This window comes from Halorussus ruber, from assembly GCF_004765785.1.
GTDB classification, from domain to species: Archaea; Halobacteriota; Halobacteria; order Halobacteriales; family Haladaptataceae; genus Halorussus; species Halorussus ruber.
Genome location: NZ_SBIT01000016.1, coordinates 113,666 through 158,582 on the forward strand (window position 1 = coordinate 113,666; position 44,917 = coordinate 158,582).

General features: G+C 65.1%; 47 protein-coding genes (1 of these 47 only partly in view). 25 read left to right on the forward strand and 22 right to left on the reverse strand.

Annotation, left to right across the window (positions count from 1 at the left end; genetic code table 11):
* A protein-coding gene (locus EPL01_RS19090; protein WP_135826876.1) for an NOG1 family protein crosses the window boundary here: on the forward strand, window positions 1-480 show its 3' portion. It extends 483 nt beyond the left edge of the window; 480 of the gene's 963 nt are visible here — the last part of the coding sequence; its start codon lies beyond the left edge, outside the window; its stop codon occupies window positions 478-480.
* A 7-nt stretch (window positions 481-487) separates the two neighbouring features.
* Here EPL01_RS19090 and EPL01_RS21865 read toward each other — a convergent pair whose 3' ends face one another.
* Together EPL01_RS21865 and EPL01_RS19095 are read right to left on the reverse strand one after the other, a co-directional pair.
* On the reverse strand, window positions 488-628 hold the full coding sequence (locus EPL01_RS21865) for a hypothetical protein (RefSeq protein ID WP_168215957.1): 141 nt from the start codon (window positions 626-628) through the stop codon (window positions 488-490).
* A 166-nt stretch (window positions 629-794) separates the two neighbouring features.
* Window positions 795-2,087: a TIGR00341 family protein gene (locus tag EPL01_RS19095; RefSeq protein WP_135826877.1), complete on the reverse strand. Its 1,293-nt coding sequence runs from the start codon at window positions 2,085-2,087 to the stop codon at window positions 795-797.
* A gap of 140 nt (window positions 2,088-2,227) precedes the next feature.
* On the opposite strand from EPL01_RS19095, the gene EPL01_RS19100 reads away from it, so the two are divergent.
* Window positions 2,228-3,508, forward strand: coding sequence for a TIGR00341 family protein (locus EPL01_RS19100; RefSeq protein WP_135826878.1), 1,281 nt, complete (start codon window positions 2,228-2,230; stop codon window positions 3,506-3,508).
* 32 nt (window positions 3,509-3,540) lie between these two features.
* Here the strand turns inward: EPL01_RS19100 and EPL01_RS19105 are convergent, their stop codons facing one another.
* Window positions 3,541-4,365 carry an SIMPL domain-containing protein gene (locus tag EPL01_RS19105; protein WP_135826879.1) on the reverse strand — a complete coding sequence of 275 codons (825 nt, stop codon included), beginning with the start codon at window positions 4,363-4,365 and terminating at the stop codon, window positions 3,541-3,543.
* A gap of 110 nt (window positions 4,366-4,475) precedes the next feature.
* Entirely contained in the window at window positions 4,476-5,780 is a 1,305-nt protein-coding gene (locus tag EPL01_RS19110) for a TIGR00341 family protein (protein ID WP_135826880.1), read from the reverse strand.
* A 133-nt stretch (window positions 5,781-5,913) separates the two neighbouring features.
* On the opposite strand from EPL01_RS19110, the gene engB reads away from it, so the two are divergent.
* Entirely contained in the window at window positions 5,914-6,534 is a 621-nt protein-coding gene (gene engB / locus EPL01_RS19115; protein ID WP_135826881.1) for a GTP-binding protein EngB, read from the forward strand.
* Here the strand turns inward: engB and EPL01_RS19120 are convergent.
* The 4 genes from EPL01_RS19120 to EPL01_RS19135 all read right to left on the reverse strand — a co-directional run bounded on the left by EPL01_RS19120 (window position 6,531) and on the right by EPL01_RS19135 (window position 11,444).
* Window positions 6,531-7,028 carry a hypothetical protein gene (locus EPL01_RS19120; protein ID WP_135826882.1) on the reverse strand — a complete coding sequence of 166 codons (498 nt, stop codon included), beginning with the start codon at window positions 7,026-7,028 and terminating at the stop codon, window positions 6,531-6,533. The two genes, engB and EPL01_RS19120, sit on opposite strands and share 4 nt — an antisense overlap.
* Window positions 7,029-7,169: 141 nt before the next feature.
* A complete protein-coding gene (gene ddh / locus EPL01_RS19125) occupies window positions 7,170-8,099 on the reverse strand; it encodes a D-2-hydroxyacid dehydrogenase (RefSeq protein ID WP_135826883.1) in 930 nt (309 codons plus the stop codon).
* A gap of 302 nt (window positions 8,100-8,401) precedes the next feature.
* Entirely contained in the window at window positions 8,402-9,679 is a 1,278-nt protein-coding gene (locus EPL01_RS19130; protein ID WP_135826884.1) for an eIF2B alpha/beta/delta subunit family protein, read from the reverse strand.
* Window positions 9,680-9,815: 136 nt separating this feature from the next.
* Window positions 9,816-11,444 (reverse strand): Hvo_1808 family surface protein, encoded by a 1,629-nt coding sequence (locus EPL01_RS19135; protein WP_210424195.1) that lies wholly within the window; start codon window positions 11,442-11,444, stop codon window positions 9,816-9,818.
* A 116-nt stretch (window positions 11,445-11,560) separates the two neighbouring features.
* Here EPL01_RS19135 and EPL01_RS19140 point away from each other — a divergent pair, with 116 nt between their 5' ends.
* From EPL01_RS19140 to EPL01_RS19150, 3 genes are all read left to right on the forward strand, one after another.
* Window positions 11,561-12,085, forward strand: a complete 525-nt coding sequence (locus EPL01_RS19140; RefSeq protein WP_135826885.1) for a metallophosphoesterase family protein — start codon at window positions 11,561-11,563, stop codon at window positions 12,083-12,085.
* Between the two features lie 336 nt (window positions 12,086-12,421).
* A complete protein-coding gene (locus EPL01_RS19145; protein WP_135826886.1) occupies window positions 12,422-13,189 on the forward strand; it encodes a coenzyme F420-0:L-glutamate ligase in 768 nt (255 codons plus the stop codon).
* Complete coding sequence (locus EPL01_RS19150; protein ID WP_135826887.1) at window positions 13,176-14,174, forward strand: 5,10-methylenetetrahydromethanopterin reductase; 999 nt, start codon at window positions 13,176-13,178, stop codon at window positions 14,172-14,174. The genes EPL01_RS19145 and EPL01_RS19150 overlap by 14 nt, the downstream gene beginning before the upstream one ends.
* Here the strand turns inward: EPL01_RS19150 and EPL01_RS19155 are convergent.
* Window positions 14,128-14,337 carry a DUF8024 family protein gene (locus EPL01_RS19155; protein WP_135826888.1) on the reverse strand — a complete coding sequence of 70 codons (210 nt, stop codon included), beginning with the start codon at window positions 14,335-14,337 and terminating at the stop codon, window positions 14,128-14,130. The genes EPL01_RS19150 and EPL01_RS19155 overlap by 47 nt on opposite strands.
* 232 nt (window positions 14,338-14,569) lie before the next feature.
* On the opposite strand from EPL01_RS19155, the gene EPL01_RS19160 reads away from it, so the two are divergent.
* Complete coding sequence (locus tag EPL01_RS19160; protein WP_135826889.1) at window positions 14,570-14,788, forward strand: DUF7573 domain-containing protein; 219 nt, start codon at window positions 14,570-14,572, stop codon at window positions 14,786-14,788.
* Window positions 14,789-14,851: 63 nt separating this feature from the next.
* On the opposite strand, the gene EPL01_RS19165 is transcribed toward EPL01_RS19160, so the two are convergent.
* The gene (locus EPL01_RS19165) at window positions 14,852-15,529 is read right to left on the reverse strand and encodes a TetR/AcrR family transcriptional regulator (RefSeq protein ID WP_135826890.1); all 678 of its coding nucleotides are present in this window, start codon (window positions 15,527-15,529) and stop codon (window positions 14,852-14,854) included.
* 320 nt (window positions 15,530-15,849) lie between these two features.
* Between EPL01_RS19165 and EPL01_RS19170 the strand changes: the two genes are divergently transcribed.
* The 4 genes from EPL01_RS19170 to yciH all read left to right on the forward strand — a co-directional run bounded on the left by EPL01_RS19170 (window position 15,850) and on the right by yciH (window position 20,764).
* Window positions 15,850-16,827, forward strand: a complete 978-nt coding sequence (locus EPL01_RS19170) for an AAA family ATPase (RefSeq protein WP_135826891.1) — start codon at window positions 15,850-15,852, stop codon at window positions 16,825-16,827.
* Window positions 16,827-17,903 (forward strand): DUF58 domain-containing protein, encoded by a 1,077-nt coding sequence (locus tag EPL01_RS19175; protein ID WP_135826892.1) that lies wholly within the window; start codon window positions 16,827-16,829, stop codon window positions 17,901-17,903. Before EPL01_RS19170 ends, EPL01_RS19175 begins: the two co-directional genes overlap by 1 nt.
* The gene (locus EPL01_RS19180) at window positions 17,900-20,197 is read left to right on the forward strand and encodes a transglutaminase TgpA family protein (RefSeq protein ID WP_135826893.1); all 2,298 of its coding nucleotides are present in this window, start codon (window positions 17,900-17,902) and stop codon (window positions 20,195-20,197) included. Before EPL01_RS19175 ends, EPL01_RS19180 begins: the two co-directional genes overlap by 4 nt.
* Before the next feature lie 273 nt (window positions 20,198-20,470).
* On the forward strand, window positions 20,471-20,764 hold the full coding sequence (gene yciH / locus EPL01_RS19185) for a stress response translation initiation inhibitor YciH (RefSeq protein WP_135826894.1): 294 nt from the start codon (window positions 20,471-20,473) through the stop codon (window positions 20,762-20,764).
* A 166-nt stretch (window positions 20,765-20,930) separates the two neighbouring features.
* Here yciH and EPL01_RS19190 read toward each other — a convergent pair whose 3' ends face one another.
* Entirely contained in the window at window positions 20,931-21,314 is a 384-nt protein-coding gene (locus tag EPL01_RS19190) for a rhodanese-like domain-containing protein (protein WP_135826895.1), read from the reverse strand.
* Between the two features lie 145 nt (window positions 21,315-21,459).
* Window positions 21,460-22,005: a hypothetical protein gene (locus tag EPL01_RS19195; RefSeq protein ID WP_135826896.1), complete on the reverse strand. Its 546-nt coding sequence runs from the start codon at window positions 22,003-22,005 to the stop codon at window positions 21,460-21,462.
* Window positions 22,006-22,246: 241 nt separating this feature from the next.
* Here EPL01_RS19195 and EPL01_RS19200 point away from each other — a divergent pair, with 241 nt between their 5' ends.
* The 3 genes from EPL01_RS19200 (at window position 22,247) to EPL01_RS19210 (ending at window position 26,030) form a co-directional block, all read left to right on the forward strand.
* A complete protein-coding gene (locus EPL01_RS19200) occupies window positions 22,247-22,543 on the forward strand; it encodes a DUF7562 family protein (RefSeq protein ID WP_135826897.1) in 297 nt (98 codons plus the stop codon).
* Between the two features lie 130 nt (window positions 22,544-22,673).
* Window positions 22,674-23,981 carry a ribonuclease catalytic domain-containing protein gene (locus EPL01_RS19205; RefSeq protein WP_135826898.1) on the forward strand — a complete coding sequence of 436 codons (1,308 nt, stop codon included), beginning with the start codon at window positions 22,674-22,676 and terminating at the stop codon, window positions 23,979-23,981.
* Window positions 23,982-24,137: 156 nt separating this feature from the next.
* Entirely contained in the window at window positions 24,138-26,030 is a 1,893-nt protein-coding gene (locus EPL01_RS19210; protein WP_135826899.1) for a hybrid sensor histidine kinase/response regulator, read from the forward strand.
* Window positions 26,031-26,054: 24 nt separating this feature from the next.
* Here EPL01_RS19210 and EPL01_RS19215 read toward each other — a convergent pair whose 3' ends face one another.
* Window positions 26,055-26,564: a GNAT family N-acetyltransferase gene (locus tag EPL01_RS19215; RefSeq protein WP_135826900.1), complete on the reverse strand. Its 510-nt coding sequence runs from the start codon at window positions 26,562-26,564 to the stop codon at window positions 26,055-26,057.
* A 78-nt stretch (window positions 26,565-26,642) separates the two neighbouring features.
* Here EPL01_RS19215 and EPL01_RS19220 point away from each other — a divergent pair, with 78 nt between their 5' ends.
* Window positions 26,643-27,326 (forward strand): uracil-DNA glycosylase, encoded by a 684-nt coding sequence (locus EPL01_RS19220; RefSeq protein WP_135826901.1) that lies wholly within the window; start codon window positions 26,643-26,645, stop codon window positions 27,324-27,326.
* A 58-nt stretch (window positions 27,327-27,384) separates the two neighbouring features.
* Complete coding sequence (locus EPL01_RS19225) at window positions 27,385-28,032, forward strand: helix-turn-helix domain-containing protein (RefSeq protein WP_135826902.1); 648 nt, start codon at window positions 27,385-27,387, stop codon at window positions 28,030-28,032.
* 42 nt (window positions 28,033-28,074) lie between these two features.
* On the opposite strand, the gene EPL01_RS19230 is transcribed toward EPL01_RS19225, so the two are convergent.
* On the reverse strand, window positions 28,075-28,605 hold the full coding sequence (locus EPL01_RS19230; protein WP_135826903.1) for an NUDIX hydrolase: 531 nt from the start codon (window positions 28,603-28,605) through the stop codon (window positions 28,075-28,077).
* Between the two features lie 442 nt (window positions 28,606-29,047).
* Here EPL01_RS19230 and EPL01_RS19235 point away from each other — a divergent pair, with 442 nt between their 5' ends.
* Window positions 29,048-29,545 carry a metal-dependent transcriptional regulator gene (locus EPL01_RS19235; RefSeq protein ID WP_135826904.1) on the forward strand — a complete coding sequence of 166 codons (498 nt, stop codon included), beginning with the start codon at window positions 29,048-29,050 and terminating at the stop codon, window positions 29,543-29,545.
* Window positions 29,546-29,683: 138 nt separating this feature from the next.
* Here EPL01_RS19235 and EPL01_RS19240 read toward each other — a convergent pair whose 3' ends face one another.
* The 4 genes from EPL01_RS19240 to EPL01_RS19255 all read right to left on the reverse strand — a co-directional run bounded on the left by EPL01_RS19240 (window position 29,684) and on the right by EPL01_RS19255 (window position 33,834).
* Window positions 29,684-30,094, reverse strand: a complete 411-nt coding sequence (locus EPL01_RS19240) for a DUF5809 family protein (protein WP_135826905.1) — start codon at window positions 30,092-30,094, stop codon at window positions 29,684-29,686.
* A gap of 231 nt (window positions 30,095-30,325) precedes the next feature.
* Window positions 30,326-30,793: a DUF5810 domain-containing protein gene (locus EPL01_RS19245; RefSeq protein WP_135826923.1), complete on the reverse strand. Its 468-nt coding sequence runs from the start codon at window positions 30,791-30,793 to the stop codon at window positions 30,326-30,328.
* 37 nt (window positions 30,794-30,830) lie between these two features.
* The gene (gene rimI, locus EPL01_RS19250; RefSeq protein WP_135826906.1) at window positions 30,831-31,340 is read right to left on the reverse strand and encodes a ribosomal protein S18-alanine N-acetyltransferase; all 510 of its coding nucleotides are present in this window, start codon (window positions 31,338-31,340) and stop codon (window positions 30,831-30,833) included.
* 517 nt (window positions 31,341-31,857) lie between these two features.
* Complete coding sequence (locus EPL01_RS19255; RefSeq protein ID WP_135826907.1) at window positions 31,858-33,834, reverse strand: aconitate hydratase; 1,977 nt, start codon at window positions 33,832-33,834, stop codon at window positions 31,858-31,860.
* 167 nt (window positions 33,835-34,001) lie between these two features.
* Here EPL01_RS19255 and EPL01_RS19260 point away from each other — a divergent pair, with 167 nt between their 5' ends.
* From EPL01_RS19260 to EPL01_RS19270, 4 genes are all read left to right on the forward strand, one after another.
* Window positions 34,002-34,496: a deoxyuridine 5'-triphosphate nucleotidohydrolase gene (locus tag EPL01_RS19260; protein ID WP_135826908.1), complete on the forward strand. Its 495-nt coding sequence runs from the start codon at window positions 34,002-34,004 to the stop codon at window positions 34,494-34,496.
* An 87-nt stretch (window positions 34,497-34,583) separates the two neighbouring features.
* Entirely contained in the window at window positions 34,584-35,639 is a 1,056-nt protein-coding gene (locus EPL01_RS19265; protein ID WP_135826909.1) for a hypothetical protein, read from the forward strand.
* A gap of 68 nt (window positions 35,640-35,707) precedes the next feature.
* On the forward strand, window positions 35,708-35,842 hold the full coding sequence (locus EPL01_RS22530) for a hypothetical protein (RefSeq protein ID WP_281275391.1): 135 nt from the start codon (window positions 35,708-35,710) through the stop codon (window positions 35,840-35,842).
* A gap of 22 nt (window positions 35,843-35,864) precedes the next feature.
* The gene (locus EPL01_RS19270) at window positions 35,865-37,139 is read left to right on the forward strand and encodes a hypothetical protein (protein WP_135826910.1); all 1,275 of its coding nucleotides are present in this window, start codon (window positions 35,865-35,867) and stop codon (window positions 37,137-37,139) included.
* A gap of 44 nt (window positions 37,140-37,183) precedes the next feature.
* Here the strand turns inward: EPL01_RS19270 and trpB are convergent, their stop codons facing one another.
* Both trpB and EPL01_RS19280 read right to left on the reverse strand, forming a co-directional pair.
* Window positions 37,184-38,344, reverse strand: coding sequence for a tryptophan synthase subunit beta (gene trpB, locus EPL01_RS19275; RefSeq protein ID WP_135826911.1), 1,161 nt, complete (start codon window positions 38,342-38,344; stop codon window positions 37,184-37,186).
* Between the two features lie 129 nt (window positions 38,345-38,473).
* Entirely contained in the window at window positions 38,474-39,637 is a 1,164-nt protein-coding gene (locus tag EPL01_RS19280) for an NAD(P)/FAD-dependent oxidoreductase (protein WP_135826912.1), read from the reverse strand.
* Window positions 39,638-40,065: 428 nt separating this feature from the next.
* On the opposite strand from EPL01_RS19280, the gene EPL01_RS19285 reads away from it, so the two are divergent.
* A complete protein-coding gene (locus tag EPL01_RS19285) occupies window positions 40,066-40,365 on the forward strand; it encodes a DUF5789 family protein (RefSeq protein ID WP_135826913.1) in 300 nt (99 codons plus the stop codon).
* Window positions 40,366-40,418: 53 nt separating this feature from the next.
* On the opposite strand, the gene EPL01_RS19290 is transcribed toward EPL01_RS19285, so the two are convergent.
* Window positions 40,419-40,610: a hypothetical protein gene (locus EPL01_RS19290; protein ID WP_135826914.1), complete on the reverse strand. Its 192-nt coding sequence runs from the start codon at window positions 40,608-40,610 to the stop codon at window positions 40,419-40,421.
* Window positions 40,611-40,943: 333 nt separating this feature from the next.
* Window positions 40,944-41,081 carry a hypothetical protein gene (locus tag EPL01_RS21870; protein WP_168215958.1) on the reverse strand — a complete coding sequence of 46 codons (138 nt, stop codon included), beginning with the start codon at window positions 41,079-41,081 and terminating at the stop codon, window positions 40,944-40,946.
* Between the two features lie 343 nt (window positions 41,082-41,424).
* Between EPL01_RS21870 and EPL01_RS19295 the strand changes: the two genes are divergently transcribed.
* The 3 genes from EPL01_RS19295 to EPL01_RS19305 all read left to right on the forward strand — a co-directional run bounded on the left by EPL01_RS19295 (window position 41,425) and on the right by EPL01_RS19305 (window position 44,822).
* Window positions 41,425-43,074 carry an alpha,alpha-trehalose-phosphate synthase (UDP-forming) gene (locus EPL01_RS19295; RefSeq protein ID WP_135826915.1) on the forward strand — a complete coding sequence of 550 codons (1,650 nt, stop codon included), beginning with the start codon at window positions 41,425-41,427 and terminating at the stop codon, window positions 43,072-43,074.
* A gap of 38 nt (window positions 43,075-43,112) precedes the next feature.
* Window positions 43,113-44,000 carry a trehalose-phosphatase gene (gene otsB, locus EPL01_RS19300; RefSeq protein ID WP_135826916.1) on the forward strand — a complete coding sequence of 296 codons (888 nt, stop codon included), beginning with the start codon at window positions 43,113-43,115 and terminating at the stop codon, window positions 43,998-44,000.
* Between the two features lie 129 nt (window positions 44,001-44,129).
* Window positions 44,130-44,822, forward strand: coding sequence for a hypothetical protein (locus EPL01_RS19305; protein WP_135826917.1), 693 nt, complete (start codon window positions 44,130-44,132; stop codon window positions 44,820-44,822).
* Window positions 44,823-44,917 lie beyond the last annotated feature (95 nt).

Below are 44,917 nucleotides of genomic sequence, written 5' to 3' on the forward strand. Positions count from 1 at the left end.
GGCTACCCCAACGTCGGGAAGTCGTCGTTCGTCAACGAGGTCACCAACGCCCGGAACGAAATCGCGGAGTACCCCTTCACGACCAAGGGCGTCCAAATCGGTCACTTCGACCACCAGCGCATCCGCTATCAAATCGTGGACACGCCGGGCCTGCTCGACCGCCCGGAGGACGAGCGCAACGACATCGAGAATCAGGCCGTCTCGGCGCTGACCCACCTCGCGGACGCCATCCTCTTCGTCGTGGACGCCAGCGGCTACTGCGGCTACCCCCTCGAAGACCAGTTGGAACTTCGAGACGCCCTCGCCGAGCGGTTCGCAGACGTGCCGGTGCTGACGGTCGCCAACAAGTCGGACCTCTCGACCGACGTGGAAGCGGACGCCTACATGAGCGTCGAGAACGACGAGAACGTGGACGAGGTGCTGGACGCGGCGGTCGAGGCGGTCGGGTACGAACCCGAACTGCCGTTCGACGACGAGTAATCCAGCTTTACGAGAGGAACGCCTTACGGACCTCTTCCGTCGTCGGTGTCTCTCCCGCTGCAAACTCTTCTATCGCTCGGGTGAGTTCGTCGTGCCGTGGCTCCTCGTTTTCGTCACCAGAAAGGTCCGACGAGGTGTCGGCGGGCATGCGTTTTTGTTGGTGAGTACGACATGTAAATCTGCAGTGTCGGCCGGGTTTGGTATTCGGAACACGATAGGGAAGAATCACTCAAGTCGAGTCAACTCTGACCCGAGTGGGAAACAAGAACCTGCACTTAATCAGTAATATACTATCTTAAACCTTTTCTAGAATGCTACGAGCCGCCACTTGCTGTCGAGTTAGCGACCTGATAATCCACGAAGTAAACCTTGACTTTAGGCTCCTGCGCGGTCGCGGAGTCGATTCGGTTCTGCAATCTGGTCGCCAGCTCCGGATACTCGCGGTCGGTCGTGCGACTGATGGTAACCGTGACGGTCTCGGTCGTGAGTTGACTCCCGGTGAAGCCGTACTGGGTGTTGGTCGAGACGTAGGTCAGGTTCGCGTAGGCCGGGTTGTCGAGGACCGAACTCACCTCCTGATTGACGGCACGCTCGTAGGTAATTTGCTGGTAGGTGGCGAACCCCGCCCATCCGGCGACGAGGAGAACCCCGACGACGAACACTCCGGTGATAGCGGCCTCTCGGCTGTCCTCGAACGACAGCAAGTTCGGCTCGAACCCCTCCGGTCGGTAGCCCAGATACCAGAGCGTGACGAACGCCGAGAGGTTGATGCTGACGACCGAGACGAGGAGCAACACCAGCGACCCGACCGCGACGACCGGGAAGCCCCAAATCGTGGCGATGCCGACCGCCGCGGCGGCCGGAATCAGCGCCGCCGCAATCATGACGCCGATGAGCGAGGTCGGTCCCTTGGTCGTCACGCCGAACGCCGAGGCGCTCCCGGCGGCGAGTCCGACCGCGACCGTGAGGAGACTCGGCGCGACCCGGGAGCTAATCTGGGCGAGCGCCGTAATCTGCATCTGCGGGACGAACGAGAACGTCTTGAGCAGGTAGCCGAACGCGATGGACGCGACGACCGCGACGCCGAGGCCGAGCGCCTGCAAGCGAACGCTGTCCAACAGCATCTCCCGGTCGCCGGTGACCGCGCCGACGCTCGCGGTGAGGACCGGTCCGACCATCGGCGCGATGACCATCGACCCGACCACGACCGCGGCCGAGTCAACCAGCAGTCCGGCGGTGGCGATGACGGCGCTCAGGAATATCATCCAGACGAACGAGAACTGGTCGCGGGCCATGTCGCGGGTCTTCGACCGGAGTTCCTTCTGGGTCAGCGGGTCGAAGTCGTCGGCGTATCGGTTCTCCAGCGTCTCCATCGTCGGCGTCGAGGCGGTCTCGGCGTTCCCCATGACGGTGTAGTTCTCGTCTTCGAGACCCGCCTCGCGGAGCGCGTTCATCACGTCGCCGATGCCGTCACTCGGAATCGGAAACTCCAGTAGGACTTCGTCCCCCTCGTCTTCGAGGACGACGTACTCGATGTCGCGCTCGACGAGCGTCTTGACGACTGGGCCGCGTCGCTCGTCGGCGACGAGGACGTGAACTAAGCGCACGTGCAATCCACGGTTTTACGAGCCAAAAGCGTTCAGGCCCAGTTTGCAGGTCGAATAGCTCCGACCCGATTCGGGCAAAGCGCGCTCAGGCCCGATTCGGGCGCAAGAACCTTTGTGCCGGAACGAGTCGTGGCGGCCAGATGCGGATTGTCGAAGTTCTGGTGCCCGACTCGCGCCGCGACGACGTGCTGGCCGTCCTCCGAGACGAGCGAGTCGATTACGTCGTCACCGCCGAGGAGACCGACAGGGACGCCTCCCTCATCCGGTTTCCGCTCCCCAAGCAGGCGGTCGAGACGGTCCTCGACAAACTGCGGGACGCCGGACTCTCCGAGGACGACTACACCGTCGTCGCCGCCGCCGAGTCGGCACAGACGCCTCACTACGACGAGTTAGAGGAGAAGTACGTCGAGGGCAACGAGGAGGACAGCCGAATCGCCCACGAGGAGATTCGCGCCACCGCCCTCGACATGACGCCCGACGACGTGACCTACTACGCGATGACCCTGCTGTCGGCGGTCGTCGCCACCGCGGGCTTGCTGCTGGACTCGCCAGCAATCGTCGTCGGGTCGATGGTCATCGCGCCGCTGGTCGGGTCGGCGATGACCGCCAGCGTCGGCGTCGTGCTGAACGACCGGGATATGGTTCGCCACGGCGGGGCCGCCCAACTCTACGGCCTCGCGCTCGCCGTCGTCGGTGCGCTGGTGTTCACGGGCCTGCTCCGGGCGACCGGGGTCGTCCCCGCGGCGCTGGACGTGACGACAATCGCCCAAGTCACCAAGCGGGCCTCGCCGGGCCTGCTCTCGCTGGTCGTCGCGCTCGCGGCCGGTGCCGCCGGAGCCTTCGGTCTGGCGACCGCGCTCCCGGTCTCGCTCGTCGGCGTCATGATTGCGGCCGCCATCGTTCCCGCGGCGGCCGCGGTCGGAATCGGACTGGCGGCGGGTCAGCCGGAGGTCGCGCTCGGCGCGGGAAGCCTCCTCGTGGCCAACACCCTCGCCATCAACGTCGTCGGCGTCGTCGTCCTCCGACTCTTCGGCTACCGGCAGACCCACGCCCCCGACAATCTCCGACCGGCGAGTCGGACGGTTCGTATCGCCGCCACCGCGCTCGTCCTGCTGACGGCCGCGGGAGCCGGGGCGGTCCTCTTCCAGCAGATGGCGTTCGAGAACACGACCAACGAGGCGGTCGGCGAGGCGCTCTCGCAGGAACAGTACGACGAACTCGAACTGCGTGCGATTCAGGCCGAGTTCAACGACCGCGGCGCGTTCGACTCCAACCAGCGCGTGACCGTGGTCGTCGCCAGACCGACCGACAGCCCCTATCCGAATCTGGCCGACGAAATCGCGCGCCAACTCTCCCGGCGAATCGACCAGCGCGTCAGCGTCGAAGTCGAGTTCGTCGAGCGCCAGCGAGCGACCGCCTGAAACCGGGCGGAAGCCCGCTGACGTGGTGTTTTCTACCCGGTCGCGTTGTACGTCACCGACACCTGCGCGCTGACGGTCACGGGACCCGACTCGATGCTGGTCTGGCCGCCGCCGCCCGCGTCGGCCGACAGCGCCTCGGCTCTGACCGGACTGAAACTCACGTCGCCGGTCGAGGCGGTGCGGACGCCGACGACGGTCAGGTTCGCGCTCTCGGCGACGACGTCGGCGTCGGCCCGCGCGTTCTCCATCGCGTTCCGGAGCGCGTCGGCCCGGACCTCTCGGCGGCGCTCGTCCGAGAGGGTGAGTTCGACGCTATCGACCTGACTGGCCCCGTTCGAGACCGCCACGTCGATGACGGCTCCCGCCCGGTCCACGTCCGAAATCGTGATTTCGAAGGCGTGGATGCCCCGGAATCCGGCTGGCTCTCGCTCGCCGTCGTCTCGGCGGTACTCCTGGTCGATAGCGTACCGGACCGTCCGAATCTGGTCGTCGGAGATGCTGGCGTTCCGGAGGGCCTCGCGCATCTGCGTGGCGTTTTCGGCGAGTTGCTCGCGGACCGCGTTGGCGTCGTCGCCTCGCGCGAGGACCGCGACTCGCAGGACCGCTTGGTTCGGTTCGGCTTCGGCCTGCCCGGCGGACGAGACGCTGATCGTCTTGCCGCCCTCCCCTGCTTGCTGAGTCTGCGTTTGCGTCTGCTGGTTCTGTGCCTGCTGGCTCTGCGATTGTTGATTCTGCGCTTGCTGGTTCTGTTGCTGTGGCTGTGCGCTCGCGTCAGTCGTCGGTGCGAAACTGCCAGCGCATCCGGCGGTGACCAACAGGAGCGCGACCCCCACTGCTGCGAGTATTCTCCTCGTCATCGCCAGTCGGTACGTCGCTATCCGACAAAAATTTCTGTATGAGTGAAATGCCGATTTGACCTACCAATCGACGGTCTCACTCACGAACCGACGGCATCCGACAGTATCGCTCACGAACCGACGGTCTCGTACTCGACGTACCGGACCTGCACGGTGACTGGGTGGTCGGTGTTCCGACTGATGCGTCTGTTCAACTGTTCGGCGAGGTCCGGATACTCCTCGCCGGGCGGGTGACCGATGGTGATGACGACCGTCTGGGACTGGTCGAACGGAAGCGCTCTGGCCTGCTCGAAGGTCATCTCGAACAGCTTCGCCTCCTCGTAGGGCGTCCCCTGCTGGCCGACGAGTTGCCCGACCTCGTCGTGGACCTGATTCTGGAACTGGGCGTTCTGGATGGTGGTGAAGGTGACGCCGCCGAGGAACAGCGAGAGGACGGCGATGGCGACGACGAGAATCCCGGCACGCTTGAACAGCGTCGACCGGGTCTGGTTGAGTTGGAACCAGCTTTTCGGCCCGTAGTCGAGATACCAGAGGACGACGAGGCCCGCGAGGTTGATGGAGAGGATGTTGACGAGGACGAGGACGAGCGAACTCACCGCCGCGAGCGGCTGTTGCCACGCGATTGCGATGCCGACCGCGGCGGCGGGCGGCACGAGCGCCGCGGCAATCATCACGCCGACGATGGCGACCGAGACGCCGGAGGCGAGGCTGAGGACGCCCGCCGCGCCAGCGCCGAGTGCGACCGCCAGCGAGAGGAAGTCCGGCGTCAGCCTGCCGCTGACCTGCGAGATGGTCAGGATGTCGGTCCCCGGCGGGACGAGAAAGCCGTAGCGCACCCCGATGGCGAACAGCGCCGCCGAGGCGATGGCCGCGAAGCTGCCGATGAACTGGTACTTGACCCCGCGGTGGAACAGTTGGGTGTCACCGAGGACGGTGCCGACGCTCGCGCCCATCGCCGGGCCGATGAGCGGCGCGATGACCATCGACCCGACCACGACCGCCGGGGAGTCCAGCAGCATCCCGGCGGTGGCGACCACGGAACTGATGACGGTCATCGCCACGAACGTCGGGAACTCGGGGGTCATCTCGCGGGCCTCGGTGCGTATCTCCTCGCGGGCGATGGTCGTGGGGTCGGAGTTCTCCTCGGAGAATCGCTTCTCCAACTCCTCGTACTGGCGGGAGGTGTCGGTCTCGGCGTCGATGATGACCGCGTGGGGGTCCTCGCCGAGTCCGGCGTCCTGTAGCTTGTCCAGAATCGGTTGGACCGCGGCGGTCGGCAAGGGAAAGTAGGCGATGGCGGTGTACTCTCGACCGCTGGTCTCGTCGGTCAGCATGTAATCGACGCCCTCCTCTTCGAGGACGTTCGAGACCAACTCTCGCTTACCCGCCGGAATCGAAACCTGCACGAGCCGCATATGACTTCCAGAAGGCACGGAAGGGGTAAATAAGCCGTGGCACGGGGTGGAACCCGGCGACACGAATCCCCACCGGGCCGCGACCGATTCCAGAAACCACACCCGTTAAACCCCGTCGCGGGCTACTACGGGTATGTTCGAGAGTCGCCCGGACCGCGACGCGGAAGTCGTCTTCGTCGGCCGGTCGAACGTCGGCAAGTCCACGCTGATGCGCGAAATCACCGGTCACACCTTCGACACCGGGAGCAAGCCCGGCGTCACGCGCTCGCCCAACCACTACGACTGGGCCAGCGAGGACTTCGTGCTGACCGACCTGCCGGGGTTCGGCTTCATGTCCGGCGTGCCCGAGGAGCAACGCGAGCAAATCAAGACCAACATCGTGCGCTACGTCGAGGAGAACGCCGACAAAATCCTCGTGGGCGTCCTCGTGGTGGACGGCAAGAGCGCGGTGGACATCATCGACCGCCACTCGGGCGAGGACGAGGTCCCCTACGACGTGGAGATGTTCTACTTCCTCCGGGACGTGGGCATCCCGGTCGTCGTCGCGGTCAACAAGATGGACAAGGTGGACGACGAGGACGAGCGCCTGAACGAGTTGTGCGATAGGCTGGGTCTGCATCCGCCGTGGAAGCAGTGGCAGGACACGATTGCGCCGATTAGCGCGAAACGGGGGAACGTCGATGCGTTGAACGAGGCCGTGAAGGACCACCTGCACGACGCCAAGCGTGACGACCTGCTGAAGTTCTTCTCCTAGGGGTCTGTTCTTGGTTTGACGTACGACTCGTCCAAAAGTCGGACCTCCTCTCCGCACTCTCCAAGGACTCCATCGAGTCGGGGCAGTCCGAGCAAATCGCAAAGCGAATCGTCCAAATCGACCGCGCGAAGAACGAACTTCGGGAGAACAAGGAAGAGATCTCCGAGGAGATTGCCAGAATCATCGCCGAGCGAGTCGGCGATTCGATTTCCAAACAGGCCGAGAACGAGGCGAAGACGCTCGTAGACAATCTCGTCGCCGAACTCGAAGACGAAGCCGAGGTCGAGCGTGAGACAGCCGAATCGCCCGGTGATTTCTGGACGGACGTCGAACAGACGACGGGAATCACCAAACAGAATGGCGACGTAATTCTTCGAGACGACGAAACTGCGGCCGAACAACTTCGAAATTTCGTCGGCTTCCTGTACGACGAGGACTATTTTGACGAGTCCGACCTTCCGGGTGAGTCCGGTCGCACCCGGTATATTCTCCACACAGAACCTGCACATAAAGGGGATAAGGAGATGCTACAGCCGAACGAAGTGCGTCGCGGAATCTACGTTGAGATGCATAACAACACCGAGCAAAAAAAGCGATTTATCCAGAAGCTCACAGAGAAATTTGCTTAGGACTGCTTACACCACCCGATTCACCATCTCCTCTCCTTCCTCCACCCGCGAGACGTTCGTCCGGACCAACTCCGCGATGTGCCGGTAGTAATCCCGCTCCGCGGCGGCGCGGTGAGGAGTCACGATGACCTCGTCCATCTCCCACAGCGGCGAGTCCTCGGGGAGTGGTTCCTCCTCGAACACGTCGAGACCGGCACCCGCGATTTCCCCATCACGGAGCGCCGCGACCAGTTCGTCCTGCACGACCACCGGCCCGCGGGCGACATTGAGGAGGTAGGCGTCGTCGTCCATCGCGGCGAACGCCGCGGCACCGACCAGTCCCTCGGTCTCGTCGGTCAGCGGGACCGCCAGCGCGACGAATCTGGCGTCGGCGACCGCCTCGTGGAGGTCCTCGGGCGTGTAGACCCTGCGGGTGTGGGGCGTCTCCTCGCCCGAGCGCCGGACGCCCACGACCTCCATCCCGAGGGCGTCGGCGCGCTCGGCGATGCCGCGACCGAGGGTGCCCAGACCGACGACGCAGAGGCGCTCGCCGTCGAGGGTGAACGGTTCGTCCCACGCGGGGTGGCCCCACTCGTGGTCCTCTTGCGCCCGGACGTAGGTGTGGAGGCGGCGGGCGAACGACAGCATCAGGCCGACCGCGAACTCGCCGACGCTGGTGTCGTGGATGCCCGTGCTGTTGGTCAGCGCGACGCCGGACTCCTCGAAGGCGTCGAGCGGGAAGCGGTCGTAGCCCGCCTGAATCGAGTGAATCCAGTCGAGGTCGGCGTCGAGAAAGACCTCGGAGTACGCGAAGGTGACGAGCGCGTCGCAGTCGCCGAGTTCGTCGTCGCCGACGACCGGGACGGCGAGGTCGGCGTCGTCGAGCGCATCGCGGAGTCGCTCGGGCGGGAAGACGGCGCTCACGGACTCGTGGATTCCGAGACGCTGGAGGTCCATACCGACGCCTGCGGCGCGAGCGCGGTTGTATCTTCGGGTCGGGGAACTCGGGGTCGGGAGTCGAGGTCGCGGTGATTGCGCCTCGAATAACTCTGCAACCCCTAAACAATTGTATAGTGGTGTATAGAAATTGTCTTTCCGTCTCAGAGAGCGTGGTTCGTCAGGAACGGTGGTTCGGTGGAAATCCCTCGTCACAAGGGGCTCGGTGGGGGTAACTGCTCGTCATCACCACCACGTAGTACTCTGCGGTCGATTCCCAAAAGGGGCACGTATTTGGTCGGAACCTCTCGCAAAGGCCCGGCCTACTCACACTCCTCGTCGCGCCACCCCGAGAAACGCTGCAACTCTCTGTCCACTTCCCCGATTTCCTCGACGTTCAGCACTCCGCGCTCGGTAATCACGCCCGAAACCGCGTCGGCGGGCGTCACGTCGAAGGTCGGATTCAACACTTCGATACCGGTGTCTCCGTCGTACACTTCGCCGGGGTCGCCGTCCTCCAGATGGACCTCGTCGTCGGTCCGAATCTTGTCGCTGGCGGCGACGGCGTAGCAGTCGATGCCCTCCCGAGTCGCGGCGACCGCCGCGGCCCGAGTGCCGGTCTTGTTCACCACGCGCCCGTCCGGCAGCACCGCGTCCGCGCCGACGACCACCGCGTCCACCTCCTCGGTCGCCAGCACGTGCCCGATTGCGGCGTCGGTGAGGAGCGCCACGTCGGGGGCGTCTTCCATTCGCGCCAACTCCTCGGCCACCCCGACGCCCTCCCGGGCCGGACGCGACTCGGCGACCAGCACGCGGTCGGCGGCCGGGAGCGCGTCCAGCACGGTCCCCGAGCGCGAGAGGGTCAGGACCGACGCGCCGCGAACCTCGTCGGCGGCGTTCTCGGCGGCCTCCTCGTCGGCGCGAAACGCTCGCTCGATTCCCTCGCGGGCGGCCTCCTCGACCGCCGACGCCGTCTTTCCGCCGTCCTCCGCGGCCTCGCTCATCGCGCGATTGACCCGGTTCCCGACCACGGCCATGCTCGGCCGGGCGTCCAGCAGTCGCTCGGCGATGGCGGCGAGCTGTGGCCACCGCTCGGGGTCGGGGTCCCGCTCCGCGAAACTCCCCGCCCTGTCGCGCAGGACCTCCAGCGCCCGGACCGAGAGGTACGCGGAGCCGTGGTCCGAATCCCCGGCGAGTTGCTGGATGGTCGGGCCGACCCGCGAGTAGGAGGTCCAGAGTTGGGGCACCGTCTCGCGCCGCAGCATCTCGGTCGGGTGGACCCACTCGAACTCGGCGGTCTCCCAGTCGGTCCGGGGGTCGCGCCGGTCGCAGTCGAACAGGTAGGGGTGGACGACCCACCTGGTCTCTAAGTCCGAATCATCGAACTCGAAGGTGACGCCCTCTCGCGCCAGCGAACAGGCGTCGAGGAGTCCCGTCTCCTCCTCGATTTCCTCGCGCGCGGCCCGATTCGGGTCGCCCTCGGCGTGGCCCGCAATCCCGCCCCACTTGCCGGGGTAGGAACCGACCTCCTCGGAGCGCCGGAGCAGAAGCACTTCGCCGCGATTCCGCAGGAAGCAGGTGACGACGTGGGTTTCGTCCATGCTCGACAGGTCACTTCCGAGCGGCTTGAAACTCCGGTCTGTGCGTCGAGGTGTTTGTCGAGAACGATTACCGAGAATACCGAAAAGAGTTTTCTGAAGCCCCTGCCCGGTCGCGGTCGAAAGAAGAGACCCCGGCTTACGCCGCCGCGGTCGTGGTCTCGTTCTCGGTCGTCTCGCGTTCGGTCGTCTCGTTTCCGTCCGTTTCGTCGCCCGACGCTCCGCCGTCAGTCGTCGCGTTCGCCGCCGAAATCGGGCCGACGTCCGACCGGACCGCCGAGAGCTGGCCCATGGTCGGCGCGTTGACGATAGTGACGTTTCGGCCGCTCACGTCGATGTAGAAGGCGTCCTCGAAGCCGCCCTGCGGGATTCGCCAGACGTTCGGGCCGACCTGCTCGCCGCCCCAGTATCTGAGAACTCGCTGGTAGCCCGCGACGAACTGCTGGGCCTGCTGGGGCGAGTCCCACGCCAGTCGCCAGACGTAGCCGAACTCCCCGGCGTCGTTCTCGTAGACGTGGAGTCGGTCGCCGTCCCACCCGGTCGAGTAGTTCGACTCGTAGGACAGCGGGTCGAAGTCGCTGACTTCGCCCGACTGGTTGTAGTCGAACCACTCCGCGGCCGGGACGATTTGGGTCTGGCCCCGACTGTCGTAGTACGGATAGACGAACATCATCATCACTCCGGCCTCGCCGAGGCGGGCGTATCCGGCCCGGTCGGGCGCTCGGACGCGCTCCCAAGACTCGCTCGCGGTGTCGGTCAGCGTCACGTTGGTCGGCGGGTCGCTCCGGTACCGGAGCGGATGGATGACCTGCTCGGTACTCGCGGGCGGGTTCTCGTAGAGCGCGTTGACCGCGTCCCACCCGCCGACGTTGCGCACCATCCGGACGAACGACGGGCCGTCGCTGTAGGGCTGGAACTTCAGGAGGTAGACGCCGATGTTGGCGAGTTGCCCGCCACCGCCTCGCTCCGGGCGGTCGAGACACTCCCACCCTGCACCGCACTGGCGCTCGTAGAGCGTCTCGACGTAGCTGGCGTCGCCCTCCACGACGCCGCTGATAGCGTTGACCTCGTCGCGGAAGTCCGAGTCGAGTTCGGCCCCCGAGAGGTTGAACTCCTGGTCCTGCCAGGCGTGAATCAGTTCGTGAGCCAGCGTCAACTCGTCGATTCGGAGGTCCTCGGGACTCTCGGCGATGACCACGATTTCGTCCTGTCGCGGACTGTAGTAGCCGAGGACGCCGCTCCCCGTGTTCCGGTTCTGGACCGCGATGGAGTCGGCCGACTCGTTGACGAGGAGTAGGGCTTCGAACTTCACGTTATCGAAGGCTCGAAGCCCCGGCGAGGCGTTCCGACCCTCCTGTTGCTGGCGGAACTCCTCGCGGCTGACGACCGACACGGGCACCGACTGATTGAACTCGACGCACCGAATCGCCTCGACGCGGGCCATCGTCCGCGCGACGATTGCCTCGCGCTCGTCCTGCTGTACTCCGTCTTCTTGGTTCACGTCGATAGATTCGTCGTACCAAATCCCGTTCTCCCACCCCTTCACGTCGGAGTCCGGGTCCGCCCCGTCCTCCGGCGGCGTCGCCGCGCAGGACTCCTCGGCACTCTGCTGCCCGTTCTGTACGTTCGCGGCCGGACTCGCCCCGTCCAGATTCTCAGTCGAAGTCGTCGCGCTCGCTGCGCCGCCGAGCGTCGCCCCCGAAACCCCCGACGCGAGGAGTACGACCGTGAACAGCACTGCTGTCGATTCTCTGCTTCGTGATAGCATTCACCACACCCCCGTCGGTATCCACGGACGCATCCTGCAAAAGACCACTGGGGTGTCGCGCCGAATCGGTCGCGCCCGCCTCCACGTTTTTCCCGGCCGAAGCCGAACGAGAGCGTATGACCGAAATCGCAATCGTCAGCGACACGCACATTCCATCGCGCGCAGGACGAGTCCCCGACTGGGTCGCCGACCGGATTCAAACGGCCGACCACACCATCCACGCGGGCGACTTCGACAGTCCCGAGGCCTACGAGACGATTGCGGACCTCGCGGGCGAGAGCTTCACCGCCGTCACGGGGAACATGGACTCCGGGTCGCTCGACTTGCCGAAGGTCGCCACGGTCGATATTCAGGGCACGACATTCGTCGTGACTCACGGCACGGCCCCGACGGCCGAGGAGTACGAGGAGACCATCGCCGAGGTCGTCAGCGAAGAGTTGGCCGGGCCGGGCATCGCGGTGGCGGGCCACACCCACGAAGTCGTAGACGGCGACATCGAGGGGATTCGGTTCCTGAATCCGGGGAGCGCGACCGGGGCCTCGCCCGCCGAGCGCGAGACGATGATGACCGTCGAGATTATCGAGGGCGAGGTGGACGTTCGGGTGTTCGCGGAGGACGAGGAAATCGAAAGTAGCGACTGACCTTGAGTCGGTCTTTCGATGGGACGAGTCAGTTGTCGGTCTTTCGCTGGTGGGTCGAGGGAGAGGGAAGCTAGCTTCAGGCTTGAACACAGGAGTCTACCGCACCGCCCCGCCACCGCACCTCGTCCTCCCCAACCTCCTGCGCTCCTCGGGGTTCGCGTTCGCTCACACCCTGCGGTCCTCGTCCCTCGCGCGAGGGATGCGCGCAGTTCTGCGCGCATCCCCGCGCGCCGACCGCAGCGGAATCCGAACTGAAGAATTCGAACACCCGTCGAATTTCTGTCTCGTTTGCCCGTTTCGGGCGGGTTTTTACCGTCCACGCGCCAACCTCCGGGCATGAACGTGTTCGCGGTACCGGGACTCCCCGAGGTCCGGCCGGGCGACGACATCGCCTCGCTGGTGTCCGAGCGCGCCGATCTCCGAGACGACGACGTACTGCTGGTCGCCAGCACCATCGTCTCGAAGGCCGAGGGCCGACGCGCCGACCTCGCTGATTTCCCGGCGGGACCTAGAGCGAAGGAAATCGCCGAACGACTCGAAGAGATTTCCGGCGAGGAGAAAGACCCCCGGTTCGCGCAGGCCGTGCTGGAGGAGAGTACCGAGATTATCGTGGAAGCGCCCTTCCTGCTGACCGCCACCAAGTTCGGTCACGTCGGCGTCAACGCCGGTATCGACCGGTCGAACGTCGGGGACGGAGAGAGCGATTTGCTCTTGCTCCCCGAGCGACCGAGCGAGAGCGCCGACCGAATTCGCCGGAATCTCGACGCGAATCCCGCGGTCGTCGTGACCGACACCTCCGGGCGGCCCTTCCGTCACGGTCAGCGAGGAGTCGCGCTCGGCTGGTCCGGCATCCCGGCGAGTCGGGACTGGCGGGGCGAGACCGACCGCGACGGCCACGAACTCGAAGTCACGGTCGAGGCGGTCGTGGACGAACTCGCGGCCGCGGCGAACCTCGTGACCGGCGAGGGCGACGACGGCCTCCCGGTGGCGGTCGTCCGCGACTGGGAGTTCGGCAACCACGAGGGCAGTAACAACCTCTACCGCGACGTTGACGGCGACTTCGTCCGGCAGGCGCTCAGGGGGTGGGAGTTTGCTGGGAATTGAACTCACGCCCGAGCATCCCGTCGGAGAGCTGGTCGAAATCGGCCAGAAAGCCGAGGAGTCGGGCTTCGACGCGCTGTTCGCCAGTTGCCACTACAACAACCGCGACCCATTCGTGGTGCTGGACCGGGTGGCCGCGGCGACCGAGGACCTCCGGGTCGGGCCGGGCGTGGCGAACCCCTACGAGACCCATCCGGTCTCGCTCTCCTCCCGAGTCGCCACGCTGGACGAGGTCAGCGACGGCCGAGCGGTCTGCGGCCTCGGCGCTGGCGACCGCTCGACGCTCACGAACCTCGGGTTCGAGCGCGATAAGCCCCTCCGGCGGGTGCTGGAGGCGATGAAAGTCTCCCAGAAGCTCTGGGCTGGCGAGCGCGTGAACCACGACGGGACGTTTCAGGCCACCGACGCCGCGCTCAACTACCCCGAGGCGGTCTCCGAGATTCCGGTCTACGTCGGCGCGCAGGGGCCGCACATGATTCGGATGGCCGCGAAACACGCCGACGGCGTGCTGGTCAACGCCTCTCATCCGAAGGACTTCGAGTGGGCCGACCAGCAGGTCGAGAAGGGACTCGCGGAGCGCCCCGACGGGCGAGGCGGCCGCGAGGCGTTCGACTTCGCGGCCTACGCCAGCGTCAGCGTCGCCGAGGAGGCCGAGGCCGCCCGCGAGGCCGCCCGACCTCCCGTGGCGTTCATCGTCGGCGGTTCCGCCCCGCCGGTCCTCGACCGCCACGGAATCGACCGCGAGGCGGCGGAGGACATCGGCGCGAAAATCGAGTCGGGCGACTTCTCGGGCGCGTTCGAGGCCGTCACGCCCGAGATGATAGACGCCTTCTGCATCGCTGGCACGCCGGAGACCGCCGCGGAGAAAATTAGTGGTGTGCTGGAGTACGCCGATAGCTTCGTCGCCGGGTCGCCGCTCGGCCCGGACCCGAAAGCGGCGGTCAGCCTCGTTGCTGAGGCGGCCGACGACCCGCCGTCTCGGGGATGAACAGGTCCAGCACCGCGCCAGCGGTCAGATACGCGAACACAAGCACCGAGCCGGTCACGAGGATGAATCCCATCGCCATGAGCAGGATGGACGTCGGGAAGGCGAACGCGGCGTCGCTGAAGTAGCCAACCATGTCCACGATGTTCTGGATGATACTCGCCATACCGGAAGTGTGTGGCGGGGGTACTTGTTTGATTCGTCTGCGTTCGGGTAGTTGACGGGAGTAGTGGCTTCGAAGGTGCTTCTGCGGTTACGAGGTTCGCGCGATTCTCTATAGAGAAACAATTAGGTTTGGATAGGAATTATATCTATTTTCTTAACGTATCTATATACGTCCATATCGTCCATCCCCCGTCTCCGCTACCCTTACGACGGGGGCCTGCGTAGACCCGTGCGTGCCCGAGGACGCATCGCTCGACGCCTTCGATTCAGAGAACGCCGACGCCGAATCCGCCGCCGACGAACCACCTACCGCCGACCCCGCCGTCTCCACTTTCGACTGGTCGCCGGAGGGCGGCGAGTGCGCCGACTGCGGCGAGTCGGTAGCGCGCCGCTGGCGGGCCGACGGCGAGCGCGGCGGGGAGTTAGTCTGCGCCGACTGCAAGGAGTGGTAGGTCGGTTCGGCGCGACCGCGGTCGCGCCGAACCGACGGGAGTTTCGGCGACGGAGCGAGTCGGCTACTCGCTCGCGCCGCTCGGCTGGCCCGAAGAGGCCTCGACACTCGACGCGACGCGATTCGACCGCGAGCCGTCGGCGAGGAGATGGGTCTCGACGTACTCGTCCAGTTCCGCGCGGACCGACCGGGCGGTCGCCGGATTCTCCGTCGTGACTCGCTCGGTTATCCGGCCGTTGAGGACGGTGAGTAGGAACGACGCCGCCCGCTCGGGGTCGACCTCGCGGAAGACGCCCTCCTCTATCCCGTCGGCGATGATGCCGGTGATGTGGTCGCGGAAGAACTCGTTGTTCCTGCTGAACTGGTCCTCGTAGGCCTCGTGGCTGACGGCCTGCGCGCGGAGTTCCACGAGGACGCCGAGGAACTCCTCGTCCACGTCCGAGTCCGGGTCCACGAGGGTATCGAACAGGCCCTCGAGTCGCTCGTCGGCCCGACCGTCGCCTTCCGTCCGCGACATGTTCTCCTCGAAGTGGTCGAGGGCGAATTCGAGGAAGCCGGTCAGCAGGTCGTCTTTGCCGTCGTGGTGGTGGTAGAGGAGCGATTTGCTCTTCCCGAACTCGTCGGCGATGCGCTGGATGGTGAGGTCGGCGTATCCGTACTCGGTCAGCGCCTCGTACGTCGCCTCCATGATTTCGGTGCGCGTGTCGTCCGCCGCTCGTTCGAAGAGACCTTCTGGAGGCATCGATTGAGTCCGTAAATAAGTCCGAGGGCGTTATCAAACCCCGTGATACGCCTCCGGTGCGCGACGCGTTGGTACGACACCGCGAGCACGGCCGGTCGCGCTTCGCCCGAATGACCGTCGCTCCGAGCGTTCGACCGTCCCACAAGCATTCGACCATCGCCCGAGCGACCGACCGCCGCCCGACGCCGGTTCGAAAACGTCGAAGCCGGGACAAAAGTTTCAAAGGTGGACGCGAAAGGTACGTGGTAGTACACGCACGCTTCGGCGGCCTGCCGTCCGGTCGCCGCGTTTCTCGCCCTCTGCGTGCCACCGAACTATCCATGACGGAAGCCAATCCCCCAACGCGCCGAACCGACCCGAACCCCGACCCGCTGCCGGTAGACGAGGCCGCGGCCGTCGCCGACCGAGTGGTCGAGAACGTCGAGCGGGTCATCGTGGGCCACCACGACGTGACCGAACACATCGTGACCGCCATCCTCGCGCGCGGTCATCTCTTGCTCGACGACGTGCCCGGCGTCGGCAAGACGATGCTCGCCCGGTCGCTCGCCCGCTCCATCGACTGTGAATTCTCCCGCGTCCAGTTCACGCCAGACCTGATGCCGACCGACGTGACCGGCGTGAACGTCTTCGACGAGCGAACCCGGGAGTTCGAGTTCCGGCCCGGTCCCGTCTTCGGCAACGTGGTGCTGGCCGACGAAATCAACCGCGCGCCGCCCAAGACCCAGTCGGCCCTGCTGGAAGCGATGGAGGAGGCCCAGGTCACGGTCGACGGCGAGACGTACAAACTCGACCAACCGTTCACCGTCATCGCCACCCAGAACGACGTGGAGGCCGACCGGACCTACGAACTCCCCATCGCCGAAATCGACCGGTTCGCCAAGCGACTGACGCTGGGCTACCCCTCGCCCGAGGACGAATCGGAGGTCCTCCGGCGGGTCACGGGCGGCCACCCTATCGAGGAACTCGACGCCGTGGCGACCGCCGAGGAGGTAATCGCGGCCCGCGAGACGGTCGCCGACGTGACCGCCGAGGAGGCGGTTCGGGACTACGTCACCCGACTCGCCAACTACACCCGCGACCACGCCGACCTCGGGGTGAGTCCGCGGGGGTCCATCGCGCTCCTCCGGTCCGCCCAAGCCCGCGCCGTCCTCGACGGTCGGGACTACGTGGTCCCCGACGACGTGCAGTCGGAGGCCGAGGCCGTCCTCGCCCACCGGGTCCGGACCGGCGCGGAGTCGGCGGCCCAGTCCGGCCGCGAGTTGATAGCCGAGGCGCTCGATTCGGTTCCGGTGGAGTGATGCTGACGCGACGTGGATGGGCGCTGGCGCTCGCCGCGGTCTTCGCGTTCGGGATGGCCGCGTGGTTCAGCGCCCGCTCGTTGAACGCGGTCGTCGGCCCCGCGCTGGTGGCGCTCGCGGCCGGATGGCTCCAGCTCGAGCGCGCCAGCCAGCCGGACCTCCGGACCCGGACGCCCGACTACGGCTTCGCTGGCGAGACCGCCACCGTCTCGCTCGACTTCGACGCTGACACGCCCCTCTCCGGAAGCGTCCGGCTCGAATCCGGCGACGGCCTCGACGTACAGAACCCCGAAGTCGAGACGACCGTCGCCGACGACGCCATCGACTTCGACGTGGCGCTCCGCCAGCGCGGCGTCCAGTCGGTCGGTCCGGTCGAGGTCGTCGCCGAGGACGTGCTGGGCGTCTGGTCGGAGACCTACACCTACCCGGTCACCAGCGAACTCGTCGTCTTCCCTCAGATTCACCGCCTGCGGGACGCCAGCGACCTGACGGCGCTCCACCGGGAGTTCGGTCTCGGCGGCAGGGACCGATTCGAGCAACTCCGCGAGTACGAGCGCGGCGACCCCCTTCGGGACGTGCACTGGAAGTCCAGCGCCAAGCGCGCCGACGGCGACCTCGTGGTGATGGAGTTCGAGGCCAACGAGGAGCGCGAGCAGGTCGAACTCCTCGCGGAGGCCGAGGGCGGCCGGATGGACGACGTGGCCGAGGCGGCCGCCAGCGTCCTGACGTACCTGCTGGACGCCGGGCTCGCGGTCGGCCTGACGGTCCCCGGCGGCCGGGTCGAACCCGGCGCGGGCGAGGGCCACCGGACCGAACTGCTCACCCTGCTGGCCCGGTCGAACCCCGGCACGGTCAGCGACCGCCGACGAGACGGGGCCGACGTGCTGGTGCAGGGCCGGACCGACGAGGAGTCGGTCACGGTCACCGTCGGCGAGCGCACGGTCACGTTCGACCAGTTGTCGGGCGGGGCGTCTGGCGGTCCGTCCCCGGACGCCGGAAGCGAGCCGAACGCCAGCGACGAGGCGAGCGCGCCCGCCGAGTCTCCGGCCTTCGCCGACGGAGGTGAGCGCCGATGAGCGCCGATAGCACCCCCTCCGACGCCTCGGTCAAGAATCGGCTCAGTCTCGGCGACGCGTCGGTGTCGTACCACCACCTCGCGGTCGGGTCGCTCGCGGTGCTGATGACGACGTACCTGAGCGTCCTCTTCCACGTCACCGACATCGTGGGCGGGACGACGACCCTGCTGGGCCTCGTGGCCGCGACGTTGCTCGCGGGGACGCTAATCGCTCGGCGACTCCGGCCCAAGCAGGCAGTAGTGCTTGCCGCGGTCCTGCTCGCGCTCGGACTGGTCGGCTACTATCTCGCGGTTCCCAGCGCCTACCTCGTGGCGATGTCGCTGGGCAAGGTCGTCTCGGACAACGTGGCGCTGTTGACCGGCCTGTCGGTCCTCCGGATGACCGAGGTCGGCGCGTGGGCGCTCGGGGTCGCCCCGGCGATGGTGTTCGCGCCGTGGTACCTCGTCCTCCGGCGGCGCTACGCGCTGGCGGTCGGCGCGGCCGGGACCGCGATGGGATTCTTCGTCCTGACGGGCGACCTGAGCAGCTTCCTGACGCTGGTCGGGATGCTCGCGGTGACCGCGACCCTCGGGTTCGGGACCTTGGCGCGCCGAGGCGGCACGCCAGAGCAGGTCGATACCCTCGCGGTCGTGCTGGTGGCGATGATACTGCTGGCCTCGACGGTCACCCTCGTCCCCGGCGGCGGCGCGAGTCCAATCCTGCCCGGCGGGGGCGGCACCCCGACGGTCGAAGACGCGTTCGTCAGTAACGGCGAGCGGATGTCCATCGTGGGGTCGATTCGGCTCTCGCCGAAGGTCCGGTTCACCGTCGAGTCCGAGGAGCCGGGCTACTGGCGGGTCGGTGCCTACGACCGATACGACGGCAACGGCTGGATTCGGACGGGCGAGGCCAGAGACTACGGTCCCCAGCCCGCGCCGCCGGGCCGGTCGCGGGCGGTCGAGCAGACCGTCACCGTGAAAGCCGAGCGCATGGCGGCGATGCCCGCGATGTGGCGACCGACGCGGCTGGAGTCGGGCGACCGGGACAACACGCGAGTCAGTCCGCTCGGCGCGTTCGACCCGGTGGGCGCGCTCCGCGAGGGCGAACAGTACACGGTCGTGAGTCGGGTCCCCGACCCATCGGAGCGTCAGCTTCGGGACGCGGGCACCGACTACCCGGCGCGCATCGAGAACCGGTATCTCCAACTGCCGGGGAGTTCCGAAGACCGGATTCGCCAGCGAACGAACCGCGTCGTCGAGGCGGCCGACGCCGAGACGCCCTACGAGAAGGCTACGGCCATCGAGGGGTGGCTCGAATCGAACAAGAGCTACTCGCTGGAGGTCTCCCGGCCCGACGGCAACATCGCCGAGAGCTTCATCTTCGAGATGGAGTCGGGCTACTGCACCTACTACGCCACCTCGATGGTGACGATGCTGCGGTCGCAGGGCGTCCCCGCGCGGTTCGCGGTGGGGTACGTCTCGGGCCAGCGCGTCGCCGAGGACGAGTGGGTCGTCCGCGGCCTCGATTCCCACGCGTGGGTCGAGGTCTACTTCCCCGACGTCGGATGGGTCCGGTTCGACCCCACGCCGGGCGGCCCGCGCGAGCAGGCAGAGAGCTCGCAAATCGAGGCGGCCCGCCAGAGCAACGTCTCGAACGTGGACACCGACGAGAGCGAGGAGGGCACGTGGACCCCGACCACCACCGAGACGACGACCGTCTCGGGCGGTAACGAGACGACCAGCCCCGACGGGAACGCCACGACCGTCCCCTCGACGCCCGCAAGCGGCGGACTCGGCGACCGTCAGCCCATCAACCCGGGCCGAGGAGCCTCCAACGAGACGTTCGGCGGGTTCACCACCACGAGCGGCGGCACGGTCGGCGAGGAGGAAGACGACGAGTCCGGCGGGATTCCAATCGGCCCGCCGTCGCGCGAGCAGACGATTCTCGGCGGTCTCGTGGCCGTCGGCCTGCTCGCGGCGGGTCGGCGGTCGGGGACGCTCGAACGCCTCCGGCGGGCGGTCTGGCTCCGGTGGCAACCCCGCGAGGACCCCGAGACCGACGTGTCGCGGGCGTTCGACCGGCTCGAGTATCTCCTCGGTCGGGAACACCGCGAGCGACGGCCGGGCGAGACGCCCCGCGAGTACCTGACCGCGCTGGAGGAGACGACCGACCTCGACGACCGAGCTACTCGCGTCGGGTCCATCTACGAGCAGGTCCGCTACGCCGGTGACGCCGACGACGGACTGGCGGACGAAGCGGTCTCGCTCGTGGACGAGTTGGTCAGCGACCGCCGGGGTCTCCTCGGCGCTCGCTGACTCGTCGGTGGTGTCGAGAAGCGGACCCACTCGTGCGTATCGCTCGACGCCACAGCCGACCCCCTGGCGGACTGAAAGGGCGACCGCGAACCGCGCGAGGGCTTTCGAGAAGACTTTCGTTTTGGTTCGGTTGTCTTATTTGAACACTATCCAGACACCGGGCGAGAGTATTTATTTCTCCTTCCGCGCAGTTCGCGCTCGGTTTCTCTCGGGCTTCAGGCCGGGGAATTAGCGACACAGTTTTGTACCCCTACGACCAATTCCCGAATTGTAATGTCGGAAGTGTGCTCGACGTGCGGGCTGCCTCAAGAGCTCTGCGTCTGCGAGGACGTTGCCAAAGAGTCTCAGCAAATCAACATCCGCATCGACGAGCGACGCTACGGTAAAGAGGTAACGATAATCGAAGGATTCGACCCCAAGGACGTCGATCTGGACAGTCTGTCCTCGGACCTCAAGTCCAAGTTCGCGTGCGGCGGGACTGTCGAGGAAGACCAGATAGAGCTCCAAGGCAACCACACCGGGCGCGTCGAGGATTTCCTGCGTGACAAAGGGTTCAACGTAGCCTAACGTTCACGCCGGTTTTGCGCTGTCGAAAAGGGTCAACGAGTGGCAACTGCGTTCGGCGACCCGGAGCGTTGCGACGTTTCTCCGCGGTCTCCTTCTCGTCCGGTCAAGCAAGCAAAAAGATTGTCTAGAAAACTAAATCGTTTCTTAGAGACAACTATAGGATGGTCTAGAACGGCGCGTCCGGGCCCTCGGTCACGTCGCCGGATTCGTCGGTCGCGTCGCTTTCGGCGTCCGACCGTTCCAGTCCGTACTCCCACTCGTCCAGTCCGCCAGCCATGCTCTCGACGCGGGCGTCGTCGGGCACGCCCTCGTAGGACGAAATCAGTCGCGCGGCCTGCACGCTGGATTTCCCGTGCGGGCAGACGGTGACGACGCGCTCCGCGCCGTCGAGGCGCTCGACTTCGTTGGCGAGCGCGTGGAAGGGGATGTTCTCGCTGTCGGGGATGTGCCCGCGCTCGAACGCTGGTTCGGGTCGGATGTCTACGATTCGGACCGCCTCGCCAGCCTCCAAGAGTTCGCGTACCTCCTCTGGAGAGATTTCGGCGTCCATCGGCTTGCGTTTGGCTTTCCGACCGAATAAGCCCCGCGGTGGAGGCCGTTCGCGGTCGGGGTCCTGTTCCCGCTACGGACAACTGCTGGCGACATCGACGCCGTTCCGGTCGGCCGGGAGCGTCATCCGGAACTCCTCCAGTCCGTCACGAGGAGATTCGCACCGGTGCATCCCCGCTGTAGACCCACGGCCGGTCCGCCGGGGCACGCTCGACTACGACGAGGAGCGTCACGTTCCCCGTCTCGACCGGCGCGGGAAGCGAGACGGCCGATTCGGGTCGCACGACCGCGGACCACTCGGCCGCGCCAGTCGGAACGGCTGGCGCGATGGCGGTGATGTTCCGAACCGGTTCGACCGTCGAGTCGTCTCGGTCCACGAAGGGAACGCTCTGGACGAGCGCGTCGCTTTCGTCGACGGACTTCGTCACCGCCGTCCCGTTCCCGAAGGAAACGTTCAACACCGGACTCGGCTCGCGGAACACGTAGAACTCGACTCGGTAGGAGACCGAGCGTTCGTCGACCACCGAAATCGGTTGTGAAAGCCGAGGGGGAGCGGACTCAGCTCCCGACTCCTCGGTGGTCGTCGGTTCTGCGGTGGCATCCGTCGAGCGCGGCGTATCGGTCTGGCCGAGGCCGCCGCTACACCCGGCGAGGAGGACGAGTCCGACGAGCAGGGCGGTGTGGAGTTTCACACGGAGCGTCGAGAGACCCTCGTCTAGACGTTTGCGAGTTAACGGGTAAAATTTGACATCTCCTCGGCGTCCGGCTCTCGCCGCGTCTCGATTCCGCCTGGCGCGCTCTCCGGCGAATTTTCCGCCCGCGGTCGGCTCGAAATCTCCTCGGTAAGCACTCGTTACTTTCACGTCCTCGACTGCTGAAAGTGAGTGTATTCTGACCAAAAACCGCAAGTAGTGGCGGACCGTGTGCAGTAGTATGTGGGGTTCCCGGAGTAGCCGGGGTAACTCGGTCGACTGTATCGCCTGTGGGGAGACCCTTCGCCGCGACGACGCCCGCGAGTACGACAAGGAGGGCGACCGCTGGGACCGGAAGGGCAAGGACTTCGAGTATCTCTGCAAGGAGTGTCACACCGGCCTCTGCCACCAGCCGCGAGACGAACTCGAAGACCTGCTGGTAGACATCGAGGCGGACGGCCTCTCGGAGGCGGAGTTCCTGAATCGGTACTGCGAGGCCGTCGAGGAGCGGTACGGGCCGCTCGACCACGAGCGGTAACCCGAGACTAACGTCGGTGCCGGTCCGATTCGTCTCCGACTGGTTGTGAGCCATCGACCGGTCCGACTCACCGGGGCGACGCTCGAATCGCTCCGATACGCCTAACTACTCGTCTCCGTTATCACACGGTATGACGAGCGACGCCCAGGCCGAGGCCGGAACCCCCGAGGGACAAGGCCCGGTCGAGATTTCACCCGAACTGGCCGAACGACTCGAAGACAAGCGCGAGGAGTTATTCGAGAAGTTCGAGATTAGAGACGAGTTCCCCGACGCGGTCCTGACCGAGGCCGAGAAGCGGACCGAGGACATCCAATCGGAGATTCAGGACGAGGTCGAAGAGCGCAAAGACCTCCGGGACATGACGACGTGGACGACCGACCCCATCGACGCCCAGGACTTCGACGACGCCCTCTCTATCGAGGAGCGCGACGACGAGTTCGTCCTCTGGGTCCACATCGCCGACGTGACTCACTACGTCAACCCGGAGACAAACATGTGGGAGGAGGCAGTCGAGCGCGCCAACACCGTCTACCTGCCCGCCTACACCATCCACATGCTCCCGCCGGTGCTGGCCGAGACCGTCTGCTCGCTGGTCCCCAACGAGGACCGACTCGCCCACACCGTCGAGATGCACCTCGACAAGGAGAACCTGAGCTTCGAGAACATCGAGATTTACAAGTCGGTCATCGAGAGCGACGCCCGCCTGACCTACACCGAGGCCGAGAACCTGCTGGACGACCCCGAGACCGCCGACGACCTCCTCGAAGACCCCGAGGTGGACCTCGCGGAGAAGACCGAACTGGTCTGGGAACTTGCCGACCGGATGCACGAACAGCGAAAGGAGGACGGCAGTCTCGTCCTCAACCCCCGGCGCGACCGCGCCCACACCATCATCGAGGAGTGCATGCTGAAGGCCAACAAGGCCGTCACGCACAAACTGATGTGGGACCGCGGCGTCGAGGCGATGTACCGCGTCCACCCCCAACCCAGCCCCGACGAGTGGAGCGAGGCCCTCCGCGAGATTCAGGACTTGGACGGCGTCTCGATTCCCGGGTCGAAGTGGGACGACCCCCGGATGGCGGTCAACGCCACGCTCGAAGAGGCACCCGAGCGCCAACTCGACAAGATTCAGTGGGCGGTGATGAAGGTGATGCCGCGCGCGAAGTACATGAACGACCCCTTCGGCGGCCACCACGCGCTCAACTTCGAGATTTACGGCCACTTCACGAGTCCCATCCGGCGACTCTCGGACCTCATCAACCACTGGATCGTCTACTCCAACGACGTACCTGAGGACCTCGTGGCGCTCTGTGACCGCGCCAGCGACAAGCAGGCCGACGCCGAGGCCTGCGAGCGCGAGTACAAGAAGTTCCTCGAAGAGGTCGGCCTTGACGCCGCCGCGGTAAACAATCGCGGCATCGAAGTGGTCGAAGAGTAAATTCGACTGCTCGGCATTAATTTCGAGAGTAACGCTTAGAAATCTACAGTTCTTTCGCTCTACTAGACTCGCTCCGAAAGAACGAGGCCGTTCCCGGCATATAATCCGGCAATATTTCTCGGAAAGTTTATACGTGGGTGGTATCCTCTAACGACCATGGCGTCCTCTGGCAAGCGAGTACTCGTCGTAGACGACGAACCGGGACTCGCCGATATGGCGGCCGAATATCTCCAGCGAATCGACGAGGAGATGTCTACTACCGCGACCGATTCGGCGACCGACGCGCTCGAGTGTATCCGCAGCGGCTCGGAGTTCGATTGCGTCGTCTCTGACTACAACATGCCCGGTATGAACGGGTTGGAGCTTCTGGAATCAGTGCGCGAGACGTATCCCTCGCTTCCGTTTATCCTCTATACCGGCAAGGGGAGCGAGGAAATCGCCTCCGAGGCGATTTCGGCGGGCGTGACCGACTACCTCCAGAAGGAGACCGGCACCGACCACTACGAGGTGCTGGCCAAGCGCATCGAGAACGCGATTTCACAGAACCGGGCGAAGATGGAACTCCGCCAGACCCGCCAGAAAATCGAGGCGCTCCACCAGACCGCGGCCAAGGCGGCCACCTGCTCGGACCGGACCGAACTCTCGAAGTTGGCGGTCGAGGCCGCCGAGGAGATTCTGGAGTTCGACCTCTGCGACATCAGTCTCGCCGAGGGGGACCGACTCGTCCCGCAGGCCGTCTCGAAGGGCGTCCCCTCCGACGGCTACTATCGCTCGACCTCGGTCGAGGCCGACGACAACATGGCGGCCCGCGTGTTCCGCGAGGGCGAATCGGTCCGCATCAACGACTTGCGCTCTCACGAGGTCGCTCCGGCCGAGTCGGACTATCGCTCGGCGGTGACGATTCCCATCGACGACCACGGCGTCTTTCAGGCGGTCTCGCGCGACGTGAACGGGTTCAGCGACCGCGACATCGAACTCGCGGAACTCCTGCTGGCTCACGTCTCGGCCGCGCTCGACCGAATCGGCTCCGAGGAGCAACTCCGCAACGAGCGCGACCGGTTCGCCGCGCTGTTTCACAACATCCCCCACGCCATCGGCGTCGGCGTGTTCGAGGACGGCGACCCCGTCCTGTCGGAGGCCAACCCGACGTTCGAGGAGGTCTTCGGCTGGGAGGCGGACGAGATTTCCGGCGAGTCGGTAGACGACCGCATCGTCCCCGAGGGGGCCGAGACCGACGCGGCGGAAATCAACCGGCAGATGCAGAACGGCGACCACGTCTCGGGCAAGGAGGTCCGGCGAAACACCGCCGACGGCCACCGCGACTTCCTGCTCCACACCGTCGAAGCGCCCAGCGACGACGCCGACGGCTTCGTCATCTACACCGACATCACCGAGCAGAAGCGCCGCGAGCGCGAACTCCAGCGCCAGAACGAGCGTCTGGACGAGTTCGCCAGCGTCCTCAGTCACGACCTGCGCAATCCCCTCGAAGTCGCCGACGGCAACGCGCGACTCCTCGCCGAGGACTGCGACAGCGACTACGTCGAGCCGCTCCGGAACGCGCTCTGCCGAATCGAGGAACGGGTGGACGAGGCGCTCGAACTCGCCGAACAGGGCCGGACCGTCCGCGACCCGACCGACAACTCGGTCCCGGCCGCGGTCGAGGAGGCATGGGACATGGTCGAGACGGGCGAGGCCGACCTCGAAACCGACGACCTGCCCGAGGAAGTTCCGAGCGACGAGTCGCGTCTCAGGCGACTGTTCGAGAACTTGTTCCGCAACTCGGCCGAACACGGCGGCGGCGACGTGACGGTCGAGGTCGGCGGCCTCGACGGGGATTGGGGCTTCTACGTCGCGGACGACGGCGTCGGCGTCGAGGAGGGCCACGAAAAACTGTTCGAGCGCGGATACACGACCAGCGACACGGGCACCGGTCTGGGCCTCCGAATCGTGGAGGACATCGCTCGCGCTCACGGCTGGTCGGTCCGAGCCACCGATTCGGCGGCGGGCGGCCTCCGGGTGGAAGTCCGGTTCAGAAACGTCGAGGCCTGAATCCGCGCCGGGTCCGCAGTCCGACTACAGTTCCTTCTCGCGGACGTATTCGGCGTAAGTCTCGCCCGCGAACTCCGACTCTCGGCTTCCGACCGTCCGGTAGCCGTTGCTCTCGTAGAAGGCGTTGCCGACCTCGTTGTCGGCCAGCACGATGAGACGGAGTCGCTCGGCCCCGCGGTCGGTCAGCCAGCTTTCGACGCGCTCCAGCATCGCCGACCCCGCGCCCTCGCCCCAGTAGTCGGGGTGAACGTAGATTCGCGGGAGTTCGGCGGCCTCGTCCTCGGCGAGGACGCCCTGCGCGAACCCGACGACTGTTGAACCATTTTCCTCCTCGCTCTCGGCCACGAGGAACACGCCGTCGTCGCGCTCGACCGACCGGCGCAGTTGGTTGAGGTCGTACCACTCGTCCACGACCGACTCGACCGGTTCCGGGCCGAGGAGGTCGTCGTAGGCGGCGTGCCACGACTCGCGGGCGACGCGCCGAACGTCGGCCACGTCGCCGGTCTCCGCCGGTCGGATGGTGTGGTCGTCCATGGCTGGTGAGTGTGCGACCGGCGACAAATAGCTTCCGCGAGCGAACGATTGAGTAGCGCGGGCCGCCTACCGACGGCCGTGCCAGACTTCCCCAGTTCCGACTCGCGGAACGTCCTCGAACCGGACTGCTCGCGGTGCCCCGCGCTGGTCGAGTCTCGGGATTGCATCGCGTGGGGCAACGGGGCGCTCGACGCCGACGTGGTGGTCGTCGGCGAGGCTCCCGCATTCGGCAACCCCGAGGCCGACCGGTGGCAGGGCGGCAACTGGACCGGAATGGCCTACACCTCGCGGCACTCCGGGCGGAAGGTTCGGGACCTCTTCGCCGACGCGGGCCTCGACGCCGCGGACCTCTACTTCACGAACGCGGTGAAGTGCTTTCCGAGGGAGTCCGAGAGCGACGAGGCGGAGGACGCCGGAACCCCGACAAATCGGGAACCCGCCGCCGAGGAGCGCGCGAACTGCCGGAATCACCTCGTGACCGAAATCGAGCAGATTTCGCCCGCGGTGGTGGCGACCACCGGGAAGCACGCCACGCGGTCGGTGCTGGGCGACCGTTCCGGCGAATCAGGTGAATCGGGCCACTCTGGCGACTCCGGCGGCTTCATCGACTCGGTGCTGGAACCGGTCGAGTCCTCGGAACTCGGGACTGTCGTCCTGCCCCTCCTTCACCCCTCCTACCAGAACGTCTGGTTGCCCCGAATCGGCTACGAGTACGAGGAGTACGTCGCCGAGATTCGGGGGGTCGTCTCGGCGCATCGGTGACAACCTGCTCAACTGTTGGCAAGTCTATTTTTACTCGGGGAGGTCGATAGCCCACGCGATGAGCATCATCGCGGAGTTCACGACGCCCGCCGAGGATTTCGCGCTGGGCGACGCGCTGGCGGACCACCCCGACGTGCGAATCGAACTGGAGAAAGTCGTCCCCACGCGGATGCAGATTCTCCCCTTCTTCTGGGCGTGGGGCGAGGACTTAGACGAGTTCGACGAGACGGTCCGCGAGCAACCAATCGTGGCCTCGCTCCGGGTCGTTGACACCGTGGACGACCAGCGACTCTATCGCGTGGAGTGGACCGACGTGATAACCGACCTCGGGCGAATCATCCGGAACGCCGACGCCACCGTGCTGGAGGCCAGCGGCCAGCGCGACGCGTGGCGATTCGAACTCCGGTTCCCGTCCCACGAGGAGGTCCGAGGATTTCAGGCCGACTGCAACGAACACGACATCTCGCTGGAACTCCAGCGACTCCACTCGCTGACCGAACTCGACGCCGACGGCAAGTACGACCTGACGACCGAACAGCGCGACACCCTGTTGACCGCGCTCGAACACGGCTACTTCGAGGAGCCGCGCGGTATCACGCTGGAGGAACTCGCCGACCAACAGGGTCTCTCGCCGACCGCGGTCTCGGGTCGGATGCGCCGGGCCGAGGCCAAACTCATCGCGCGGACGCTCGTCACCGACACCTGAGACGGTTGATTTCGGCGTCGGCCGCCCGCGCCGACGCTCCCTTCAGAGCAGGCCTTCTTCCTCGGCGAGCAGGAGCGCCTCGATGGTGGCGTCGTTGGCGGGGTTTTCGCGGGCGGCGTCTAAGGCGTCCTCGACCGGCATGGTCCGGACCGAGAGGAACTCGTTGCTGTCGAGATTGCGCTCGACGGGGGTCAGGCCCTCGGCGAAGACGATGCCGCGCTCGTGGCGCAGGACGCCGGTCGAGCAGTAGAAGTCCTCCAGCAGGCTGACGCCCGCTGGCTCGAAGCCGGTCTCCTCGCGGAGTTCGCGCGCTCCGGCTTGGGTATAGGACTCGCCATCTTCGACGATTCCGGCCGGGCATTCGAGACAGGTCTCGCGGATGGCTGGCCGGTACTGCTCGACGAAGACGACCTGCCCGTCGGTGACCGCCAGAATCACGACCGCGGGCGGGAGTTCGGCCCAGTAGTACTTCTTTCTCGAGCCGTCGGGCTGTTCCACGAGGTCGTAGCCCCCGGTGTACCACCCGGTTTCGTACTCGGCGACCGACTCGATGACGCGCCAATCGTCGCTCATGGGTGGAAAATCGAGGGCGGGTGGGTAAAGTGTGGCTCCTCGGAGTGGGAGTCCCTCGGAGATAAAACTCGGGTCAGAAGCTATCTCGGCACTCTACCCGGCGCGCGCTGGCGGGGCGCTCTCGTGCGCCCCGCCGAACCGCGCGAGGGCTGAGGACCGCAGGGTGTGAGCGAACGCGAACCCCGAGGCTTGCGAGACGCCGCGCGTCTCGCTGATCTGCGAACGTCGTTCGCAGAGACCGCAGGCGGTTGGGGAGGCGTGAGGCTGTCGCGGCGCGGTTGCGGTGCTGTGCGGTGACTCCGAGGCTTCGGGAGTAGCTAGCTCTCCGTCTCGTCCCGTACTGTCTCGTGCTGACCTGCCTTCCCACGGAACTTACCCGCACAACCAACCCGAAGCCCGCTTGGAACACGTTTATACTCGCCCGCCCCGTCAATCCACGACGATGACCGATGTCTCCGAGAGCGTCGGTCGGTACCTCAGCACCATCCACGTGCTGACCGCCGAGGCCGACCGGCGGGCGCGACCCGGCGAACTCGCCGACCTCCTCGACGTGAGCGCCCCGAGCGTCACCGGGATGCTCGCCACGCTCGACGACCGCGGCCTCGCGGTCTACGAGAAGTACGAGGGCGTCACGCTCACCGAGGAGGGCGAGGCGGCCGCCCGCGAGTTCGCGTGGCGGCGGTGCGTGGCCGAGAACTTCCTCGAAGACGACCTCGAACTGGACCTGTCGGCGCTCGCCGACGGCGAGGCGAGCGAACGGGACGGCGAACCCGAGGACCCCCGAGCCATCGGGCAGGTGCTGTCCGACGAGGCGGTCCACCGCCTGAAGGACCTCGTGAACCACCCCTGCGACGGCGAGTGCAACGCGCCCAACGACGAGTACCGAGCGTGTAGCGACGACGTGCGCGAGACCGCCGAGAGTGCGGACGCGGAGTCGTAGCCGAGGCGCTCCTCGGAGAGGAGCCTATCGAGGAAAGAAACAAAATTGTTTGCTAAGGGATTGTAATTGTTTCCTTCCCTGATGTTCTCAATTCTCTACCCAACCGCTACAGTAGTCAACCCCTACAGTAGTCAACTCTTACAGTAGCTCCCGGTAAACGCGGCCGAACGCCTGCCGCCGGAGTGTCGCCACCGCGGCGCGCTGTTCGCTCTGATACGTCGCGGCCACGACGGTCTCGCCGAGGGCGTCGTGCCACGCGACGTGCTCGACGTTCTCCGACCCCTCTTCGATGACCTCTCGGTCGCGGTCGGCCAGCCACTCGTCGTACTCCTCGCGCGTGCCGGTCCGGACCGCCAGCAGCGACGCGAACAGCGCGTCGCGGGCGGTCTCGACCACGTCGCCGGTCACGCGCTGGTCGTACTCCTCGGCGTCGAAGGCCATCGCCTTCGCCGTCTCCTTGACGACGGTCTGGGCCGCGGGACCGACCGCGTCGTACCGCTGTCGGGCGTCGGCTTCGGATTCGGGCGCGAGAAAGCCGTGTGTCTCCATGCGTGGAGTTTGACAGGCCGGGGACTACTGGTTTTCGTCTAGGCGCTAGAGCCCAAGGAGATGTGACCAGAACTACGGACGATTCTATCGGTGTGTTGTTCTCTTGAAGCCCCCGCCCGCTCGCGGTCCGGACGACCGCGAGCGCGCGGCCCCTTCATCCCGACCGGCGGAAAATCAGTCGGGCGTCTGCCGGTGGTCTGTCGCACCGAGCACCCGCTGGCAGATGGTCGGCTACTCCTCGTCGCTCTCGTCGGTCGCTTCGTCGCCCTCGACTTCCTCGTCGTCCAGCATCTCCTCGGTCATCTCGCGGGCCTCTTGGAGAATGCCTTGCGCCTCGGCGTCGAGTGCGCCCGCACCGGCACCGCCCTGCCCGCCAGCGCCGCCGGTCATCGACCCGCGGCCCTGCGAGTTCGCGCGCTCTAACTCGTCCTCGAAGAGGTCCCCGCCCCGCGGTTCGTCGCCGTGGCTGTGGTCGTGGCCGGTCGTATCTTCGAACACCTGCGGGAAGCCGACCTCCTTGGCGTACTCCTCGACGCGCTCGGCGAGTTCCTCCTCGCCCTGCTGTTGCCACTCCGGCGCGTGGTCGTCCAGCCACGCCTCGTGGCCCTCGTCGCCGAGCATCGCCGTGAACGCGAGGTGGTTGGCGAGGTGTTCGGCGTCGGACTGGGGCGTCTCGCAGACCGGACAGGCGTATCCCATGCCCGAGCGTTGGTCTCCGGCACCGAAAAGCGCCACGCTACTCGTCCAAATCCACGACCATGATAAGCGCGTCCTCGCCGTCGTCGTAGTACCGGGGAATCGTCCGGAGGTACTCGAAGCCGAAGTCCCGGTAGAGCGCTCTCGCGCGCTCGTTGCTCGCCCGGACCTCCAGTTTCACGCTCCGGGCACCGTCGACCTCCAGCACGTGGAGCGCCCGCTCCAGCAGGCCCGCGCCGATGCCCTCGCCGCGGTGGTCGGGATGGACCGCGATGTCCTTGATGTGGCCGAACGACCGCCCGTGGTTCGGCACGAGGTTGGCGACGACGTAGCCCACGACGCTCTCGGCGTCGTCGGAGCCGTATCCCGCGGTCTGGTCGTCTTTGGTCGCCACCAGAAAGCCGGACTCCTCGACGTAGCGGTCGAACGCCGAGAACGGCCACGGCTGGTCGAACGAAGCCCGTTCGATGCGAAGCACGGCGAGCAGGTCGGCCTGCGCGGCCTGGCGAATCTCCACGTCGCCCTCGTCACCCACGGGAGTCGTTGTCACTAACCGCGGCTTCTCGCCCGACCCTTAAGAGTGTCATGCCCGACGGCGACCCCGTAATTCTTTAGTACTATTAATCATAAGAACGAAATGCACTCTCCGGCCGGAGGTGCAAGCTCCCGAAATCTCCCCCACCCACCCCCACCTTTTGCGCCGCGTCGGCGAGTTAACCGTTCCATAGTCGTGAGACTACCGACGTGGTTACTCCCGTTCCCATATAAAGTACGTAATCGCAGTAGTTAATTTAAAGTATGTGCAACGGTATCATACCTGTGGAGGTGAAAGAGTATGTTCGGATTTATCATGGAGTCATGCGGCTACCCGACCCACGACGAACCAGCCTGTCAGTACTGACGGACGCGCCCAGTCGAATCGGCCGACGACCACCTTTTCAGACTTCTCGCTCGTCGTAGCACTCGACCGTCATCGCTCTGTCCGTTCTCGACTCCGGTAGCGCGACCAGTCACCGCCCGGCCATCGCTGGCGGGGACGCGAAAAAACGGAAAATTGGGTGTGCGAGTTAGTCGTCCGCGGGCGCGGGCGAGTCGCCGCCGGACTCGGCCTGCTTCTTCGTGTGCGAGAGCTTGCCACCGTCGGCGAGAATCTGGCGCTCGCGCTCGGAGGCGTCGAGGTGGGCCGTCGCTTCCCACTCGTCGTTGACGCGAACCGTGAACTCTTCCTTACCGGAGCGGACCGCCTCGGCCACGTCGTCCACGATTTCGATGTTGTCGCCCTGGTCGATCTTCTCGTAGGTCTCCTCGTCGATGGTCAGCGGGATGAGACCGAAGTTGAAGAGGTTCGCCTTGTGGATGCGGGCGAAGCTCTGGGCGAGGACGCCCTCGACACCGAGGTACATCGGGCACAGCGCCGCGTGTTCGCGGGAGCTACCCTGACCGTAGTTCTCGCCAGCCACGAGGAACCCGCCGTCGGACTGCTGGGCGCGCTCGGCGAAGTCCTCGTCGACGCGCGAGAGGGTGAACTCCGAGAGCTTCGGGATGTTCGACCGGAACTTCAGGATGTCCGAAGTCGCCGGGATGATGTGGTCGGTCGTGATGTTGTCCTCCATCTTGAGGAGGTTCGGTCCTTCGAGGTCCGAGCCCATCTCGTCCTTCAGCGGCACGTCGCCGATGTTCGGACCCTTGATGAGTTCGTCGTCGGGAGCCTCGTCGGGCGCGATGAGGTCCACGTTGCTACCGAGGTACTCCTCGGGCATCTCGAATCCGGGGTCCTCGAGGTCGCCGAGTTCGTCGGCGAGGTTGCGCGGGTCCACGATTTCGCCCTTGATTGCCGCCGCGGTGGCGACTTCCGGCGAGCAGAGGTAGACGTTGTCGTCCTCGATGCCGGACCGACCCTCGAAGTTGCGGTTGAAGGTACGCAGCGAGACCGAATCGCTGGCCGGGACGTGACCGATGCCGATACAGGCACCACACGTCGCCTCGGAGAAGTTGACGCCAGCGGCCATCATCTCGGCGACGTGGCCGTTCCGGGCGAGCATCTCGGAGGCCTGCTTGGAACCGGGCGCGACGATCATCTCGGTCGTCTGGTTCGTCGAACGGCCCTCCAGCATCTTGGCGGCCGGGAGGATGTCCTCGTAGGCACCGTTCGTACAGGAGCCGATCATGACCTGGTCGACTTCCGTGCCCTCGACTTCGCTGACGGGCACGACGTTGTCGGGCATCGAGGGCTTGGCGATGAGCGGCTCGATCTCCGAGAGGTCGATGGTGATCTGGTCGTCGTAGTCGGCGTCCTCGTCGGGCGTGACCTCCTCGTAGTCCTCGGGGCGGCCGAGGCGCTCGAGGTAGTCCTTCGTGTTCTCGTCGGTCGGGAAGATCGAGGAGGTGGCACCGAGTTCGGTACCCATGTTGGTGATGGTCGTCCGCTCGGGGACCGAGAGCGTCTCGACGCCCGGACCGGTGTACTCGAAGATCTTGCCGACGCCGCCCTTCACGCTGAGGCGCCGCAGCATCTCGAGGATGACGTCCTTCGCGGTGGCCCACTCGGGGAGTTCGCCCTCGAGTCGGACCTCGACGACTTCCGGCATCTCGATGTAGTACGCGCCGCCGCCCATGGCGACCGTCACGTCGAGACCGCCGGAACCGATGGCGAGTTCGCCCAGTCCGCCGGGGGTCGGCGTGTGGGAGTCGGACCCGAGCATCGTCTTGCCGGGTGCGGCGAAGTTCTCCTTGTGGACGTTGTGACAGATACCGTTTCCGGGTCGGGAGAAGTGCGCACCGTAGGTGCCTGCGGCCGACCGAAGGAAGCGGTGGTCGTCCGTGTTCTTGAAGTCGAACTGGTAGGTCTGGTGGTCACAGTACTGCGCCGCCAGCTCCGTCTGTACTTCGTCCAGTCCCAGCGCCTCGAACTGAAGCCACACGAGCGTCCCTGTCGTGTCCTGAGTGAGGACCTGGTCGATCTCGATTCCGATCTCCTCGCCGGTTTCGAGTTCGCCCTCGACGAGGTGGTCCTCGAGGATTTTCTCCGTTAGCGTCTGTCCCATATCGAACGAATATCGACCCTCCAAGGGTATAAATCCCGCGTGTTTCTATTCATTCCCCCTGTAGTAAACCCCGCCGCCGTGTGGCAAAAATTGTGTGAAGCGGGCCATCGTCTCACGTACGAGGCGACTCCGCCAACGCTAAATCGTTCCGGTCGGACTGAACGCACATGTTCGAAAGCGGCCCCTTCGTCGCCGAGTACGTGTCAGAGACCGACGACGAGCAGGTTCAGCCCAACGGCGTGGACCTCACCTTGGAAGCAGTCTACGAACAGCGCGAACCCGGCCGAATCGGGCGCGACGGCAAGGAGGTCGGCGACCGCCGACAGCTCGAAACCGAGCAGGTCGCCGACAACGCCCCCGAGACCTACTACCTGACGCCGGGCGGCTACGTCGTCCAGTACGCCGAGACCGTCGAGATTCCCGAGAACCACGTCGGCTACATCTACCCCCGGTCGTCGCTCCTGCGGAACTCCTGCATGCTCAACACCGCGGTCTGGGACGCTGGCTACGAGGGCAAAGGCGAGGGCCTGCTGGAGGTCCACCACGACATCGAAATCGAGAGGGGTGCCCGCATCGCCCAACTCGTCCTCGCGGAGGCCGACCACGACGGCACCTACGCCGGAAGTTATCAGGGCGAGAACGTCGGCTTGGACGAGTTCTGACCCCGAGACTTCGCTTTTTCGTTTCGACTGCACGACCGCGGCGCGTTTACTTCTCTACCAGTAGTCGATTTCCCCGGGTGGGACAGATTGACACACGACAGACGAGAGTTTCTGCAACTCGGCGCACTCGCGGGGGTCGGCGCGCTCGGCGGCGACCGCCTCGCGGGCGTACCGATTCGAATCGAACAGGATAATTCACAAAGCACCGCGGACGACTGGCCGGGCATCGAGGTCCACGTGACGCAGGAACTCGACAAGACCGCCCACTGGGTGCTTCCCGGCAGACGACAGATCAGCGAGTACGTCTTCGGCACGCCCGAGAACCCGCGAACGACGGGCCAGCACTGGGTGAACGTGGCCGAAGGCCCGGTGAAGAGGCTCCTGCAAGAACAGACCTTTCAAGTCGGCCTGCCGGTCGAACAGCGCCGGACAGATTCCGACGGGTCGGCGTACACCATCACCGACATCCTCACGGGGTACAGCGACTCGGCCCGCGAGGCCGAGGGTCGTCTCGACGTGCGATACATCGACCGCCAGCCGTACGACACGCCCGGCGAACCGGGTGACACGCTCGACACCGCGGAAGTCGAGGCCCAGTTCCACGACCCCGCGGGCAATCGCTACGAGGTCCTCCTCGACCACATCGTCAAGCCGCCCTTCCCGCCGTGGGAGACCGGCGGCGGGGTCGTGACCGGGACGTGGCTCCACGGCGTCACGGGCACCGGCACGCCCCTGATGCCGCGACTGTTCAACTACGCCGCGCTCTGGGGCGTCGGCGCGCTCCGAGTCAACGGCGAGGTGGTAGAGAAAGGCCGGGTCATCCACTTCATGACCTCCGAGAACGTCCGGAAGGCCGACAGCTACGCCTTGGCGCTGGACGAGGAGGTCCCCCTCTCGGAAGACGAGCGATTCCTCGGCCACCCGCACCACACGCACCTGTTTCTGCCGCCAATCAAGGCGACACCGGAGGGGCCACAGCCGAGTCCGGTCCCGACCGCCTTCGAGTTGCCGAACGGCGAGACACAGCCCTTCGTCCACTTCATGTGGGACGAGGACGTCATCGAGGAGGTGGTCGTCCGTGGTGGCGACGGTGGTACTGGTGAAACGACGACGAGCGAGGGAGGGACGACGAAGACGGAGTGAACACTCCGTGGCGACCTGAAGTTTTTATATCAACGGGGCTGAGTCTTTCACGTCAGGAGGATTCAGGTATGACGACAGATTCGTCGGACTATAGTGACGCGGTTCGGGAGTACGTCGAAATCGAACTCGAAAGCTCGTTCGAGTTCGACCGTCTCAGCCCGGACGAGGACGACCTGTTCAGTACTCTAAAATACTTGGAATGAGTCGTCGGTTATAGGAACGATTATGAGAATTCTTACTATCGGTGGTTCGGTTCCCGGTATAGAGCATGATAGTGAAGCTTGGGATACTAAAGTAAATATCAAAGACTACAACACTGTATTCCTCAATTTGGATAAGATCGTTGAACGTTCAGATGAGGTACCAGGCCCAACAAGTGAGATACCACATAAGATTAAATTTCCCCCTCAAGAAGACATTAAGAAGTCTCTAAAAGCAGGTCATAATATATTCGTCTTCTTGCCTCGTACTCGGTATCCGAATTTGCTCCATGTAACTGAAGAAGACACTAAAAAAGTGGAACAAGATCTGCTTTCGTGGCTCCCTTTTAAAGTCCGCTCAACTGAAGAAACCGGTACTTCGGTTAATCGAAGTTCCGTTTCTGAAAATTGGGAATGGTACTTTGATAGTGACTTCGACTGGCCATTGTTCATTGAAAAGATTAACTTAACCAGTGACGACGCAAAGCACCTGTTTGATACCGTTCACCAACATACTATTGCATCTACTGCTTTTGGCGAGGATATCGCTTGCAGAATTGGAATCACGGCAGGGACAGATATAGCAACTGCTCTTGCAGAAAACGGTGAAATTAACGACCGGAAGTATTCTGGCTCTCTCTTCCTCCTACCAATTAGACCAAATTGGAGATTCAAAAACGTAGTTCGAGGCGTTCTGTCGAATCTCTACGGTTGGTCTATAGATTTAGAAGAAACAGCTCAACCTAACTGGCTAGACCAACACTACTTACCAAGACAAAAATCAATAGGTAATAAAATAAAAGAACTCAGACAAGAGTATGCAGAATTAGACAAGTTCCGGAAACTTCTCTACATGGACGGAGAGGAACTAGAAGAAACAGTCATTCAAGCGTTTGAATATCTTGGATTTGAAACTGAGGATGAAATTTCTGGTAAACGGGATGGCCTTGTCCACCTTTCCAGTAAGGCATTTGTACTGGAAATCGAAGGGACCACAAATGATATTGGCATTAAAAAATGTCGTCAACTTGATGACTGGGTCGAGAATGCACAAGAAGAATTTAAAAATACGGGAGTAGACGGTCTTTTAGTCGCTAATGCCAACAGGACTTTGCAACCAGCAGAAAGAGAATCTTGTATAGCGGGGAATTCTCAAGAGTTCCTTGAAAAACGAGGCTACAAGGTGATTGAGACACCGGAGCTATTTTCGCTGATTAGCAAGTCACAGAGTGGTGTTGTAGGACAAGAGGAGATTGAAGAGGCAATCCTCGACAGTGATTTATTTGTTACTATCTCCTGAGGGACCACCCGCCAGTATTTTGAAATAGAGGTTAAGATGGCTATTTAAGCGAGGTCGAACATTTCGGCGGCCTGCTCCATGTCCTTGTCGCCCCGGCCGCTCAGATTCACCAGAATCACGTCGTCCTCGTCCATGTCCTGTGCAATCTCTCGGGCCAGCGCGACGGCGTGACTCGACTCCAGCGCGGGGATGATACCCTCTTTCTCCGAGAGCATCCGGAAGGCCTCCAAGGCGTCGTCGTCCTCGACGGCGCGGTAGTCACACCGGCCGATTGCGCGGTACATGGCGTGTTCCGGGCCGACCGCCGGGTAGTCGAGACCGGCCGACACCGAGTGGACCTCGGTGTCCTCGTCCAGCGTCCGGGTCTTCATGCCGTGCATCACGCCCTCCTCGCCCTCCGCGAGCGGGGCGGCGTGCTTGCCCGAGCCTTCACCCTCGCCGCCGCCCTCCGCGCCGTAGAAGTCCACGTCGTCGTCGCGGAAGGCGTGGAACAGGCCGATGGCGTTGGACCCGCCGCCGACGCAGGCGACTGCGGCGTCGGGGAGTTGGCCCGCTTTCTCCTGAATCTGGTCGCGGGCCTCGCGGCCGATGACCGACTGGAACTCCCGGACCATCCGCGGGAAGGGGTCGGGACCGACCACGGACCCGACCAGATAGTGGGTGTCGTCCACGTTCTCGGCGAAGTCTTCGAGCGCGGCGTCCACCGCGTCGGCGAGGCCCGACCCGCCGCGGGTGACCTCGTTGACCTCCGCGCCCATCAGGCGCATCCGGAAGACGTTCATCGTCTGGCGGTCGGCGTCCTTCTTGCCCATGTAAATCTCGGTGTCGATGCCCAGCAGCGCGCCGACCATCGCGGTGGCGACCCCGTGCTGGCCCGCGCCGGTCTCGGCGATGAGGCGGGTCTTCCCGGCCTCCTCTGCGAGGAGGGCCTGCCCGAGGCAGTTGTTAATCTTGTGCGCGCCGCCGTGGAGGAGGTCCTCGCGCTTGAGGTAAATCTGGGCACCGAACTCCTCGGAGAGGCGCTCGGCGTGGAAGACCGGCGTCGGTCGGCCCGCGAAGTCCTCGAGGTAGTTGCGGAACCGATTCTGGAACCGGTCGGTGTCGTGAATCTCGTCGAAGGCCGCCGCGAGTCGGTCGAGCGGTTCTTCCAGCGGTTCGGGCACGTGGCGACCACCGAAGTCGCCGAAATCGGCGTTGTCTACCATAGGCGTGAGTGGGAACTTCTCGCACATAAATGTACGAGTCCGGCCATTACCCAGCATAATAGTCAAAGGAATACAATAAATACTATCGAGGGAGGGCCAAAATGGACCCGGATTTCGGGCAGACCGCGCTCACGCTACGTTTCGCTCCTCGACCAGTTCGCCCGTCTCGAATCGGTCGCTCCCGAGCGCCGAGATGTCCACCAGCGACGCCTCGCCGTCCAGCACCAACTCGGCGACGATTTGGCCCGTGGCGGGCGCGTGCTGGAAGCCGTGGCCCGAGAACCCGACCGCGTTGATAAATCCCGGCACGGTCTCGCCCACGATGGGGTGGTGGTCGGGCGTGACGGCGTAGAGACCGGCCCAGCCCCGGCGAATCTCCGACTCCTGGCCGAAGTAGGCCGCGCAGTCCCCGGCGCGCTCGATGGCCTCGGCGGCCCAGTCGAGGTCGATGTTCCGGTCGAAGCCGTCCGGGTTCTGGTCGGGGTCCGCGTCTCCCTCGGTCTCGCCCGCGAAGTGCCCGCCGACGAGCGCCTTCCCCTCGCGCTCGGGCCGGAAGTGCGACCCGGTGTCGAGGTCGATGGTGAGCGGCACGTCCTCGGGAACCGGCGTCTCGGGGTCCACGACTATCATCTGGCGGCGCTTGGGCGCGACCGGGAGGTCCACGTCGGCCATCTCGGCGACCCGCCGCGCCCACGGTCCCGCCGCATTCACCACGAAATCGGCGTCTTCTCGCTCGCCCTCGGCGGTAATGCCTGTCACTTCGCCGCCCTCGCGGTGGATTTCGGTCACGCCGGTCTTCGTGTGAATCTCGGCTCCCGCTTCGCGGGCGGCCTCGGCGAACCCCTGTAGGGCGAGGTGGGGGTCCGCGAACCCGTCGGTCGGCGAGTACGTCGCGCCGACGAACTCGTCGGCGCGGAGTCCGGGGCAGTACTCGGTGGCCTCCTCGGGGTCAAGGAGTTCGCTCGGAACGCCCAACTCGTTCTGCATCGCCACCTGCTCTTCGAACGCCTCGGCGGTGGCCGCCTCGCGCGCCGCGAAGAGGTAGCCCGGTCGCCGGTAGGCGATGTCCACGCCGAAGTTCTCCTCGAAGGTCTCCCAAATCTCCATGCTCGCAAGCGACAGCTCGACGTTGACGGGCGTGGAGAACTGGGCGCGGATGCCCCCGACCGACCGCTCGGTGCTTCCGCTCCCGATAGACCCCTTCTCGTAGACGGTGACGGTGGCTCCTCGCTCGGCGAGGTAGTACGCGCTGGCGAGGCCCACGATACCACCGCCCACGATAGCGACGTTCATACCTACCGAGTGGGCGGGACGGGGGTTAATCGTTGTCCTGTGAGTGACCGGGGTTTTGTGACGGATTATTCGCTCGGCGCGCGCTGGCGTCTGCGCTTCAGCGCAGACGTCCGTGCGAGGGACGGCGGCCGCATCGCGGCCGCCGAGGTTGGGGAGGTGTGAGGCCCGCGGTCGCGGTGCGGTGGCGGTGACTCCTGTGTTCAAGCCTGAAGCTAGCTCCATCGAGTCAGTCCCGTCCTCGGTTGCAGTGCGTTTCTAGGACAGTCATAGTGCGACTTCCCTGTAACCAGTCCGAACCGCTATCCAGCAAACTCGGGGCAAAAACTAACTCTACCTAACTCAAACAAACACAAAACAATACTAAAGAAACGGGAACATGTCCGAAAGCGGCCACCGAGGTTATCCGCGCGAATCCCGAACCAACGACCGTGACAGATACGCACCGCGAACAGGGAGTCGAGTTCGGCGAACTGGCCGCGCGCTTGGACGGCCACGAGTACCCCGCGACCATCGAGGAGCTTACCGAGGAGTACGGCGAGTACGAAATCGGATTCGCCGACGGGTCGGAGACGCTGGCGGCGGTCCTCGCGCCGATGACCGACACCTGCGAGTCGGCCGAGGAGGTTCGGCAAGCGGTGTTCAACTCGGTCAGCGGGTCGGCAGTCGGCCGGAAGGGGTACACCGACCGCGGCGCGTTCTCCTCGGCGCCGAACGACGTCTCGTTCTGAGGGGGTTCTGTTTCCGGTCGGGAAGTCCCGACCTAAAACGCGACTATCTCGTCTCAATCTTCGTGGGGATTACCCATTCCGTTCGATTCCATCCAGTTGCCCCACATTTTAGGTGTGAACGCTCGCTTTCGGACGTAGTTCTCCGCTTCCGTTTCGGTCTCGAAGTTCCGGAGAGTAGCAACGAACCCCCTCGCATGGTCGCTGAAAGCCTCCGGTGGGTACGAGCTGTAGTCGTGGTCTGTCACTAGGACCAGCACCCCACACGTAGAAGCCGGGAACGTGTTCGAAAAAGCAGTATCCCCGCAACTTACCGCCCTGCCGTAACTGTTTCAACATCGGACGCGTGTCCGAGTACTGTTTTTCGATGTACTTGTCCGCAGGTGATTCCGTTAGCGCTCTATAAACGAGGGCACAGAAGTTCTCCCGCCACGTGTGGTGTTTCCGGAAATCCTTGAGGAGATTCGTTTCCGCTTTCTCGGTGAGAATAACGACTGATGGGTCTCGGTTAGAGAGCGAATGGCGTCGCGTGATACTACCACCTAAGAAATATTTCTAAACTGCCAGATAAAAAGGTCGCGTTAGAACTCGAACTCTTGCTCCGGGCGGACGAATTCGTCGTCCTTCGATTCCTGAATTGCCTCCCACAGTTCGGTCTCCTCCGGAGGTAGTTCCTCCGAAGGGTCTTGGTTACTGCGGGCGCGTTCGGAGTCGCTCATTAGTATTCGAATACTACGGCGTTACGGTATTTAAGTTTTGGTACATCTAGTAATCCCTACAAACGATGGTTTACACGTTCACCGATGGTAAGCCTCTTTCCTCGTCTGAATGGTGGTCTCAGAGGAGCGAGTCCGTACCTTCGGACCACGAGTAATCGTGCCTTACTCGCTGATAAACGCGGCCTGAATCGAACCGCCGCGAGAGTAGGCTGTCGTTCCTCCGTTAGTTCATTCGTAAACTAACCTGAACGGACGACTACATTATCCTCTCCTATCGGCTAACCTCTGGTAGTAGATTCGCCGACGGCGGAGTGGCCGCCGAGGCGGGAGAGTTACGCTCAGAATGAACACGAACGCGACAGGGGCGACAGCCAAATCGGCCGCAGAGACGGTCGCCGACCTTTGTGACGACCGCGAGCTCGTCGTGGTGTCGAACCGCCAACCGTACAGCCACACCTTCGAGGAGGGAGCGACCGACTCGGAGGGCGAAATCAGCGTGGACAGACCAGCGGGCGGCCTCACCGCCGCGCTCGACCCCGTGATGCAGTCCGCCGAGGGGACGTGGGTCGCGTGGGGCGACGGCGAGGCCGACCGCGAAGTCGTCGATTCGGACGACACCGTGGCCGTCCCGCCAGAAAATCCCGCCTACGACCTCCGGCGCGTCTGGTTGACCGACGAGCAGGTCGAGGGCTACTACCGGGGCTACAGCAATCAGGTCCTCTGGCCGCTGTGTCACCTCGACACCGCCAAGATGCGCCCGAAGGAGTCGTTCTGGCAGGCCTACCGCGAGACCAACCACGACTTCGCCGAGGCGATTCTGGACGCGACCGACGGCGGAGGCGAGTCCAGCGCGGACCGCTCCGGCGCGGGCACCGCCGCGGAGCGCAATCCCGTGGTCTGGTTTCAGGACTACCACCTCGCGCTGGCACCTCGGGAGGTCCGCCGGAATCGCCCCGAGGCCTTCCTGACCCACTTCTGGCACATCCCGTGGCCCTCGTGGGACGTGTTCCGGGCCTGCCCGCAGTACGAGGCCCTGCTCGACGGCCTGCTGGCCAACGACCTCGTGGGCTTGCACACCGACGAGTACTGCCGGAACCTCCTCGACTGCGTGGACGCCGCGACCGACGCCCGCGTGGACCGCTCCAGTCGGAGCGTCTCCTACCGGGGCAATCGGACCTTCGTGCGGTCGTTCCCGCTGGGTATCGACGCCACCCGGCAGGCCGACCTCGCCGAGCGCGGCGGCAGGGCGAGCGCCGAGAGCAACTCAGCCGACGACTGGTGGGCCGAGTTCCGCGAGAGCCACGACATCGGCCCCGCGGACACCCTCGCGGTCGGCGTCGAGCGCCTCGACTACACCAAGGGCATCGAACACCGCCTCGCCGCCCTCGAACGCTTCTGGGCCGACAACCCCGAGTGGCGCGGCCGACTCACCTACGTCCAGAAGGGGACCGAGAGCCGGTCGGGCATCGAGGCGTACGACGACCTCCAGACCCGCGTGGCCGCCGAAATCGGGCGCATCAACGACCGATTCGGTACCGACGACTGGAAACCCATCGTCTACCTCACCGACTACGTGCCCGAGGAGGGACTGGCCGCGCTCTACCGCGAGGCCGACCTCGGTCTCGTGACCCCGATTCGGGACGGGATGAACCTCGTCGCCAAGGAGTTCGTCGCGGCCCAGACCCGCGACCCCGGCGTCCTCGTGCTGAGCGAACTCGCGGGCGCGACCGAGCAGTTGGGCGAGGAGGCCGTCGTCGTCCACCCCCACGACACCGCTGGCTTCGCCGACGCCATCGGCGAGGCGCTGTCGCTCTCGCGGGCCGAGCGCCGCAAGCGAATCGCCGACCTCCAGCGCGAGGTCCACGCCGACGACGTGTTCGCGTGGCTGGAATCGACCTTCGAGACCGCCGCCGCCATCGAGCGGGGCCGCGACTCGATTCGCCAGAGTCGCCCGCAAGCAAACGAGAACCGCCCGCAACCGAACGACGACTGACCGCGACGATTCACTCTCGACCAGGACGGACCCGCACGATGTCAGACACCCAGACCCCCGACGCGACGACCGAGGACGGACTCGAACGCGAACTGCCCGCCAGACTCCGCACCAACCTCTACGCCGTGGTCGAGGAGTTGGTGGACCACGAGGGCCTGCTGGTCGCGCTCGACTTCGACGGCACCCTCGCGGCCATCGAACGCCGCCCCGAGCAGGCCACGATTCCCGACGCGACCCGCGAGGCCATCGAGGCGCTCGCGGCCGAACCGAACGTCGAGGTCGCAATCGTCAGCGGGCGCGAACTGGCCGACGTGCGAGAGCGCGTCGGAATCGACGGCGAACACGTCTCCTACGCTGGCAACCACGGCCTCGAAATCCACGCTGGCGAGTACGAGGTCCACCCCGACGCGAAGGACGCCGAGCGCGACGTGACCGCCATCTGCGACCTCCTCACCGAGCAACTCGCCGAAATCGACGGCGCAATCGTGGAGAACAAGGGCGTGACCGCGACGGTCCACACCCGACTCGTGGCCGACGACGAGGTCCCGGTCGTGGAGAGCGCGGTCGAGAATTTGGTCGCCACCCGCGACGACGTGCGCCTGACCACCGGCAAGGACGTGCTGGAACTCCGCCCCGACGTCGAGTGGGACAAGGGCGAGGCCGTCAGGGAACTCTACGACCAACTCGTGCCCGAGGGCGAGCGCTGGCTTCCCGTCTACGTCGGCGACGACACCACCGACGAGGCCGCCTTCAGCGTGCTTGACGACCGCGGACTCGGCGTCAAGGTCGGCGAGGACCCCGGCACGAAGGCCCCCTACCGGGTCGCCGACCCCGAGTCGGTCCGGACGGTCCTGACGTGGTTGCACGAGTACGGCGTCGAGTTCCTCGCCGCGGAACACCACGATGTGCCCGTCGGCACCGCGTGAGAAACGGACGAAGCCACTCGATCGACCCTCCTCGTCTCCGTAACGCCGCGTTGAATCGCCCGCCAGCGGTGCGAACGATGTGAACGGTCGGCCCGGTTTATTCGCGGAATCGCACAATCTGAAACGGACATGGCAACCGACGACCGCGACACCGACGAGAGCGACGAACAGGCCGGACCCGACGAGACCCCGACTACCTACGCCAACGCGGGCCGCGAAGAGGGAGACCGGACCCGCCAGCAGGCGTGGGACGCCCGGAACGACGCGCCCGGAGAGCCAGACGCCCTCCGGGCGCGAGACCGACAGCAATCGGACCAGCGCTACGGGACGAATCAACCGTCCCAACCGTCTCGCCGGTACGGTTCTCAGGCTCCTCAAGGCGGTACAGGCGGCGGGCGGGGGCGAGCCAACGCTCCCCGCGGGGGCGAGGAGCAGGGTCGGACCGAACCATCGAACCGGACCGAACCGACCCCACCGAAGCGCACGCAACCGCTTCGGGAACCGAGCGAACCGGAGCCGAGTGAACGAAAATCGAGCGAGCGACGAGAGGGCGAACACCGAGCCGAGCGCCGGGCGGAATCCGAGCGTCGAGAGGAATCCGAGCGCGAGGAGCGACTCCCCGAGGACGAGGCAGAGAGCCAGTCAGACGTGCCCAAGTACGGCGGGCCGCGCGACCGGACCCGAGGCCGTCGCGGCCAGTCCGACCAGTCGGTCGAACGCCAGCGCGAGCGCCGGGAGTACGAGCGGCGGTTCGACAAACAGCGCGCTCGCCAGCGAGACTTCCAGCGGGACAAGAGTGGCGGGAAATACCGGCGTCGGTAGACGGCGGGGAAACCGCCATGAACAAGAGTGGCGGGAAATACCGGCGTCGGTAGACGGCGGGGAAACCGCCATGAACAAGAGTGGCGGGAAATACC

Bases quoted from the DNA above. Each gene is read 5' to 3' on its own strand.
- EPL01_RS21865 (WP_168215957.1), bottom strand. From the start codon at position 628: ATGCCCGCCGACACCTCGTCGGACCTTTCTGGTGACGAAAACGAGGAG.
- EPL01_RS19100 (WP_135826878.1), top strand. From the start codon at position 2,228: ATGCGGATTGTCGAAGTTCTGGTGCCCGACTCGCGCCGCGACGACGTG.
- EPL01_RS19105 (WP_135826879.1), bottom strand. From the start codon at position 4,365: ATGACGAGGAGAATACTCGCAGCAGTGGGGGTCGCGCTCCTGTTGGTC.
- EPL01_RS19110 (WP_135826880.1), bottom strand. From the start codon at position 5,780: ATGCGGCTCGTGCAGGTTTCGATTCCGGCGGGTAAGCGAGAGTTGGTC.
- engB (WP_135826881.1), top strand. From the start codon at position 5,914: ATGTTCGAGAGTCGCCCGGACCGCGACGCGGAAGTCGTCTTCGTCGGC.
- ddh (WP_135826883.1), bottom strand. From the start codon at position 8,099: ATGGACCTCCAGCGTCTCGGAATCCACGAGTCCGTGAGCGCCGTCTTC.
- EPL01_RS19130 (WP_135826884.1), bottom strand. From the start codon at position 9,679: ATGGACGAAACCCACGTCGTCACCTGCTTCCTGCGGAATCGCGGCGAA.
- EPL01_RS19135 (WP_210424195.1), bottom strand. From the start codon at position 11,444: ATGCTATCACGAAGCAGAGAATCGACAGCAGTGCTGTTCACGGTCGTA.
- EPL01_RS19140 (WP_135826885.1), top strand. From the start codon at position 11,561: ATGACCGAAATCGCAATCGTCAGCGACACGCACATTCCATCGCGCGCA.
- EPL01_RS19145 (WP_135826886.1), top strand. From the start codon at position 12,422: ATGAACGTGTTCGCGGTACCGGGACTCCCCGAGGTCCGGCCGGGCGAC.
- EPL01_RS19155 (WP_135826888.1), bottom strand. From the start codon at position 14,337: ATGGCGAGTATCATCCAGAACATCGTGGACATGGTTGGCTACTTCAGC.
- EPL01_RS19165 (WP_135826890.1), bottom strand. From the start codon at position 15,529: ATGCCTCCAGAAGGTCTCTTCGAACGAGCGGCGGACGACACGCGCACC.
- EPL01_RS19170 (WP_135826891.1), top strand. From the start codon at position 15,850: ATGACGGAAGCCAATCCCCCAACGCGCCGAACCGACCCGAACCCCGAC.
- EPL01_RS19175 (WP_135826892.1), top strand. From the start codon at position 16,827: ATGCTGACGCGACGTGGATGGGCGCTGGCGCTCGCCGCGGTCTTCGCG.
- EPL01_RS19180 (WP_135826893.1), top strand. From the start codon at position 17,900: ATGAGCGCCGATAGCACCCCCTCCGACGCCTCGGTCAAGAATCGGCTC.
- yciH (WP_135826894.1), top strand. From the start codon at position 20,471: ATGTCGGAAGTGTGCTCGACGTGCGGGCTGCCTCAAGAGCTCTGCGTC.
- EPL01_RS19190 (WP_135826895.1), bottom strand. From the start codon at position 21,314: ATGGACGCCGAAATCTCTCCAGAGGAGGTACGCGAACTCTTGGAGGCT.
- EPL01_RS19200 (WP_135826897.1), top strand. From the start codon at position 22,247: ATGTGGGGTTCCCGGAGTAGCCGGGGTAACTCGGTCGACTGTATCGCC.
- EPL01_RS19205 (WP_135826898.1), top strand. From the start codon at position 22,674: ATGACGAGCGACGCCCAGGCCGAGGCCGGAACCCCCGAGGGACAAGGC.
- EPL01_RS19210 (WP_135826899.1), top strand. From the start codon at position 24,138: ATGGCGTCCTCTGGCAAGCGAGTACTCGTCGTAGACGACGAACCGGGA.
- EPL01_RS19215 (WP_135826900.1), bottom strand. From the start codon at position 26,564: ATGGACGACCACACCATCCGACCGGCGGAGACCGGCGACGTGGCCGAC.
- EPL01_RS19225 (WP_135826902.1), top strand. From the start codon at position 27,385: ATGAGCATCATCGCGGAGTTCACGACGCCCGCCGAGGATTTCGCGCTG.
- EPL01_RS19230 (WP_135826903.1), bottom strand. From the start codon at position 28,605: ATGAGCGACGATTGGCGCGTCATCGAGTCGGTCGCCGAGTACGAAACC.
- EPL01_RS19235 (WP_135826904.1), top strand. From the start codon at position 29,048: ATGACCGATGTCTCCGAGAGCGTCGGTCGGTACCTCAGCACCATCCAC.
- EPL01_RS19240 (WP_135826905.1), bottom strand. From the start codon at position 30,094: ATGGAGACACACGGCTTTCTCGCGCCCGAATCCGAAGCCGACGCCCGA.
- EPL01_RS19245 (WP_135826923.1), bottom strand. From the start codon at position 30,793: ATGGGATACGCCTGTCCGGTCTGCGAGACGCCCCAGTCCGACGCCGAA.
- EPL01_RS19255 (WP_135826907.1), bottom strand. From the start codon at position 33,834: ATGGGACAGACGCTAACGGAGAAAATCCTCGAGGACCACCTCGTCGAG.
- EPL01_RS19260 (WP_135826908.1), top strand. From the start codon at position 34,002: ATGTTCGAAAGCGGCCCCTTCGTCGCCGAGTACGTGTCAGAGACCGAC.
- EPL01_RS22530 (WP_281275391.1), top strand. From the start codon at position 35,708: ATGACGACAGATTCGTCGGACTATAGTGACGCGGTTCGGGAGTACGTC.
- EPL01_RS19270 (WP_135826910.1), top strand. From the start codon at position 35,865: ATGAGAATTCTTACTATCGGTGGTTCGGTTCCCGGTATAGAGCATGAT.
- trpB (WP_135826911.1), bottom strand. From the start codon at position 38,344: ATGGTAGACAACGCCGATTTCGGCGACTTCGGTGGTCGCCACGTGCCC.
- EPL01_RS19280 (WP_135826912.1), bottom strand. From the start codon at position 39,637: ATGAACGTCGCTATCGTGGGCGGTGGTATCGTGGGCCTCGCCAGCGCG.
- EPL01_RS21870 (WP_168215958.1), bottom strand. From the start codon at position 41,081: ATGAGCGACTCCGAACGCGCCCGCAGTAACCAAGACCCTTCGGAGGAA.
- EPL01_RS19295 (WP_135826915.1), top strand. From the start codon at position 41,425: ATGAACACGAACGCGACAGGGGCGACAGCCAAATCGGCCGCAGAGACG.
- otsB (WP_135826916.1), top strand. From the start codon at position 43,113: ATGTCAGACACCCAGACCCCCGACGCGACGACCGAGGACGGACTCGAA.
- EPL01_RS19305 (WP_135826917.1), top strand. From the start codon at position 44,130: ATGGCAACCGACGACCGCGACACCGACGAGAGCGACGAACAGGCCGGA.